This window comes from Commensalibacter sp. M0355 (assembly GCF_016101365.1).
GTDB classification, from domain to species: Bacteria; Pseudomonadota; Alphaproteobacteria; order Acetobacterales; family Acetobacteraceae; genus Commensalibacter; species Commensalibacter melissae.
Genome location: NZ_JACFQQ010000002.1, coordinates 352,248 through 409,918, shown reverse-complemented (window position 1 = coordinate 409,918; position 57,671 = coordinate 352,248). Strand labels below are relative to the sequence as shown.

50 protein-coding genes, 2 tRNA genes and 1 other RNA gene (2 of these 53 cut by a window edge) are annotated in these 57,671 nt (G+C 36.0%); 29 read left to right on the top strand and 24 right to left on the bottom strand.

All coding sequences use genetic code 11. The features are described from left to right. From H3T44_RS05580 to H3T44_RS05540, 9 genes are all read left to right on the top strand, one after another. On the top strand, nt 1-1,685 hold the 3' portion of the coding sequence (locus H3T44_RS05580; protein WP_370552685.1) for a peptidase domain-containing ABC transporter. It extends 586 nt beyond the left edge of the window; the window shows 1,685 of its 2,271 coding nt (coding positions 587-2,271); the start codon falls outside the window, past its left edge; it ends in the stop codon at nt 1,683-1,685. 1 nt (nt 1,686) lies between these two features. Then, nucleotides 1,687-3,255: an HlyD family type I secretion periplasmic adaptor subunit gene (locus H3T44_RS05575; RefSeq protein WP_198184751.1), complete on the top strand. Its 1,569-nt coding sequence runs from the start codon at nt 1,687-1,689 to the stop codon at nt 3,253-3,255. Between the two features lie 35 nt (nt 3,256-3,290). Further along, on the top strand, nt 3,291-5,147 hold the full coding sequence (locus tag H3T44_RS05570; protein ID WP_198196499.1) for a tetratricopeptide repeat protein: 1,857 nt from the start codon (nt 3,291-3,293) through the stop codon (nt 5,145-5,147). A gap of 35 nt (nt 5,148-5,182) precedes the next feature. Then, the gene (locus H3T44_RS05565; RefSeq protein WP_198196497.1) at nt 5,183-8,269 is read left to right on the top strand and encodes a glycosyltransferase; all 3,087 of its coding nucleotides are present in this window, start codon (nt 5,183-5,185) and stop codon (nt 8,267-8,269) included. 116 nt (nt 8,270-8,385) lie between these two features. Next, entirely contained in the window at nt 8,386-9,414 is a 1,029-nt protein-coding gene (locus H3T44_RS05560; protein WP_110438682.1) for a hypothetical protein, read from the top strand. A gap of 70 nt (nt 9,415-9,484) precedes the next feature. Beyond that, nucleotides 9,485-10,759, top strand: a complete 1,275-nt coding sequence (locus tag H3T44_RS09205; protein ID WP_198196495.1) for a glycosyltransferase — start codon at nt 9,485-9,487, stop codon at nt 10,757-10,759. Between the two features lie 151 nt (nt 10,760-10,910). Then, entirely contained in the window at nt 10,911-11,978 is a 1,068-nt protein-coding gene (locus tag H3T44_RS05550) for an ABC transporter substrate-binding protein (protein WP_155567842.1), read from the top strand. Further along, nucleotides 11,975-12,910: an ABC transporter permease gene (locus H3T44_RS05545; protein ID WP_155566520.1), complete on the top strand. Its 936-nt coding sequence runs from the start codon at nt 11,975-11,977 to the stop codon at nt 12,908-12,910. Before H3T44_RS05550 ends, H3T44_RS05545 begins: the two co-directional genes overlap by 4 nt. 6 nt (nt 12,911-12,916) lie before the next feature. Then, nucleotides 12,917-13,672: an ABC transporter ATP-binding protein gene (locus H3T44_RS05540; protein ID WP_198196493.1), complete on the top strand. Its 756-nt coding sequence runs from the start codon at nt 12,917-12,919 to the stop codon at nt 13,670-13,672. A 145-nt stretch (nt 13,673-13,817) separates the two neighbouring features. On the opposite strand, the gene ppa is transcribed toward H3T44_RS05540, so the two are convergent. Beyond that, nucleotides 13,818-14,342: an inorganic diphosphatase gene (ppa, locus tag H3T44_RS05535; RefSeq protein ID WP_198196492.1), complete on the bottom strand. Its 525-nt coding sequence runs from the start codon at nt 14,340-14,342 to the stop codon at nt 13,818-13,820. 289 nt (nt 14,343-14,631) lie between these two features. On the opposite strand from ppa, the gene H3T44_RS05530 reads away from it, so the two are divergent. The 3 genes from H3T44_RS05530 (at nt 14,632) to H3T44_RS05520 (ending at nt 17,085) form a co-directional block, all read left to right on the top strand. Next, nucleotides 14,632-14,705 (top strand) — tRNA-Ile (locus H3T44_RS05530). A gap of 107 nt (nt 14,706-14,812) precedes the next feature. Then, complete coding sequence (gene ettA / locus H3T44_RS05525) at nt 14,813-16,492, top strand: energy-dependent translational throttle protein EttA (protein ID WP_198196491.1); 1,680 nt, start codon at nt 14,813-14,815, stop codon at nt 16,490-16,492. 80 nt (nt 16,493-16,572) lie between these two features. Then, on the top strand, nt 16,573-17,085 hold the full coding sequence (locus H3T44_RS05520) for a GNAT family N-acetyltransferase (RefSeq protein ID WP_198196490.1): 513 nt from the start codon (nt 16,573-16,575) through the stop codon (nt 17,083-17,085). 168 nt (nt 17,086-17,253) lie between these two features. On the opposite strand, the gene H3T44_RS05515 is transcribed toward H3T44_RS05520, so the two are convergent. The 7 genes from H3T44_RS05515 to queG form a co-directional block, all read right to left on the bottom strand. After that, nucleotides 17,254-18,930: a sugar MFS transporter gene (locus tag H3T44_RS05515; RefSeq protein ID WP_232347521.1), complete on the bottom strand. Its 1,677-nt coding sequence runs from the start codon at nt 18,928-18,930 to the stop codon at nt 17,254-17,256. Between the two features lie 190 nt (nt 18,931-19,120). Then, on the bottom strand, nt 19,121-19,759 hold the full coding sequence (gene bluB, locus H3T44_RS05510; protein WP_155580157.1) for a 5,6-dimethylbenzimidazole synthase: 639 nt from the start codon (nt 19,757-19,759) through the stop codon (nt 19,121-19,123). A gap of 59 nt (nt 19,760-19,818) precedes the next feature. Beyond that, nucleotides 19,819-20,481: a phospholipid-binding protein MlaC gene (locus H3T44_RS05505; protein WP_198196489.1), complete on the bottom strand. Its 663-nt coding sequence runs from the start codon at nt 20,479-20,481 to the stop codon at nt 19,819-19,821. Nucleotides 20,482-20,496: 15 nt separating this feature from the next. Beyond that, entirely contained in the window at nt 20,497-21,318 is an 822-nt protein-coding gene (locus H3T44_RS05500) for a VacJ family lipoprotein (protein ID WP_155566526.1), read from the bottom strand. Nucleotides 21,319-21,600: 282 nt separating this feature from the next. Continuing rightward, a complete protein-coding gene (locus H3T44_RS05495; protein WP_198196488.1) occupies nt 21,601-22,431 on the bottom strand; it encodes a TerB family tellurite resistance protein in 831 nt (276 codons plus the stop codon). A gap of 175 nt (nt 22,432-22,606) precedes the next feature. Beyond that, a complete protein-coding gene (locus tag H3T44_RS05490) occupies nt 22,607-22,831 on the bottom strand; it encodes a ribbon-helix-helix domain-containing protein (protein ID WP_198196486.1) in 225 nt (74 codons plus the stop codon). A gap of 20 nt (nt 22,832-22,851) precedes the next feature. Further along, complete coding sequence (queG, locus tag H3T44_RS05485) at nt 22,852-23,910, bottom strand: tRNA epoxyqueuosine(34) reductase QueG (protein ID WP_110438697.1); 1,059 nt, start codon at nt 23,908-23,910, stop codon at nt 22,852-22,854. 369 nt (nt 23,911-24,279) lie between these two features. Here queG and H3T44_RS05480 point away from each other — a divergent pair, with 369 nt between their 5' ends. Further along, complete coding sequence (locus tag H3T44_RS05480) at nt 24,280-25,524, top strand: NAD(P)/FAD-dependent oxidoreductase (protein WP_198196484.1); 1,245 nt, start codon at nt 24,280-24,282, stop codon at nt 25,522-25,524. Here H3T44_RS05480 and H3T44_RS09200 read toward each other — a convergent pair whose 3' ends face one another. From H3T44_RS09200 to H3T44_RS05465, 3 genes are all read right to left on the bottom strand, one after another. Then, nucleotides 25,525-25,839, bottom strand: coding sequence for an NINE protein (locus H3T44_RS09200; RefSeq protein WP_122123279.1), 315 nt, complete (start codon nt 25,837-25,839; stop codon nt 25,525-25,527). It abuts the gene before it with no gap. 211 nt (nt 25,840-26,050) lie between these two features. Beyond that, nucleotides 26,051-26,425 carry a VOC family protein gene (locus H3T44_RS05470; protein WP_122123280.1) on the bottom strand — a complete coding sequence of 125 codons (375 nt, stop codon included), beginning with the start codon at nt 26,423-26,425 and terminating at the stop codon, nt 26,051-26,053. A 60-nt stretch (nt 26,426-26,485) separates the two neighbouring features. Next, nucleotides 26,486-27,916 (bottom strand): PLP-dependent aminotransferase family protein, encoded by a 1,431-nt coding sequence (locus H3T44_RS05465; RefSeq protein ID WP_198196482.1) that lies wholly within the window; start codon nt 27,914-27,916, stop codon nt 26,486-26,488. Nucleotides 27,917-28,310: 394 nt separating this feature from the next. Here H3T44_RS05465 and pdxS point away from each other — a divergent pair, with 394 nt between their 5' ends. The 3 genes from pdxS (at nt 28,311) to H3T44_RS05450 (ending at nt 31,693) form a co-directional block, all read left to right on the top strand. Continuing rightward, the gene (pdxS, locus tag H3T44_RS05460) at nt 28,311-29,198 is read left to right on the top strand and encodes a pyridoxal 5'-phosphate synthase lyase subunit PdxS (protein ID WP_155568989.1); all 888 of its coding nucleotides are present in this window, start codon (nt 28,311-28,313) and stop codon (nt 29,196-29,198) included. Nucleotides 29,199-29,278: 80 nt separating this feature from the next. After that, nucleotides 29,279-29,857, top strand: coding sequence for a pyridoxal 5'-phosphate synthase glutaminase subunit PdxT (gene pdxT, locus H3T44_RS05455; protein WP_198196481.1), 579 nt, complete (start codon nt 29,279-29,281; stop codon nt 29,855-29,857). Between the two features lie 186 nt (nt 29,858-30,043). Continuing rightward, entirely contained in the window at nt 30,044-31,693 is a 1,650-nt protein-coding gene (locus tag H3T44_RS05450) for an ATP-binding protein (protein ID WP_198196479.1), read from the top strand. 69 nt (nt 31,694-31,762) lie between these two features. Here the strand turns inward: H3T44_RS05450 and tgt are convergent, their stop codons facing one another. The 6 genes from tgt to ssrA all read right to left on the bottom strand — a co-directional run bounded on the left by tgt (nt 31,763) and on the right by ssrA (nt 38,727). Further along, entirely contained in the window at nt 31,763-32,905 is a 1,143-nt protein-coding gene (gene tgt / locus H3T44_RS05445) for a tRNA guanosine(34) transglycosylase Tgt (protein WP_110438705.1), read from the bottom strand. 442 nt (nt 32,906-33,347) lie between these two features. Further along, a complete protein-coding gene (gene queA / locus H3T44_RS05440; RefSeq protein ID WP_198196477.1) occupies nt 33,348-34,400 on the bottom strand; it encodes a tRNA preQ1(34) S-adenosylmethionine ribosyltransferase-isomerase QueA in 1,053 nt (350 codons plus the stop codon). A gap of 87 nt (nt 34,401-34,487) precedes the next feature. Next, on the bottom strand, nt 34,488-35,903 hold the full coding sequence (locus tag H3T44_RS05435) for a glycosyltransferase family 39 protein (protein WP_198196475.1): 1,416 nt from the start codon (nt 35,901-35,903) through the stop codon (nt 34,488-34,490). Nucleotides 35,904-35,998: 95 nt separating this feature from the next. After that, on the bottom strand, nt 35,999-37,360 hold the full coding sequence (locus H3T44_RS05430; protein WP_155567859.1) for a glycosyltransferase family 39 protein: 1,362 nt from the start codon (nt 37,358-37,360) through the stop codon (nt 35,999-36,001). A gap of 455 nt (nt 37,361-37,815) precedes the next feature. After that, entirely contained in the window at nt 37,816-38,382 is a 567-nt protein-coding gene (locus H3T44_RS05425) for an SspB family protein (protein WP_198196473.1), read from the bottom strand. A 34-nt stretch (nt 38,383-38,416) separates the two neighbouring features. After that, nucleotides 38,417-38,727, bottom strand: a transfer-messenger RNA (tmRNA) gene (gene ssrA, locus H3T44_RS05420). 115 nt (nt 38,728-38,842) lie between these two features. Between ssrA and H3T44_RS05415 the strand changes: the two genes are divergently transcribed. The 5 genes from H3T44_RS05415 (at nt 38,843) to H3T44_RS05395 (ending at nt 42,628) form a co-directional block, all read left to right on the top strand. Beyond that, complete coding sequence (locus tag H3T44_RS05415) at nt 38,843-40,246, top strand: hypothetical protein (protein WP_198196471.1); 1,404 nt, start codon at nt 38,843-38,845, stop codon at nt 40,244-40,246. Between the two features lie 405 nt (nt 40,247-40,651). Then, a complete protein-coding gene (locus H3T44_RS05410) occupies nt 40,652-40,960 on the top strand; it encodes a hypothetical protein (RefSeq protein ID WP_110438712.1) in 309 nt (102 codons plus the stop codon). Nucleotides 40,961-41,136: 176 nt separating this feature from the next. Then, nucleotides 41,137-42,060 (top strand): FAD-dependent thymidylate synthase, encoded by a 924-nt coding sequence (gene thyX, locus H3T44_RS05405; RefSeq protein WP_155565152.1) that lies wholly within the window; start codon nt 41,137-41,139, stop codon nt 42,058-42,060. Between the two features lie 38 nt (nt 42,061-42,098). Then, on the top strand, nt 42,099-42,239 hold the full coding sequence (locus H3T44_RS05400; RefSeq protein ID WP_155565153.1) for a hypothetical protein: 141 nt from the start codon (nt 42,099-42,101) through the stop codon (nt 42,237-42,239). A 26-nt stretch (nt 42,240-42,265) separates the two neighbouring features. Continuing rightward, nucleotides 42,266-42,628, top strand: a complete 363-nt coding sequence (locus H3T44_RS05395; protein WP_146206659.1) for a hypothetical protein — start codon at nt 42,266-42,268, stop codon at nt 42,626-42,628. Between the two features lie 19 nt (nt 42,629-42,647). On the opposite strand, the gene H3T44_RS05390 is transcribed toward H3T44_RS05395, so the two are convergent. Beyond that, a complete protein-coding gene (locus tag H3T44_RS05390; RefSeq protein ID WP_198196469.1) occupies nt 42,648-43,817 on the bottom strand; it encodes an Mrp/NBP35 family ATP-binding protein in 1,170 nt (389 codons plus the stop codon). A gap of 134 nt (nt 43,818-43,951) precedes the next feature. Here H3T44_RS05390 and H3T44_RS05385 point away from each other — a divergent pair, with 134 nt between their 5' ends. From H3T44_RS05385 to H3T44_RS05375, 3 genes are all read left to right on the top strand, one after another. Continuing rightward, entirely contained in the window at nt 43,952-45,103 is a 1,152-nt protein-coding gene (locus H3T44_RS05385) for an OpgC family protein (protein ID WP_370552731.1), read from the top strand. A 271-nt stretch (nt 45,104-45,374) separates the two neighbouring features. Then, complete coding sequence (locus H3T44_RS05380) at nt 45,375-46,943, top strand: Do family serine endopeptidase (protein ID WP_232347519.1); 1,569 nt, start codon at nt 45,375-45,377, stop codon at nt 46,941-46,943. Between the two features lie 47 nt (nt 46,944-46,990). Continuing rightward, nucleotides 46,991-48,010: an aromatic acid exporter family protein gene (locus tag H3T44_RS05375; protein ID WP_198184775.1), complete on the top strand. Its 1,020-nt coding sequence runs from the start codon at nt 46,991-46,993 to the stop codon at nt 48,008-48,010. Between the two features lie 16 nt (nt 48,011-48,026). Here the strand turns inward: H3T44_RS05375 and H3T44_RS05370 are convergent, their stop codons facing one another. Both H3T44_RS05370 and H3T44_RS05365 read right to left on the bottom strand, forming a co-directional pair. Next, complete coding sequence (locus tag H3T44_RS05370) at nt 48,027-48,245, bottom strand: Trm112 family protein (protein WP_155569002.1); 219 nt, start codon at nt 48,243-48,245, stop codon at nt 48,027-48,029. A 46-nt stretch (nt 48,246-48,291) separates the two neighbouring features. After that, nucleotides 48,292-49,269, bottom strand: a complete 978-nt coding sequence (locus H3T44_RS05365; RefSeq protein WP_198196467.1) for a co-chaperone YbbN — start codon at nt 49,267-49,269, stop codon at nt 48,292-48,294. A 189-nt stretch (nt 49,270-49,458) separates the two neighbouring features. On the opposite strand from H3T44_RS05365, the gene H3T44_RS05360 reads away from it, so the two are divergent. The 4 genes from H3T44_RS05360 to H3T44_RS05345 all read left to right on the top strand — a co-directional run bounded on the left by H3T44_RS05360 (nt 49,459) and on the right by H3T44_RS05345 (nt 52,766). Next, nucleotides 49,459-49,533, top strand: a tRNA-Gly gene (locus tag H3T44_RS05360). A gap of 585 nt (nt 49,534-50,118) precedes the next feature. Further along, nucleotides 50,119-50,856 (top strand): DNA/RNA non-specific endonuclease, encoded by a 738-nt coding sequence (locus H3T44_RS05355; protein WP_198196465.1) that lies wholly within the window; start codon nt 50,119-50,121, stop codon nt 50,854-50,856. Nucleotides 50,857-50,946: 90 nt separating this feature from the next. After that, a complete protein-coding gene (locus H3T44_RS05350) occupies nt 50,947-51,393 on the top strand; it encodes a LysE family transporter (protein WP_198196463.1) in 447 nt (148 codons plus the stop codon). Nucleotides 51,394-51,647: 254 nt separating this feature from the next. Beyond that, nucleotides 51,648-52,766: a glycerol dehydrogenase gene (locus tag H3T44_RS05345; protein WP_122123300.1), complete on the top strand. Its 1,119-nt coding sequence runs from the start codon at nt 51,648-51,650 to the stop codon at nt 52,764-52,766. 51 nt (nt 52,767-52,817) lie between these two features. Here H3T44_RS05345 and H3T44_RS05340 read toward each other — a convergent pair whose 3' ends face one another. The 3 genes from H3T44_RS05340 to H3T44_RS05330 all read right to left on the bottom strand — a co-directional run bounded on the left by H3T44_RS05340 (nt 52,818) and on the right by H3T44_RS05330 (nt 55,081). Next, nucleotides 52,818-53,279, bottom strand: coding sequence for a hypothetical protein (locus H3T44_RS05340; protein WP_122123301.1), 462 nt, complete (start codon nt 53,277-53,279; stop codon nt 52,818-52,820). Further along, complete coding sequence (locus tag H3T44_RS05335) at nt 53,276-53,794, bottom strand: hypothetical protein (protein WP_198184782.1); 519 nt, start codon at nt 53,792-53,794, stop codon at nt 53,276-53,278. The genes H3T44_RS05340 and H3T44_RS05335 overlap by 4 nt, the downstream gene beginning before the upstream one ends. Nucleotides 53,795-53,959: 165 nt before the next feature. Continuing rightward, a complete protein-coding gene (locus H3T44_RS05330; protein WP_232347518.1) occupies nt 53,960-55,081 on the bottom strand; it encodes an asparaginase in 1,122 nt (373 codons plus the stop codon). Between the two features lie 148 nt (nt 55,082-55,229). On the opposite strand from H3T44_RS05330, the gene H3T44_RS05325 reads away from it, so the two are divergent. Beyond that, nucleotides 55,230-56,942: a hypothetical protein gene (locus H3T44_RS05325; protein ID WP_198196461.1), complete on the top strand. Its 1,713-nt coding sequence runs from the start codon at nt 55,230-55,232 to the stop codon at nt 56,940-56,942. Nucleotides 56,943-57,186: 244 nt separating this feature from the next. On the opposite strand, the gene H3T44_RS05320 is transcribed toward H3T44_RS05325, so the two are convergent. Continuing rightward, on the bottom strand, nt 57,187-57,671 hold the 3' portion of the coding sequence (locus tag H3T44_RS05320; RefSeq protein ID WP_198184784.1) for an ecotin. It continues 1 nt past the right edge of the window; 485 of the gene's 486 nt are visible here — the last part of the coding sequence; the start codon is cut by the window's right edge — 2 of its three bases fall inside, at nt 57,670-57,671; the stop codon is at nt 57,187-57,189.

The window sequence follows — 57,671 nt, the reverse complement described above, 5'->3', positions numbered from 1 at the left end:
CTTTTATAGTGATGCAGGTTGTAAATCGGGTGGTTGCTTTTCAATCAATGGCGACACTGGTATCGATTAGTGGATTGTTGATTGTCTTAAGTTTTTATGAAATTTTAATTAGTTATGCCAGACGAGAGATTACCAACGTTATGGCAACACGTTTGGATGCTCGTATTTCAATTCATACCTATAATCGTTTGCTTTCTTTACCGTTGGAATTTTTTGAACGACAACAGACTGGTCGTTTGATCGGAAAGGTTTCTCAGATATATCAGGTGCGAGATTTTATCACGGGCCGATTAATGACAACTTTTCTGGATTTGTTTACATTAGTTGTTATTTTACCATTCTTATTTTACATTAGTGTTATTTTAGCATGGCTGACCGTTGTTGCAGCAGGTTTAATAGGTTTAATTGTGGTTATTTTTATTAAACCCTTAACATATTATTATAGTAACCGTATTGAAGCGGAAATGACACGTGGATCAGCAATGTATGAAACCGTTGCGGGTATACGAACTGTTAAAACTTTAGCTTTGGAACCTTCACGTCGTCGTGAATGGGATAATATCGTTGCTGAGGTTTGTAAATGGCGGTTATCAACAACGCGTATGCAAAATTGGCCTGAAACATTGGTTATGCCGTTGGATTTTTTTATCAATCGAGGGATTATTCTTATTGGTGCCTTTATTTGTATAACCAATCCAACAGCGGGAGTTGATGCTGGTGCAATTGTTGCTTTTATGATGCTGGGAGGTCGTGTCGCGGCTCCTCTCGTTGGGTTGGCTAAATTAATGACCGTAATAACAGAAGTAGAAACCTCATTATTTCAAGCGGGGGAAATATTAAATAATCCAACGGAAACAAAAGCGTTGACTACAGGATTAAGACCAAAGATTATTGGTGCGCTATCCTTTGAAAATATTAATTTTACATATCCTGGGGGAAGTAGTCGGGCGTTAAAGGATTTAAATTTTTCAATTCCAGCAGGTACGATGTTGGGTTTGGTAGGACGAAGTGGATCCGGTAAATCCACTATAACGCGTCTTTTACAAGGCGTTAGCCGAAATTATGAAGGTTTTCTAAGGCTGGATGGTGTAGATTTGCGTGAAATCAATCTTACCCATTTAAGACGCTCTTTTGGTGTTGTTTTACAGGACAACTTTTTGTTTCGTGGAACAATTAGGGATAATATTACCGCTGGACGTCCCGGATTGACGATGGAAAAGGTTATCTGGGCAGCACGAATGGCTGGCGCTGAAGAATTTATCGAACGTATGCCCGCAGGATATGACACTTTTATCGAAGAGGGTTCAACGAATATTTCAGGAGGACAAAGGCAACGTCTTGCAATTGCAAGAGCTGTTATTCTAGACCCAAAACTAATGATTCTAGATGAGGCAACATCCGCTCTTGATCCTGAAAGTGAAGCGTTGGTTAATGCCAATTTGGAGCGAATTGCCAAGGGAAGAACGATGGTTATTGTTTCACATCGATTATCATCATTAGTTAATTGTGATCAAATACTGGTTATGGATCAGGGTGAAATGCAGGCAATTGGAACACATGAACAATTATTAGAAACCTGCGAAATTTATCGTACTTTATGGTTGCAGCAAAATCGACATGTTGATGAGAGAAAGCATTCAAAAAAGAATGAAGCCCAGAAACCTGTAATTACGGAAGGAACATAAAATGGTGGATGATAACCATAAAAATCAGTTGCCAGGAAATGTGAATTCTGAAAATAACAATGAAAAGTCTAATATTTCTAATGAATTGACAGATACTACTGAAAAAAAAATAAAAAAAACTTCAGAAAAAAAAGATGTTTCATCGACTGATGAACAGACAAGCATACCAGAAGGATATTTGCCTGCAGCAGATAACGAGACAGAATCTCAAGCTGATATGCCGATAGCTTTACTAGAGTTTACTTCACCTACTGCAGCTATTATCAATATGCCGCCAACGGCTTCTGCCCAGTATATTACTTGGGTTATTGGAGCTTTGGCGCTTTTTTCCATTATCGCGTTATGTGTGTTTCCACTTGACAAAGTGGTTTCAGCTCAAGGTCGACTGGTTTCAGTGGATCCACCTTTGTTAATCCAACCAATGGAAGAGAGTATTATTAAATCAATTGATGTTAAAGAGGGGGATTTTGTAACGAAAGGACAGGTTTTGGCTCATTTGGATCCGACAATTCAACAGGCTGATATTGATAATCAACGTTTACAAGTTGAAAGTGGACAGGCTGAATTTGACCGTTTGCAGGCCGAAGCTGCTAATAAAAACTATACAGTGGACCCATCTAATCCTTATTCGGTAGAACAGGGGAATAGTTTTATAAAAAGAAAACTTGAGTATGATGCGAAAGTTGATGGTTTCAACCAGAAAATCAACGAACAATCGTTTCAACTTAAAAACTTTCTCGCAACTACTGCTGTATTGAAAGGGAGATTGCAAGTTGCATCTGATATTCATTTGATGCGGAAAAAATTGCAGGAACAACAAGTGGGAAGTCGCTTATCAACTTTGGGTTCGCAAGATACTTTAATGGATGTTGAGGATAAATTAATAACAGCACAACAATCAGCGAATGCCACGCAAAAGAAAATAGCATCTTTATTAGCTGATAAACAGGCCTACATTGAAAGTTGGAAGGGTGAAGTTTATAAAAATCTAACTTTAATTCAAAGACAATTGGCAAAAGATAAGGGAGAGTATGAAAAGGCAAAACTTCGTCGTAAAAAAGTTTTGATGAGGGCCGAACAGGATGCAATCGTACTATCAATTTCAAAAGGTTCTGTTGGTTCTATACTAAATTCTGGAATGCCGTTTATGACTCTAGTACCTGTTGGTACAGGTTTGGAGGTTGAAGCTGCTGTACAAGATGCGGATGTTGGATATATGAAGTTGGGTGATAAAGCGATTATAAAATTTGATACTTTTCCCTATACACAATATGGTGGAGCGGAAGCAGTTGTAACAAATGTTAGTGCCGATGTCTTTCAGCCTGGTGATACAGGTCAGGATATGAGTAATCGTCGGGGTGCAGCACCTTTACAATTTCGAGAAAAACCTTTTTATCGTGTAAGATTGAAAATCAATAAATACACTTTGCACAGTATACCGAATTTTTTTCATCCAACCCCTGGACTTACTGTTACAGCTGATGTTCATGTTGGTAAAAGAACAGCGGCTCAGTATTTAATGAATGGTATTGTACCTAAGTTAACAGAAGGAATGCGTGATCCACAGTAATGTAAAACATAAGGTGAAATTGAATTGGGAAATTTATGATGCGTGTTTTTTTTAATCCCTTGAATAAAGTCAGAAAAAAGAAAATTCAAAAACTTTTGAATAAAGGGAAAAAACATTATGAAAGAAAAGAATATGTTTCAGCATATAATTGTTTTTCACAGGGCGCATCTTTAAAATCCCCTGAAGCTCAATATTACCTGGCTTTATGTTATTTAAATGGACATGGAGTTGCTTTTAGCCTGCAAGAAGCGTCTTTATGGTTTGAAAGCGCAGCATCAGCTGGCTATAATGACGCTGAATATATGCTTGCATTATTATATATGCGTGGACTTCCCGAACTTAATGCAGTAACGGGACATGATATATTTACCCTAAAACAGGCTAAAGTTTCCGATGACTTAAAAACCGATTATGAAAAAGCTCGTTATTGGGCTCAAAAAGTAGCTGAAAATGGGTCTGCTGATGGTCAGGCCCTCTATGCTTACCTCTTATCAGAAATCACATCTGAACAAAATCAATTTGATGAAATAATAAAATGGTATGATAAGTCAATTTCCCAAGGTTCACCGCAAGGTTATATGGGGAAAGGATTATTTTTATTAAAAATTAGCAAAACCCAGGATGATTTTTCCAAAGCGGCTGCATTATTGCAAGTTGCAGCTGAAAATGGACTTGGTACGGCGATTTATACCTTGGCTATTATGTATGAAACTGGAAAGGGGGTTGAAATTAATCATGAATATGCTGTTCAGTTGTATAAACAGGCTGCGGAATTGGGTATCCGACAGGCGCAAGCATTATATGGCATTGCCTTACGAAAAGGAAATGGGGTTGAGCGGAATTTCATTGAAGCTGAAACTTGGTTAAGACGTGCTGCCGTAGGTGGGGATGTAGAGGCTGCTTCGGTATTGGCCGATATGCTGGCATCAGGTAATAAGGATATACCACCTAATTATACTGAGGCTATAAAATGGTATCAGTTTGCGTTTTTAGAAAAACAGCATGTTGGTGCCGCTTTTGCCTTGGGTTATTTATATTTTAATGGTTTAGGAGTTGTTAAGGCTGTAGATAAGGCAATTGATCTTTATAAATTTGCTGCTGATAAAGGATATTTGCCAGCGTTAGATATTCTTGCCGAAATCGCTCTTACAAATTCTCAATATATTTCTGTAGAAGAAGTCGTCGATAATTATTTGCGTCCCCAAGCGGAAAAAGGCAACAAGAAAATTATGTTAAAATTAGCGATGGCATTGACAAACAATAAAAATTCTGAAGTTGATTTAAACAAAGAAAAAGAAGCAAAAAAGTGGTTGCAAATCTGTTGTGATGAAGATGCAGAAGCTCAATATTGGTATGGGCGCATGTTGTTGCAGGGAATTGCTGGGGAAAAAAATCTTAAAGAAGCTTGTAAATGGATCAAGTCTTCAGCGGAGCATGGGATAGTCAAAGCGCAATTATTATGGGCTTCCCTTTTGTCGGAAGGGAAAACGGAAGGTGGAAAAATTCATATTCAGAAAGCTTTAGAATTTTTTAAAAAGGCTGCTGAAAAAGGTGATGCATCGGGAATGTTTTCATTGGGTGCAATTTATGGGGGTGGAAATCATTTAAGAGAAAATAGGCAGGAAGCTCAAAAATGGTTTGAAAAAGCTGCTGAATTGGGTCATTCAAAAGCTCAGCTGATGTTGGGACGTTATTTATATGACGGTTTAGCGGGAAATAAAGATATAGCTAAAGCGCGTTATTGGTTTGAAAAAGCAAAAGATAATGGGGAAAAAGAAGCAGGGTTGGTATTGAATGCACTAGATGAGGAAATAAATCAGCAAGATTTGAAACCTGTTAAAAATAAACAAGTGGAAGTGGCTCCTGGTTTGTTTATATTTCAAGACACATAGCTAATTTATATTTAATTGCTTAATTGTGAGGCGTTGTGTCAGGAAAAAATAAAGCACAATTAGTGGTTTACGCTAGAAAAAAAGCAGAAGGGCTCGAAAAACTAAGAAAGAATGCACAGATTGCATATTCAAAAGCCCAAGAAGCTAAGCAAAATGGACAAATTGAGATTGCACTTCAATGGATGTGTAGAGCGCATCATTTAACACGAGGCAATCCGAACATTATCTTTGATTTGGCAGTTTTAAATCTAAAAACTGGTAATTTAGAGGGTGCCCATGATTTATTGCAGCCTTTATTGAAGCAATATGATTTCTATGAAGGCTGGATAGCACAAGCAGTTATTTATTCTTCTCGCAAATCCTCAAAACAATTAATTGAAATTTTGAATTATTTTCTTTCTCATTACAGTCCATCCCCGGAAACATGGTTATTGACTATTAATCTCTTGAAACAGGTTTCAAATATTGTCGGCTGTTGTTGTATCAAGGGCTCATTAAATGAAATATGGATAGATTCATTTAATGATTATCCAGTCAGTATTTATTTGGATAATCAATTATTTATTAAAACAAATCAGCCAAAAATTATCCTGCCTTCAGGCTGGCAGAAAAAATATAAAAAATTACGTATTGAACAAGATGGTGTTCCTTTTGTAGGCAGTCCTGTTGATTTGGAGTCAATTAATCTAACAATTGGGTTTGTAGAAGTTAAGAATGAAACATTAATCGGGTGGGTTTGGTGTCCAGCCGAGCCCAGTCGAATACCTTTGATCACTATAAAAGATTATAAGGGAAAGATTTATCATCAATTTCAACCCAAGGATGATATTGAGGTTGTTACTCTTGAAACACCTTTATTACAGGCAAAATCTTTTAGAATTCCCATCCATGATTTTTCTGCCGGAATGTATTCTGTTCAAGATGAGTTTTTGCGTCATTTAATTGGTAGTCCTTTGGATCCTAGCTTGGAATTCAGGGCAAAAACTTTTTTAATCCATATGCAAACCCCTGCATATCATAAGAAAAATATTAAAATTTCAAATGTAGCTCATTTTTTTCCTGTTCAAGCAGTTTATAAAGGATATGACCCAGTAATAGATAAAAAATCATCAGAGGGCATAGTTATTGTCATACCTGTTTATAAGGGAAAACAGATAACATTGGATGCATTTCAGAGCGTATTGAATAGTGTACCGGAAAATGTAAAGATTCAATTGGTTAATGATGCTTCTCCTGATAAGGAACTGGTTGTTTCATTAAAGAAATTCATAGATGACCAGCAAGTTTTTTGCATTAATCATAAGGTAAATAAGGGTTTTCCCACTGCTGTTAACAGTGGTATGAAGGCTTGGCCTGGATACGATATTATCTTGTTAAATAGTGATACCTTTGTAGGAGGGAAATGGACCGAAACGCTTTGTCGGGCCGCTTATCAGGAAGAAAATATTGGAACGGTAACTCCTTTTTCAAATGATGCGGGTATTTATTCTTATCCTTATCACGATAAGAAGAATTTGATGCCTGATAATCAAACAATTTTTCATTTTTCAAAAATATTTAAAAAAATAAACGAGCATCAATTAATAGAGATACCTACGGCACATGGTTTTTGCATGTTTATCCGACATGACTGTCTGGCGCAAACAGGATTGTTTCGTGAGGATTTATTTGCCCAGGGATATGGTGAGGAAAATGATTTTTGCATGCGTGCACGGCATTTGGGTTGGAAACATGTTTTGGCAGCTGATTGTTTTATAGGACATAAAGGGGGTGTTTCATTTGCATATGCAAAAAAACTATTAGGGAAAAGAAATACGGAAATTCTCAATCGGCTTTATCCAGGATATGATGAAATGGTACAGGATTTCATACGTGATGATCCGTTATTGCCATTCCGTCGAAATATTGATCTATATAGAATTCAAATCCTGCTTGATGCTCAAAAGAAACGTCATGAGAAGTATCAATTTGTTTTACTGGTCACGCATCAATTTGGTGGAGGAGTGGAAAGGGCGGTTCAAGAAAGAACAGATATTTTACGTTCCCAAGGTTTTATTCCAGTATTGATCAGACCGACAATATTGGGGGATGGCTGTCAGATTGAAATTCAATTCAAATCAAAAAGAAATTTGGAAAAAGAAATAAACCTGATTTTTCCCAATCTAATTTTTTATTTTCCTCATGAATTAGAAAAATGTCTAAATTTTCTACAATTTCTTTCTGTAGATTCGTGTGAAATACATCATTTGAAAAAACATCATAAATTGATGACAGATTTATTACTTAAAATAAATAAACCTTATGATGTATATATTCATGACTATCTGATTTTTTGTCCGAGAACCGTTTTGTTAAATGAAACCATGCATTATTGTGGAGATCCGAATGATTTGCAGATTTGTCAAAATTGTGTAAATAGTTTGTGGAAGGAAGAAGAAAGCCCTAATTTCATTGATATGGAAAAATGGTGGCATGATTCATGGAAGGAATTAAAACAGGCAAGGGCTGTTTATGTGCCTTCTAATGATGCATTTAAACGTGTTTCAAAACATTTTCCAGAATTGGGACAGTTGGCGTTAAAATTTCTCGAAGACGATCGTCCTGATCTCACTATGAAACAATTAACATTCTTTTCTCAAAAGCCCTGCCAGTTGAATGGAAAGATCAAAGTTAGAGATAATAGTTCAAACCGTTTCCGTATTTGCTTAATAGGTGCGATTGGAGTGGAAAAAGGGTTTGATGTCATTCTTGCCTTACTTCAAGATGCTGATAAGCGTGATTTGCCGATTGAGTTTGTATTGGTTGGTCGTTCCGTGGATGATGATTTGCTAATGCGTTCCGGTCGCATATTTGTAACAGGAGAATATAAGGAGGAAGAGGCAGTTTCCATGGTGCGGGAACAAGAGGCTGATCTTGCATTTTTCCCGTCAATTTGTCCGGAAACCTGGTGTTATTCACTAAGTATTGCTTGGCGGGCTGGATTGAGGACAATAAGTTACGATATTGGTGCTATTGCTGAAAGAATTAAGCGAACTGGACGAGGAAATGTCATTTCGTTAAATTTATCTATTGCCAAACAGAATGATTTTTTATTAAAAGAATGTAAATATGTTGGTCATTAAATAAAAATTAAAATTTGTTTTGAGAAATTATTAATTTTTTATTAGTTTTAATAAAATATTATTTAGTTATTTTAACTTTGCTATACTTAGCCATCTTTTAAAAAGGAAATATATTAATGTCAAAGTCTGATGATCAATCAAATAATAATCAGTATCAACAACGAATTATTGATTTAAACGTAAATGGTCATTTAATGAGTTTGGACACTGGATTATATTGTATTTATCATGTTGCCAATCAAATTCCGGCTGATGAATTTGGTTTGCCCGGCCTGCGTATTTCTGTTCCTCCCTTCAAACAGAACGCTACAGTTGAGATCAAGACTTTTGAAAATGATGGGTGGCTAGGCGCTGAAAAAAATGCTGTTCTAGTACGTATTTCGGGAGATGCGGGTTTGGTTCTTGTAACAGTTTATCGGAATCCATCAAATAATTATCCCGCACCTCAATTACAGGTTATTCGACTTAATGATGCTTCTGAAAATGATAATTCAAATAATTTGACAAATGGATTGGGCAATCAAAATTCGGGTATTAATGAAAAAATAGCCAGACAGTCAAAGCGTGCGGTCGCTCAACAACAGAATGAAATTGAAAAAGAAGGCAAAATGCGTGTTGTCGCCCATGTTCAACGTCTTGGTGACGTTAGTGTCGAACTTGGAGATTGGATTGGTATTCCAGACAGTAAAACATGGATTGAAGGATTCGGTTTGTCATTAGATGATCGTATACAGCCAGAAGATATTGAATATCAGGCTGTATTGGGAAAAGGGTGGTTTTCTCCCTGGTATAAGGGTAATGAATTTTGTGGAAGTAGAGGAATGTCACTTCCCTTGTGCGGTTTGCGTGTTAGATTGAATGGTGATGCCGCGAAAAAATATACCTTATCCGTGAAAGCAACCTTTATAGATGGAACTAAATTAGGTCCTGTCGATGATGATACCATTCTTTCATCGGAAACCATTGCGCCTCTAGAGGCATTTAGCCTGGATTTGATTGATCATGACAAGGGAAAAAATAGCAAGGAAGTCCCTGAAACTCATGTTAGTTCCAGCAATGTAAAGGGTATAAAACCAAGAACTAATATCAAGGTTAAAAATGCTAAACATAAATCTTCATCTAATCAGAAAAAAACTGAAAGCTGATTTTAACCAATATTGATTACCAAAATTAATTATGTTTAATTAATAATTATTGAATTAGCTCGTTAAAATTGTGAAATATTTATTCATACATCAAAATTTCCCCGGTCAGTATTTACATATAATAAAATATCTTGCGGGAAAGCCTGATAATGAAATTGTTTTTGTCAGTCAAGTGACGAGGCGAACAATTGGGGGAATTCGGAATGTCTTTTACGGTAAAATTGATCCCGTAAATGAATTGCACTCTTCCTTGAACGAATTGCATCAGGCCGTTAAAAGAGGAGAGGAAGTTTACCAAACTCTTAAAAAATTAAAACAGCTAGGTTTTGTCCCTGATATCATTATTGGTCATCAGGGATGGGGGGAAATGTTGAATGTTCAGGATATTTATCCTGATGTTCCAATATTGAAATATTGTGAGTTCTATTATCATTCAGATGGATTGGATGTTAAATTTGATCCGGAATTTTTATCTGATGAACTGCTTCCGTCACGGGTCAGAATCAAGAATACCATTAATTTAATCTCTGCGAATAATCCAGGTTGGGGACAGACCCCTACGTTGTTTCAGTGGAAAACCTATCCTGAATGGGCGCGTGGACAAATTACAGTGTTGAGAGAAGGGGTTGATTTAAAGATTTGCAGTCCTGATGCAGATATATATAATCATACAATGAAATTCGAGGATTTCATCATCCACCCCAAAGATAAATTGGTCACTTATGTTGCCCGTGGATTGGAACCCTATCGAGGGTTTCATATTCTTATGCGCTCCTTACCCAAAATTTTGAAAGAACGTCCAGACGCAAAAATCGTTATAGTTGGTGGGGATCAAGTCAGTTATGGTGCTGCGCTTCCCGGTAAATTGACCTGGAAACATTATTTTCTTCAACAGTTGGGTAATCAACTGGATCCCACTAGAATTTATTTTGCCGGGCTTTTGTCTTATCCCGTTTTTTGCAAACTTTTAAAACGGTCAGATGCGCATGTGTATATGACCTATCCTTTTGTTTTATCGTGGTCTTTACGAGAAGCGATGGCGATGGGTTGTCCGATTATTGCCAGTGATACTGACCCAGTCAAAGAATTTATTGTTCATCAGAAAACTGGAATTCTGACACCTTTTTTTGATAAAGAAAAACTTGCTGATAATGTTTTGGAGGTTCTTGAAAATAATGATCTTTCAAGTAAAATCAGACATTTTTCTCGGGAAGAGGCTGAACGATCTCTTTCAATGGATATTTATTTAAATAATTATAATACATTAATTGATGATCTTATAAATCATCGGACGCCAAATCTAAGTCTGGGTAAATCCCCTGCCATGATTGGAGAGGAGCTGTAGATCATATCCGTAAAAGGGAATTTAAATACGTTAAATTATTGTATATTACAATTTTTTTTAAATTAAGTTATATTAAAATTGTATTTTATTGAAAAATACTGATATATACGTTTTTTGCCAAATTCTCTGATTTATAATAAGGAAAAACCTTATGGATTTTGATCGCATCAGCCGTCGTAAATTTACGCGTTCTTTTCTAATGGCTTCTGGTGCCGCTTTTATCGCCGGTCGTTGTGGAAATCAGGCATTCGCTGAAGAGCAATCTCAAACTGGGGATAGTCATTTTCCTGATTTGGGAACAATGCAAAAACTTCAGGGGGCTGCAAGAAAAATAACACTTGCTTGGAGTGCGGATTCAATATGTACGGTTGCCTTTCCAGTTGCACAAGCCAAGGGTTTTTTTAGTAAATATAATCTGGATGTAAATTTTATTGATTTTGCAGGATCTGTCGACCAAATGCTGGAAACAATGTCGACAGGTAAGGCTGATGGTGCGTCAGGTATGGCCCTGCGTTGGTTGAAACCTTTACAGCAGGGATTTGATGTTAAACTTGTTGCGGGGTTACATTCTGGCTGTTTGCATTTATTGGCTTCTGGTACAAGTTCCATAAAGAATCTGGCAGATCTGAAAGGTAAGACAATCGGTGTTGGTGATATTGGTGGACCAGCAAAAAATTTTTTCAGCATGCGTTTCAGGGAAATCGGTATAGATCCTGAAAAAGACGTAAATTGGCGTCAGTTTCCATCTGACATTCTACCTTTGGCTATAAAACGTCAGGCGGTCCAGGCTGCAGGACTGGATGATCCCTTGGCTTATTTACTTAAGCAGGAACATCATCTTGTCACTATAGATTCCAATATGTCAGGTGAATGGGCAAAAATCGCCTGCTGTGTTGTCGGTTTAAGAGGGTCATTGATAAGAAAAGATCCATTGGTAGGCAAGGCACTCACTCAGGCAATTCTGGAAGCAGGTCAATGGGTGCATCATAATAAGGAAGAGGCGGCTGAAATTTTTAAACCCTATGCGCCCAAGGCAACTGTTGGGCAGTTAACTGAAATTCTTGAATCAGAAGGAACCCATCAACAGGTTATTGGCAGCAATCTCCGGCAAAATGTATCTTTTTATGCACAGCAATTAAAACAAATAGGTGTTTTTCCTCTTTCTCTCGATATAAATGCGTATGCCGATAAAGTTACCGAGGACATTTTTGCTTTATGATTCAAAAAGTAAAAATGGCATATTGGCCGCAATTGGCAGCTTTTATAATGTGGTTTGGGACTGCTTTTCTTACCTATTTTATCAAAAATGCTGATGATTTTCCCAGAACAACTGAATTTACCTGTCTATGTATCATTATAGCAGTTTTTTGTGTAGTAACGCTTCCATTTAATAAAGTTAGATATTATGGACCATGGTTGCTGGCTCTGGCTCTTATTACAGGAGGATGGGAAATTGTACAGGCAAAGTGGTTGTTACTGCCGCGTCCTTTTTTTGGTGCACCACAGGAATTGTTGGATGTATTCATAACAGATTGGTATCGCTTACTGGATTCCCTGTTACATTCCCTAACGTTGCTTTTGGGAGGATATATTTTTGGTTGTCTTATTGGCTTTTTAATCGGAATAGGAATGGGATGGTCTTTACGTTTTGGCTATTGGGCCCATCCTGTATTGAGGTTTTTTGGACCTTTGCCACCTGTAGCTTTTTTACCTTTACTTTTTGCCGTTATACCATCCAGTTGGTTGGCGGGTGAACTGTTAATGGCATTTGCCGCCGCTTTTCCTGTTGCAGTATTGACATGGTCAGGAATTGCAGGGGTCAATCCGGGATATTATGATGTTGCCCGAACGATGGGGGCAAGCTCATCCTTCTTGATTCGTCATGTTGCCATTCCTGCAGCTTTACCTTTTGTTTTTGTAGGGATGTTCATGGCTTTGGGTTCCTGTTTCTATATGCTTGTCGTAGCGGAAATGCTGGGGGTAAAAGCAGGTCTCGGGTTCTATATGCAATGGGCGCAGGGATGGGCTGCCTATCCAAATATGTATGCGGCTTTAATCATCATGGCGGTAATGTGCACAAGCTTCATGACCCTACTTTTTAAAATTAGGAATCGTTTACTGCGTTGGCAAAAAGAAAGTATTAAATGGTAGGAGTGTATGGCAGAAAAACAAAGGATTGACATCACACATTTAAGCCATGGTTATAGTCTGGATAATGATGATTTACCGGTATTGGATGATATTAATCTGACAATTGAACCACAGGAATTTGTTGTCATACTGGGCCCATCAGGATGTGGTAAATCAACATTGTTACGAATGATAGCAGGGCTTGAGCAACCTTTGAATGGATTGATTCAGGCAAATGGACAGGAAATTTCTGAGGCAGATCCATCAAGAGTGGTTGTTTTTCAGGATCCGACCCTATATCCATGGTTGACAGTTTGGGATAATGTAAATTTGGGTTTCAAAATCCGTAAGGAAAAGAACGATCATGCCGTTCAACTGATGCTTGAACTGATCGGGTTGAATAGTTTTAAAAATGCATATCCTCGACAATTATCGGGTGGCATGGCACAAAGGGTGGCGTTGGCCAGAGCCCTGGTTAATGATCCAGGCATTCTTATTTTGGATGAACCACTGGGAAAATTGGACAGCCTGACTCGCATTACAATGCAAAAAGAGTTGGTTCATTTATGGCAACAAAGAAAATTCACAGCAATTATGGTAACCCATGATATTGAGGAGGCATTGTTACTGGCAACGCGCATCATTGTCATGCGACATCGTCCAGCGCATATCATAGGTGAATTTCGACTCAATATGGATTATCCAAGGCATAGAGACACGGAAGAACTGATTAAAATTCGTAAAGATATTTTTCATCTTTTGGGTCATCAATCAGATTGGTAAAAATTAGATCTACCAGCATATTTAAACGTTCAACTTTTATTTAAAGAAATAGGATGAATTATAAAAATCATTATTAATCTTTGATGATTTTTATAATAAACTAGGAGAAATTTTAAGCTCCTAGTTTATCTGATAAGCTATATATTTATTTTTTATATTTTTTAATTGCGGTTTCAATTAATTCACAAGCTTTTGCCTTATTGTCCCAGCCTTGGATTTTAACCCATTTACCCTTTTCCAAATCTTTATAATGGGTAAAGAAATGTTCGATTTCTTGGCGGATAATTTCTGAAAGCTCGGAAACTTCATGAATTTTCGAATATAGAGGATGAATTTTATCGTGTGGAACACAGATCACTTTTTCATCCATGCCTGATTCATCCTCCATTTTTAAAACACCGATTGGACGGGCACGAATAACACAACCTGGAACCACCGCTTCCGGAATCAAAACCAGCATGTCAATAGGGTCACCATCAGCTGCAAGGGTGTTGGGAATAAATCCATAAGCAGCAGGATAAGCCATGGGGGTAAAGACAATACGGTCAACAAAAACAGCACCGCTTTCTTTGTCAACTTCATACTTTACTTTTGAACCCTTGGGAATTTCAATAACAACATTAATATCATTAGGCACGTCTTTGCCCGGTGCAATCTTAGAAAGATCCATAATCATGTTCCATTATTATTTAAAACAGAAATACTAACGAATTGCCGTTGATTTATCAATATATTGAAACGGTTAAATTTCTAGACATGAATGATCAGATAATTATATCTGGACTTGATCCTAACATTTTAGAAAAATTATAAAAATATATCTTAAAACTTTTGATGATATCAGGATTATGGATAAATGAAATTGAATGGAATGGGTAATAATCAAAGTTTTTTCGGATAAACGTAAAGAAAACGCTTGCAAAAATGATTGTTTTACGGCAAATATGAGCTGCGTCAACGCGCCTGTAGCTCAATTGGTTAGAGCCGACCGCTCATAACGGCCTGGTTGCAGGTTCGAGTCCTGCCAGGCGCAGACGCTTTTTATCCAGCCTGAGGGCAATAAAAGATAACGGTGATTGTCTCAGGTTCTTCCCCCTAAATATTTAATACTAGATAGATGATATAAGGAGCTTCTTAACGATGGCTGGGCCTCAATATGTATACGTGATGAAAGATTTGACAAAGGCTTATCCCGGTGGTCGTGAAGTGTTTAAAGGCATAACTTTGTCTTTTCTGCCTGGGGTAAAAATTGGTGTTCTTGGGGTCAATGGTGCGGGTAAATCAACTCTATTACGCATTATGGCAGGCAAGGATAAAGAATTTGGCGGGGAAGCCTGGGCAGCTGATGGAATCAGGGTTGGATATTTAGAACAAGAACCGCAGCTGGATGAAACTAAAACGGTTGGTGAAAATGTTGCCGAAGGTTTTGGCCCTTTAAAAAAGGCTGTTGATCGGTTTAACGAAATTTCAATGAAATTTGCCGAGCCGATGGATGATGACACCATGAATGCCTTGTTGGCAGAACAGGCTGATCTGCAAGAAAAAATTGATGCCGGTAATGGTTGGGAACTTGATCGTCAAATTGAAATTGCCCTTGATGCGTTACGTTGTCCACCAGCTGATGCAAGAGTCGATAAATTATCAGGAGGTGAGCGACGTCGTGTCGCTCTGTGTCGTCTGTTGCTGGAAAAACCAGATATACTTTTATTGGATGAGCCGACAAATCATCTTGATGCGGAAAGTGTGGCATGGTTAGAACAGACATTACGGGATTATGCTGGTACCGTTATTCTGATTACCCATGATCGATACTTCCTGGATAACGTTACGAACTGGATTTTGGAAATTGAGCGTGGCCGTGGTTATCCATTCGAGGGTAATTATTCTTCATGGCTTGAACAAAAGCGCAAACGTCTGGCTCAGGAAGAAAAAGAGGAAAGTGCACGTCAACGGGCCCTGGCGGCAGAACAGCAATGGATCAATTCCTCACCAAAGGCACGTCAGGCGAAAAGCCAGGCCCGTATTGCAAAATATGAGGAAATGCTTTCTCAAAGCCAGGAAAAGGCAACAGGTGTTGCGGATATATATATTGCCCCTGGCCCCCGTTTAGGTAATGTTGTTATTGAAGCGGATAATCTCAGCAAAGGATTTGGTGACCGTTTATTAATTGATAAATTGAACTTCAAATTGCCTCCTGGAGGGATTGTAGGAGTAATCGGTCCAAATGGTGCGGGTAAATCAACCCTGTTCAAAATGATTATAGGTGCTGATAAACCTGATGAAGGTGAGATACGTATTGGTGATACGGTAAAGTTGGGATATGTTGACCAGTCCCGTCATGAATTGGATCCCAATAAAACCGTATGGGAAGAAATTTCCGGTGGGACGGATGTCCTTTATCTGGGTAAGCGGGCAATTCCTTCGAGAGCCTATGTTGGAACATTTAATTTCAAGGGTTCGGATCAGCAGAAAAAGGTTGGTGTTCTATCCGGTGGTGAACGAAACCGTGTTCATCTTGCCAAAATGTTAAAACAGGAAAGCAATGTAATCCTGCTGGATGAACCAACCAATGATCTTGATCTCGACACTTTGCGTGTTCTTGAAGAGGCTTTGGAGGAATTCCCCGGTTGCGCTGTAGTCATCAGCCATGACCGATGGTTTCTGGATCGTCTTGCAACTCATATCCTTGCATTTGAAGGGGATAGCCATGTCGAATGGTTTGAAGGCAATTTTGAAGCGTATGAAGAGGATAAGCGACGGCGTCTGGGTCCTGATGCAACAGAACCTAGTCGTATCAAATATCGTCCAATTTCACGATAATTTCGGTTATTATTGATTTAAATTGAAAAAGCCCATATGATTTTTGTCATGATGGGCTTTTTATGTAAGTTTTGATATCTGTGAACTGGTTGGATTTAAGAACTTCACGTTTGATTTTATCGCCGGTAAATTGGCAGGATATGCCGGATATTTTGGCTTTAAAAACGGATGTTTTGACCTTTAGTAGTATGTTGGGTGGTGTTCGAACTTCATGGCAAGTACAAAAGGAAATGGCTGAGGATATTCTTTATTGGGGATCTCATAGGATTGGCATATATACTGTCCGCAAGCATATTCAAAATAGAACAGGTCAATTTTTGGGAATAACAGGGATACACTTGCGCAATGATAACCGTGGGCATGCATTAAGATTTGCACTATGGGGATGGGCGCAAGGGAAAGGATATGCCCGTGAGGCAGCATTTGCTGTGTTGTTGGCCGCCCATGAGCGTGGGTATCAACGGATAGTGGCGGTTACCAAAGAAAGAAATATAGCCTCTCGTCGTATTCTTGGAAGTATTGGCATGAATGTTGAAGAGCAATTCATGCGTCATGGATACAAGATGCTAACCTATGTCAGTGTATTCTCGTAGAGAGAATGACTGTATAGTCCGACCAAAATTTTAAAAGATACAATGTATATTGTAATTTTTATGCAGACATGAAAAATCCAGAATACGGACAAAAAAAATTTTTTTCAGTTAAAGGCACATCCGTATTCCAGATTTCAGATTTTTTAAAGAATTATACTTATGAATAAATTATGCTGTTACCTTTTTTGGTTTGGAACCTTTGGCACCGTAATATAAAATAAATGCGTAACAAATCAGGGTTAGAAAGAATGCATGCTGAATTCCAATGGAATCGCTTAGCATTCCCTGAATGAAAGGTACGACTGCACCACCAACAATAGCCATAACTAGCAAACTCGATGCCTGTTCTGTTAGAGGGCCCATTTCTGCAATACCAAGTGAGAATATGGTTGGGAACATTATAGAGTTGAACAACCCAATTGCCACGATGGAATAAACCGCAACGTACCCTGTGCTAAACATGGTTGTCAATAAAAGACAGAGATTGATAATTGCACACCAACTTAGCATTTTACTTGGCGAACTTTTGACCATCACGGCTGATCCAACAATCCTGCCAACCATGGTGCCTCCCCAGAATAAAGTAACATATTGTGCAGCTTGCTGTTCAGACATTCTGCCTATTTCTGGCAAGGTCAGATAATTTATCATAAAACTGCCCAATGCGACTTCGGCACCAACATAACAGAAGATTCCTATGGCGCCCAAGACTGCATGAGGATGTTTGAACACGTCAGAAAGTTTATAGTTTTGTTTCTGTTGGTTTTGATTGTCGTCTTTGCTGGTAGGTAATTTAAAGATTGCTACAAAGCCAGCCAGTAAAACAAGGATTATTCCAAGCACTGCATAAGGAGTTTGAACAGATTTAGCTTGTTCTTTACGATACTGTTCAATTTTAGTATTGGTTGAATCAGAAATATGTTGTTTGAGCTGTGTGAGATTTTCCTGATCAATTGGTTGCAATTTCAGGGATGAAAAGCTTTCAAGAGCTTCAACCAAGGATCCGGTTGGAATTTGGTCAATTTGTTCAGCGGTAAAATGACTTAATAAGCTTAATTTTTTTTCAGTTGGTATATTGTTTAGTGTTGTTCCAATTAATTCGGGGGGAAATTTTTGTAATTTTTGTTGGATTAGGGCATCCGGAAGCTTTTCGTATACATAAGGAGGTATGTTTTTCAAAGCATATGCAACATTTTCATTGGAAGCCTTGGCAAAAATTGCCTCTATATCATTTGTTGGATTATTTTCAAGAGTTGAAATCAACTGGATGGTCTGTGGATCGGATGCAATCCTGTTGGGTATTGTATAAGCGGCACCGGTTAAGATTAGGATACTTCCAAGATACGGAGCAACAGTTGTTCCAAGGGCATTCAAGGCCTGGGCCATGTTAAGGCGGCTAGAACTTGTTTTTTGTGGCCCTAAAAGTGTGACATAAGGATTGGCTGAAACTTGCAGGATGGTAATGCCGGTTGCCAAAATAAATAGGGCAAGAAGGAAAAAGTAGTAATTGGCAATTGTTGCTGCCGGCCAGAATAAAAATGTTCCAATGGCGGCAATAATCAATCCGGTAATGATTCCTTTTTTATAGCCAAGTTTGGATACAATTTTGCCTCCTGGAACAGACATTAAAAAATATGCTCCAAAAAACGTGAATTGCACCAGCATCGCTTGTGTGTAATTAAGGTTAAAGACGGTTTTGAGATGTGGAATCAAAATGTTGTTTAGACAGGTTAAGAAACCCCACATGAAAAACACGATTGAAATAACACTTAAGGCAATAGGGTAATTGGTAAATTTATTGTCTTGAGTTGTTATGGATGACGCTTCATTTGAAGAATGACTCATAAACTTAATTCCCTTGTTATTTAGGGTTATATTTTATATCAAGATGGTTTCTTTTTTAAGGTAAATATAGAAAGGCAATATTTATTTAACAAGAACTCATGAATTATAGCAAAGCATAAAAAGTGTCTGTTAAAAAGGTTTTTTTTAATTAAACCGTAAAAAATGTCACGAAATTCTTAATCTTGAATTGCTATTTGATAATCCATTTATTTTTTTGTGAATTACGCTTTTCCCAACCTTTTTCTTCAAGCTCTGGTTTATCCCGGATCGTTTGTGGATATCCAACACAGAGGTAAGCGATAAATTCAAGGGTTTCCGGTATTTCAAGAATTTGATGTATATCCGTCGGTGTTATGATGGAAACCCATCCAACGCCTATACCATAGGCTCTGGCAGCTAACCAGAAGCTATATATGGCCATAACAGTTGAGTAAGCGGTAGTTTGCGGCATTGTCTTGCGTCCCAGGCCTTTGCCCTGATCGGGATTGCGTTCGGAAAAAACAGCAATATGATGTGGAGCGTCATCCATTCCGGATAGTTTTAGAGAATTGTAAAGCTTTTGTTTATCGGAACTGTAATCACGGCTTGCCTGTAAATTATTTTTTTTAAAAACATTATGGATTTTCTGTCGCAATTCGGGCCTGTTAATTTTGATAAAATACCAAGGTTCACTCAATCCAACAGAAGGTGCCTTACATGCAAAAGACAATAATTGATCCATTATTTCGTCAGGTATAGGATCTGGTTTAAAATGCCTGACATCCCTTCGCCAAGTGAACAGCTGTTCAAGTTCATTTATAAAATGATTTGAAAAACGCTCTTTAGTCATGATTACTGGCAGAATAATTATTATGCCATCATAAAATATTTTATGATGGTCAATTTAATTTAGGAGTGGTTTTGAAGTTGGCGTTTTAGAGCTGCAATCAAAGCGGATACATCATTTTGATGGCGTGCAATAAAAGATGTGTAATCTCCTCTTTGAGTTACGGCAAGTGACGCATTTTCACCAATAATATCAACAACCATTGGGGAACCATTTTTAATTTCAATAATCCACTGAATGACGACATCTGGCTGTTTTGGACGTTTCAAGGTAGTCTGAATGGATTTTTTGTTTCCCTCTGTTGACGTAATTTCGCCAATGGTAAACGAAACCCCTTTATATTCTCCAAGCCGATTGGTAATTGAATTAACTAGTACCTGATGAAAAAGCTGGGTATATTCTTGTTGCTGGTCTGAAGTGGCGACTCTCCAAAAACGCCCCAGACAGAATTTCGCGATACCATCGACATCAACATATTTATTCAAAATAGGCAGAAATTTTTCTTTTTGTTCAGTCTTCGAATAATTTGCATTTACAATGGCAACCATTTCATTCCCGGTGGATCGCAGCCACTCTTTCAACTGATTGTCGGAATAGTTGGCTTCTGAAGCATGAACTTGGGTTATAAGAGGGAAAATTGCTTGTTTTGAAACAACATTCCCAGCAAGGAGAATACCGCTAATCGCAAGTGCAGGAAAAAAGATTTTACAAGGGTGAATTTTCAAAATATAGCTCCTAAATTATTTAACATACCATGCAGGGACAGTTGCTCTATGATCCTCGATAAGTGCTTTGATTTCAGCGTCTTGCTGTTGTTGATAGGCACTTCGTATGGTTGCGTAAGGATCCAAAGAATCCTGTTGCAATTGATTCATCGCATCAAGATAATCAGCCCTCGAACTTATTACACCTAAAATATTATATGCCCAGTTAAAAGTTATCAAGCCATATCCCCTTGGGACATAATTCCAAGGTGACAGACCAACCGCAATGATGGATCCCCCACCTTCACGTAGAGAGGTTGGTCCCATGAAGGGAACGAATAAATAGGGACCTGATTTTACGCCCCAACTGGCCAGAGTCATACCGGGGGTGGTGTCATGATGTTTATATCCAGCCATTTCGGCTACATCTATTAATCCTCCAATTCCGGCCACCATGTTTATACACCAACGGGCAAAAGCATCTCCAGCGCGTCTTGATTTACCTGCCCCGACATCTGAGAAAAAGACAACGGGTTCATCCATGGTGCGTATCATATTGCTGAGTGATTTCCGGACCACTTTTGGCACCGCCCATACATACGCTTTGGCTACAGGTTTCAACGTATATTTATCCATTTTCATTGTAAAATTGTACATTTTACGATTGGTTGGCTCATATTTGTCATTATTATGTTTATATTCAGCCAAGGCTTCAGGATCTTTTGGTGGCGGATTACTGCATCCATTCAGAAAAATGCCAAGACAGCCCAGAAAAGTTAAGCAAGGTAATAAAAAATTCTTTTTTTTCAGTTCGGATGATTTTGGAAAATTAAAGAAAGAAAATAGGGTGAAATTCATGGCAACCTTTGTTAACTTTTAATTCGTTATAACAATTTTAAATTTTGATCATACAATTTAAATGAATTAAATAAATAATCATAACAATTTAGGCAATAACAATTCAGAACATAGCAGATTCATCATTAAACAACAGAAAAAAGAATTTGTATTAATTAAAATTGAGACATGAAAGATCTGATTGTGGTAATAAAACAACAAATAACGAAAGATCTTTTATGTTATGCTCATGTCTCAAAATTAAAAATCTGATCCAAACGATTATATAGAAAATTGTTGAAATTAAATTCCACGATTATGTTTAATATAATCCCATGCAGCATTAATTTTTACGATTTTTTGGTTTGCCTTTTCAATTTCCTGTGGATTTCCTCCTTTTGCTGCAATAAGGTCAGGATGATAGATGCGAACAAGTTCACGCCAACGGTTGCGGATAGTTTTGGTATCCGTTTTAGGATCAACCCCAAGTATTACGTATGCATCAGGTTCGTCAGAAACAGAACGGGGACTGCCTCCTTGGGCTGCATAATCCCATACTCGTTCTGAGAGACCGAATATATGCTGGATATGTCGCAAATATTTTTCTTCAAGCGGATGAAGAGGTTCCGATTTTTTTAAATCAGAACGGGCCAGCATATATAGAAGGATAAAAACATTTTCAAGTTTGCCTTTTTCCTCTTGGAAATTATGTTTAAGAATTTTTGCAAATTTTGGATAATCATCAACTCTTGAACGGGCCCGATCAAAAAGCATACCTATTTGCTTTTCTTGCTGTGGTGGAATATGAAGATGATGTTTAAAATAATCAACCTCACTTCGGTTGACCGGACCATCACATTTGGCAAGCTTGGCAGATAAAATGATGAGACATAATGCCATAACTTGCTCTTTTTTACCGGCATTTGAGGCCATTTGCACAGCAATATAGGTGCTGGCACCCACAAGATCGGGAGAGATCTTATGTTTCCATTGTTCAACCCATCCTCCCAAAGGTGGATTCAACAGCTTGTTTTTATCCGCAGCATGACCAATGGCAGCACCTAGTAATGCTCCAAGAGGACCACTTGTTGCGAAGCCGGCGATTGTTCCAAAAATTTTTCCAAAAACAGGCATTGAATTAATATAATATAGTAGGATTAAACTTGCTTCATTCTATTATTCTTTTGTTAAAAGGCAAATTTATTTTAAAAGTTTTCGTGGCATATATTATCTGTAATATGAGGGATAATCTATTTATTTAATTACAGTCAATGATTTTTATTGAAAAAAAGTTGGAAAAATCAAATAACTATATTTTTTTTAATATAAAATGTAACGCTGTTAATCTTAGCCTAGAGGATAGCGGATGATTTGCACACCGTTTTGCATCAATTTCAGTAATTAAATGAAGCAGGGTAAGATTTTTTGATACCGCCATTTGATCTAAAATATTCCAAAAGTCCTGTTCCAGAGCGATGCTTGTGCGATGGCCAGAAATTTGAAAACTGCGTTTTTTTAAATAATGTCGTGACATGATTTTTGATTGGCTTGCAATTATACGGATATCATAAATTGATCAAATGCCCATTGGGCTGTTTCCTTAATAATAGCATTATCATGATTTTTCCAATTTATTATTAGTGGTAAAAGATTTTCTATATTTGAATTACCTGCCGCAATCAGGATATTCCTGATAAATCGTAAATGACCAATACGCTTTACAGGAGATCCAGTGAAAAAACTTCTGAAATCTTCCTCATTGAATTGAAGAAATTTTGCAAGTGGGGGTGAAACAAGTTCGGTTCGAGCCTGTAACTTGATGTGACGACTTTGACTAGCGAAACTATTCCATGGACAGACAGCCAGACAATCATCACAACCATAAATTCGATTATGCATAGCCTTACGAAATTCGATGGGGATACTGCCGGCATATTCTATAGTGAGATACGAAATACAGCGTTTTGCATCCAGTTTAAAAGGCTCGGGAAAAGCTTGAGTTGGACAGGAAACCAAGCATTTTTTACAGGAACCACAATGTGATTTGCTTGCAGGTAGAGGGGGAATATGAAGGGTGGTCAATATCTCACCTAAAAAAAGCCAACTGCCAAATTGACGGGAAACCAGATTTGTATGTTTTCCCTGCCAACCTAAACCTGCCTTTTGCGCGAGAGGTTTTTCCATGATGGGTGCCGTATCGACAAAAACCTTAACCTGTTCATTATTTGAATAATATTTTGTCTCTTTTAATATAAATTGGGCTAAATGTTTCAGCCATCCCTTGATTATATCATGATAGTCCCGATTACGGGCGTAAACAGATATATTTGCATATTCAGGATGTTTAAGATTTTCCAGGGGATTTTCCCGGGGACCATAATTTACTCCCAAGACAATTGCCGTTTTCACTTCTGGCCATAAATGGTGGGGACTGGAACGATAATATAGACGATCTTCCAACCACTGCATGGTTCCATGTCGCTTGAGAGAAACAAACTCCTTAAGCAAAGCCGCTTTTTCTGGTGGAAGAGATGCTTCACAAATGCCACATTGGTCAAATCCCAATTCAATCGCTTTTTTTTGAATAAGTTTGGAAAAATTTTTAGGTAGCATGAAGATATGAATATATAACTACATCAATTGTAATTCAGATTATCTATTTTATAGAATAGGTTTGTATATTCAAACAAGTTTTCTTTAAGTGTAAAAAACATTCTTAAAATGAAAATTATCCAGAGACATGATTTTTATTGTCACGTAAATAAATATAGAAATAGGTCATGATTATAGTTTTATTTGCAATTGACCTAATTATTTAAAAATTGTAACGTCATAATTAAAGAACAAATAATAAGTTGTTGTTTTAAGAAAAGTAATAATTCAAATAAAAATTCAGTTTATCAATTAAACAATTGTACGGTTTTTTTAAAATCACAAACTTTATAAGTATTCAATTAAGATCACGTAAAGGGGCAAGTAAAAATGCAGAAAAAACGTATTGTTGTATTAGGAGGTGGAATTTCAGGAATGGAATTCGTGACCCGATTATCCTCTTTATTGAAATCTGAACAATATGAATTAATGTTAATTGATAAAAGCGAATATCATATTTGGAAACCGATGCTGCATACATTTGCTGCAGGAAGTGCGAAACCCAATGAACAGGGGATTAACTTTCTTACACAGGCCAAACGTGATGGTTATATCTTTAATCCGGGAAATGTTTCAAAAATTGACTTGAAACAGAGAAAAATCACTTTAGACGCATTATATGACAAAACCAATAAAGAAATACTTCCGGAACGGAATATTGAATTTGATTACTTGGTTATTTCGATGGGCAGTAAAACCAATGATTTTAACACTAAAGGTGTAAAAGAATATGCCTATCCAATTGATGATCTGGATCATGCCCTTGATTTTTACAATGATTTAAGGAATTTTATAATACAAGCTGCAATTTTGAAGGAAAAGCATCATGTTGTTATTGTTGGGGCCGGAGCGACTGGAGTTGAGTTAAGCGGTGAAATTATCTATCAGCTTAAACAGTCTTCACAGTATGTTGGGTATGATTTTACCGATTATTTGCATTTGACAGTTGTGCAATCGGGGGATCAGATCTTACCCACTTTTGAGAAAGAAATTGGTAATGCTGTCAAAGTGACCATGAATAAAATTGGCATAAATACTTTGTTATCAGCGCGCGTAAAGGAAGTAACCAAGGATCACGTATATCTTGAAAATGGTGCTGTAATTCCTGCAGATCAGGTTGCTTGGACAACCGGAATAAAAGGTGATAATTTATTGCAGGAAATTGATGGTGTCGAATATTCCAAACGATCCCAGATTGTTGTGACCCCACGATTACAAGCCATTGGGTTTCCCTATGTATTTGCAATGGGAGATTGCTCTTCTGTTCAAGATAACCCTTTACCACCAACCTCGCAGGTGGCTACGCAACAGGCCTACTATTTAAGTCGTAATTTTTTAAAACTGATTCAAGATCCTGCTTCGGTCAACCCTTTTGATTATAAAGATTATGGTTCACTTGTCAGCGTTGGACGTTATCAATCTTTTGGTGTTTTTGGTCATCATATTGCAATAAGAGGGTGGGTTGCAAAAATTGCACATTTATATTTGTATCGCTCACATCAAATCAGAATATTGGGTTTGAGACGTGCAATCAGCGCAATTTTGGCAGATAAATTCAGAAAGCTGTCAATATAGTTAGGCTCGATAAAAGGTTTTGGGTTTGCTTGTTTGTATTAAGAGCATAAATAAATCATATATCCACCACAGCCAGACAATTCCGCAAAAAACATAACCTATCAGGAATATTTTTGTAACTAATCCTAAAACCATAAGGAAAGCCATCAGGATACCGGTAAAAAATTTGTTGATATAGATACGATGCACCCCGAAGAAACCCAAAAAAAACCAAAGGATCATAGCGATTACAAATGATCGGTTTCTAACATTTAAATTGGTTACCAGACTTATTAATCTTTTACATTCCTTTAAAGTTAAATTGTTATTGAACATTGATGATTAGCTTCCATTAAAAATTAATGATCAATGTATTATATAGTTTAAATATCTTGATTTTAAATGTATTGGGATATGGGAATGTAATATTAACTGTTTGTTAAAAAATATTAATAAATTATTGATTTATGTTTGATCAATGTTCATTATTATTGAACATTGATTGTAAATAATATGTAACAAACTTTGAATCATTCAAGAAACTATTCTATTCTTCATAAAAAGCGCAAAGTTTGTTTCCATCAGGATCACGAAGATAAGCCAGATATTTATTTGTTCCTTTGCGTAAACCTGGAGGGTCCTCAATTGACACACCACCATTGGCTATTCCTGCGGCATGGAATTGATTGACCTGTTCGGGAGAGTTCATTTGAAATCCGATAGTTCCACCATTGGAATAAGTTGCAGCCTGTCCGTTGATTGGCTTGCAAATAATCAGTTTTTGACCATCCTTCGCATAAAAAGGGCGCCCCTTTTTATCAAATCCTGAATCGGAAAGATTCATAACCTTGAAAATAGCATCATAGAATTTCTTTGCTTTTTCTATATTGTTGGTGCCGACGCAGATGTGACTGAATAACATGTTTATTTCCTTATAAAATTACTTGATTTGTATAAATAGGTTAGAATTGATATTGCCTTTTCACAATGAATTTTTTAATCTTTTGATTGTTTTTGAAGAAAAATGAGAGAAATTAAATCGTATCTCTCCTTGAGACCCTCCAAACTCTTCACCCTTTGCAATAATTATTTTTTGTTTTAACCATTCCTGTAAAAGGGTGGACAATTCCTTGTTTTTGTCTGGACGACATTTTGAATAGAGATAAAGTCCACCTTTTGGAGGTTGAAATTGGAACAGAGATTGGTAATTTTGATCCAACCAATGACATAGATTCTTTGCTTTTTTCGAAAGTTTTTTCTGTAAAAAATCGAAATGATTATCCATTTGATGGGTTAAATAATACTGGGCAAGTAATTGGGGTAAAACACTTATTCCACCCTCGATTTGACGTCTAACATTGGCAAGCTGATGGATAATGGGATGAGGGGCTATAATCCAACCAACACGGATTGCTTTACCAATATATTTAGATAAAGAACCAAGATATATAACCTGTTTGTATATGTCATACATTTTGATGGATCTACAATCAGTATTCTCATCAAACGAAAGCAGGCTATATGCATCATCTTCAACAAGAGGAATTTGATTATCATGACAAAGTCGTAGGATTTCTTTTTTACGAAAAGATGAAAGGATTGAACCGGTTGGATTTTGAAAAACTGGATTTAAAAAAATCATTTTTACGGGATGTTTACGAATCAATTTCTGGAGTATTTCTGGATTCACCCCATTTTGATCCAGTGCAGCAGGATGAACACGTAAACCGGAAGCTTGAAAAATGGGAAGTCGGAAAAAAGAGGAAGGGGTTTCTATCGCAATATGATCGCCTGGCTCTAACAAGGTTTGAGTCAATAAAAAAAGGGCTTGCTGAGTTCCAGTTGTAATTAGAATTTCGGATAGGTCAACTGATATACCTATACGTTTTTTCATATGATATTGAACGGCCTGGCGAAAGGAATAAAGACCTAGAAGTGTAGTTTCATCATCTTGTTCTAACGATAGAACATGTTGCCAGGGTAAATCGGTAGGATCAATTTTTGGTAAAAGGGAAGGCGCAAGATCACCAGTTGCCATATCAATAAGGTTGATACGCTTTTCCTGGGCCTTTTTACGTAATTCTTGTATATGAATCTGATAGGGATCTCGCTGGTATTGGGTATATACCGATTTGACAGGATACCAATTCATTGATGGATAAAGATTTATTTCATGTTTGAGCGGATTTACATACGATCCACTGCCTATTTTTCGAATTAATAATTTTCGATCTGTCAATTCGTTCAATGCACGGATAACAGTTGAACGATTGATGTTCAGGAGATGGCTCAACTGCCTTTCAGAAGGCAATCGTTCACCAGGACCCAGGGCACCATTGATAATGGCTTGCTGAATAAGATGAATAAGTTGCTGATATAACGGTTTATTGGAAGAGGAAGACAAAGTCCACATGATGATCAAACCCTGAATACAGAGTCATGATATAATATCAATATTTTTTTTACTATATTATTTTTTTATAAGAAATGTAGAATTATTTCCATTACTGGATATTATCAAGCTAGGTTTTTGATTATAAATATATCCCTTTCAAAATTGCCGATTGTATTTATTGTAAAGGCATCGAACGATCTTTCTATTATCCCTTCTACAAACGGGAAACTTTTTGTCAAATTTATAATTCCAGTTGATCAGGCATTGGTTATTAGTCATGGCACTTTTCAAGTGAGCTTATAAATTTAAAGATTACATATAAATTGGATGAGTTTGAATCATACCAATTGGATGTTTTAATTCCCTGAATGTTTATGCATGATAATCTTAATTTAAACCGGAGAATATATTAATGAATAAAAAAGTAGGATCTGAAAGAGTAAAACGTGGTATGGCCCAAATGCAAAAGGGTGGGGTCATTATGGATGTTGTGAATGCTGAACAGGCAAAGGTAGCAGAAGCAGCGGGTGCAGTTGCCGTGATGGCTCTGGAGCGGGTTCCCTCTGATATCCGTGCTGCTGGAGGGGTGGCTCGTATGGCTGATCCAACTATTGTCGAGGCTGTTATGAAAGCGGTGACTATTCCTGTAATGGCAAAAGCCCGGATTGGTCACATTGCCGAAGCTCGCGTACTTGAAGCGATGGGTGTTGATTATATTGATGAAAGCGAGGTTCTTACACCTGCAGATGATGAATATCATTTGCTGAAAAGTGAATATACAGTGCCTTTTGTGTGTGGATGCCGTGATCTAGGTGAAGCGTTGCGCCGTATCGGAGAGGGTGCCTCTATGTTAAGGACCAAGGGGGAACCGGGCACAGGTAATATTGTTGAAGCTGTACGTCATATGCGCAAGGTTCAGTCACAAATTCATCATGTAATGGGATTGAAAGACGATGAATTGATGGTATATGCACGTGATCTTGGCGCACCTTATGAATTGGTTAAACAGGTTAAACAACTTGGCAAATTACCTGTTGTAAATTTTGCTGCGGGTGGTGTGGCAACACCTGCGGATGCGGCCTTGATGATGTCATTGGGTGCTGATGGCGTTTTTGTTGGATCCGGTATATTCAAATCAGAAAATCCCGAAAAATTTGCCCGTGCAATTGTTCAGGCCACAACTCATTATGAAGATTACAGATTGATTGCCGAATTATCCAAGGGGTTGGGTGTGCCAATGAAGGGTATTGAAATGAGCAAATTATCAGTGGATGAACGAATGCAAGAACGGTCCCACTAGGTTTTGGGAAGGGGGAAATTTGAATTTCCCCTTTATAGGAATTTTTATAATGTTGATTAAAAAGGTATATATGAATTATAATGCATAAAAAAATTGGGGTTCTTGCGTTACAAGGAGCAGTGAGTGAGCATATTGCCCAGTTGCAGGGATTGGGTGCTTTGGGAATTGAGATCAAAACAGCAGAAGACCTTAAACTGGTAAAGGGATTGATTATACCTGGTGGTGAATCAACAGCAATTAGCCGTTTGATACAAGAAGTTGGACTTTATGAACCAATACGTGATTTTGCAAGAAAAAATCCGGTTTTTGGTACTTGTGCAGGCTTAATTTTGTGTGGTTCCTCTATTACAGATGGTGGAGAGAAATTAAAACCTTTAAATTTGATCGATATTGCCGTAACACGTAATGGTTTCGGTCGTCAGATTGACAGTTTTGAAGTTGATTTGGATATAGGGAATATAGGAAAAAATATTCCTTCCGTTTTTATTCGCGCCCCTTATATTGCTTCAGTTGGTGAAAATGTAAATGTCCTGGCGGTATATGATAAAAAAATCGTTATGGCGGAACAGTGCAATATTCTAGTTTGTTCTTTTCATCCCGAATTGACAGAAAACAATCAGGTTATGGATTATTTTATATCCAAGATTGACAGTTGTTGAAATTTATAAGCTAACCGTTTCTTTGTTTTCTTTCCAATGAACAAAAAAGCCAGCATGATATAATGATTGCTGGTTTTTTTATTTGCAAAAAGATAATTTTTAAATAAAACGTTTCACTTATTTATCATTTTAAATTTTAATAAAATAGTTTATTTATTTGAAATATTTATATTAAGGTATTTGATAATGAAAATTAAAAACGTTCAAATCAGGAATTTCAAGCGTTTTACTGAATTGAAAATTGAGGGGATTCCAGAAACTGCCAAAATGGTTGTTTTGGTAGGGCCGAATGGTTGTGGGAAATCATCAGTGTTTGAGGCATTTAATGCTAATTTATTCACCTCTTGGAGTATATCAAAAAATAACCTAATGTATCATAAAGCAAATGTTGATTATGGGACTTTTCCTTTCCCAGATGACAGTGAATATTATAATAAAGATGATGACTTAAGTGTAGATATTGATTACGAAACTTATAATCAACGTTTAAAAGAATCATCTAAGAGTTTATATTATAGAACCGCTTATCGTAATCAATCATCTATAAACGTTAATTCAATATCGAAAAAAGATATTACTACAAGACGCCCTATCTCTTTTATTTCAAATGATGAAAAAGTAGCATTAAATTATACAAAGTTAATTCATCTAACAATGAGCGGTGTTTATGCGGAAGAAAATGATAATAAAACAATCAAAAAATTAAGAGGAGAATTAATTGGTAAACTTCAACAATCAGTGCAAAATGTATTTAGTGATTTGATATTAAATAATATTAAAGCACCATTAGAAGAGGGTACCTTTTACTTCAAAAAAGGAATTATAGATCATTATAATTATAAAAACCTGTCCAGTGGGGAAAAAGCCGCCTTTGATTTGCTTTTAGACCTAATTATTAATCTTGATGATTATCAGGATGCTTTATTTCTTATTGACGAGCCTGAAGTGCATATTCATACCAATTTACAGGGTAAAGTGATTGAAGAGATGTATAAGCTTATTGAAGGTGAAGGACAATTGTGGATTGCGACACATTCACTTGGTGTCATGATGAAGGCTAAAGAACTTTCCCTTAAAAATCCAGGCAGTGTCGCTTTTCTTGATTTTGACCAGCATGATTTTGATCAAGCGGTTACGTTAAGGCCTTCGCCGATTGATCGGGTGGTATGGCAGAAATTCATGTCGGTTGCTTTGGATGGTTTGGAAACAAAATTGGCTCCCGAAATTATTGTCATGTGTGAAGGGAGTTTAGAGGGTAAAAAACGTTTTAATTTTGATGCGAAAATTTATACTTGGATTTTCCAAAACCAGTATCCTCATATAACTTTTATCTCGGGAGGGGCATGCAATGATCTGAAAAAAAAGAGCCGGGAATTTAGAATGCTTTCTTCGGTTTTGGAGCAACAAAGTAAAGTGCTACGTTTAATTGACCGTGATGATTACAGTGATGAAGAAGTTAAAGAATTTCAGAAAGAAGAAATTTTCATAAGTGGTCGTCGTGCTATAGAAAATTATCTCTGGGATGATGAATTGATTACAAAATTGTTAGAGAAACATAATAAAATCGAATTATTGTCCGAAGCTTTAGCCGGTAAAGAAAAGGTCATAAAAAACAGTGTATCACGTAAACATGCAGAGGATGATTTAAAAAGTGCTTCGGGTCAAATTTATATCGGGTTGAAGAAATTATTAAATTTGAGCAGATGTGGAAATGATCACATTACCTTTATGAGAGATACGATGTGTCCCCTTATTACTCCTGATACTAAACTTTATAAAGAAATGGAGCGGGATATTATTGAACCTATTTTGGAATGTGCTTCATCTAAACAATAATTTTGTCTTCAAGGGGTATCAAGACAAAGCTTTAAGCAATATTTTTAGTTTATATTATTGAAGTTATAATCAATTCCATTCATCCAGTTTCCAATCGCCTTTATTCCAGTCATTATGCAATTCTGTCGCTTTTTCTTCTAAATTTTGATCCAAGATAGCCTGATGTATAGTTCGCATTAGTCTTTGGTAATAGGCAAGATTATGCCAGGTTAGCAACATTGCTCCAAGGATTTCCTTGCTGCGGAAAAGATGATGGATATAGGCACGACTGTGTTTTGAACAGGCGAGGCAATCACATTCTGGATCAATAGGTCGCCGATCATGAATGTGACAGGCGTTTTTCATATTAAGTGTTCCACGGCTTGTATAGGCACGACCGGTTCTTCCTGCTCTTGTTGGCATGACACAATCGAACATGTCAATCCCCCGCATAACTGATCCCAACATATCCTGTGGTGTTCCCACACCCATTAGATAACGAGGTTTGTCTGATGGAAGATAGGGAACAGTCACATCAAGGGTTTCAAACATTTGTTCTTGGGGTTCACCAACAGCAAGTCCGCCAATTGCATAACCTTCAAATCCTATTTTGTTTAATGCCTCCGCGCTTTCAATCCTTAAATCGGGTTCAATACCTCCCTGAACAATGCCGAATTGAGCATAACCAGGTCTTGTCTTGAAGCGTTTTCTTGACCGTTCCGCCCAACGCATCGACATACGCATTGAGCTGGCAATGGTATCATGACTGGCTGGAAGTGCAGGACATTCATCAAAACACATGGTTATGGTGGCATCAAGCAGATATTGAATATCCGTCGAGGATTCTGGTGTCAATTTATATGTGGATCCGTCAATATGAGAACGAAAGGTAACACCTTCCTCGTTCAGTTTACGTAAGGCCCCCAGAGACATCACCTGAAACCCGCCAGAATCCGTTAAAATAGGTCCAGACCAATCCATAAATTTGTGTAATCCACCCAGTTCATGAATCAGTTCCGCCCCTGGACGAAGCATCAGATGATAGGTGTTTCCCAATACTATTCCCGCTCCGGTTGAACGGACAGCATCCATGGTCATGGCTTTGACTGTTCCCACTGTTCCTACAGGCATGAAGGTTGGTGTGATTACGTCGCCATGAGCGGTATGTAATATTCCCGCACGGGCTTTATGATCTTGAGCTTGTTGTGTCCAATGGAATTTTAACGATGTCATGATTGGTGTGTCAAATTAAAAAAGGTCAATTTATTGATGTTATATAAATTTATTCTATGAAAAGGAAGATTAAAAAATTATCTAATTATCATGGATATTGAAAATTTATCATAATCTGGGGGATAGTGATCATTAATAAAATGATTATATTCTTTGATATTCTTACAAGTTTTTAAAAACCTGAATATATTTTAACATTATAATTGATAAATATTATATTTAGAGATAGGTATTTAATATAGTTAATATTCATTCAGTAATAAATCAAAGTATTGCAGAAGATATGGCTGTTGTTGGTTCTATTCAAAAAAAACAGAATCAGTTTCTTAATTTCTCCCAGAAAAATCCCTATGATAATTTATCTTGTATGAAACCTGAAAATGTTTCATTTATTTAAAATGACAGGGTTGTTATAACTCAAGAAATTAAAATACTTTGTTTATTATAAAAATTCTTTTTCGATAATACATGCATCCCCGTAAGAATAAAAACGATAATTGTTTCGAATAGCATGTTCATAGGCTTGACGCATTTTTTCTGTTCCACCAAAAGCGCAAACCAGCATAAATAATGTGGATCTGGGTAAATGAAAATTAGTCATCAAAATATCGATGGATCTGAATTGATGACCTGGACGTATAAAAATGGATGTTTCCTGTTGAAAAGGGTGAAATATTCCTTGTCGATCAATTGCACTTTCCAATAATCGCAAGGTTGTTGTTCCCACCGCGATAATACGTCTTTTTTCAACTTTAGCTTGATTCAATCGTTCAGCGTTTTCTGGACTGAGCACGCCATATTCTGCATGCATATGGTGATCATTGATGTTTTCACTTCGCACTGGTAAAAATGTTCCAGCACCCACATGTAGAGTAAGGGCCAGCCGTTCAACACCTTTATGATCAAGCTGGGTTAATAATTCTTCTGTAAAATGCAATCCGGCTGTAGGAGCGGCAACTGCACCAGGATTTTGTGAAAATATTGTGTAATAATCCAGCTCATCCCTTTCAGTTGGTCCATAGGGACGACGAATATAGGGAGGTAGCGCCAATTGACCAGATGTATTAAGCCATTTATCAAATTCATTACCCTCAAGATTAAAACGGATAAACGCACTACCACCTGTTTCAAGTTTTACCACTGTGGCAAAACATTTTTTATCTGGAAAATCAAGGCGGTCTTGTTCCTTTAAACGTTTACTGTTTTTGATCAATACATGCCAAGTACCATCTCCCATCGGTCGATCAAGTGTAATCCCAATGTGAGCCATACCCCTTTGTGCGAATAATTTGGCGGGAATGACCTTTGTATCATTGGCAATCAAGATATCACCCTTTTGAAAATAACAGGGTAAATCCCGTATTGTTTTATCCTGAAATTTTCCCGATTTTGATGGAATGTAAAGAAGTTTGGCAGCCTCTCTGGGACGGGCCGGATGCTGGGCAATGCAATGTTCAGGAAGCTTGAAATCAAAATCTGCAGTAAGATCAGTCATGGATTATTATGGTTGGGCCATTAAAAAATGTTGAGAATATACATTTATTAAATGTATATATCAGTTAGAAAGATCAAGAGATAAGAACTATTGGTTCTCTTGGCAAGTGTACAAACGAACTGTATCGTCTTCATAACGTATATCATTTAATGTTTTTTCTTCAGTTAAAATACGGCATCCTGTCACATCGGGATTATCTTTTGCTCCAACGCGATAATAAGCCAATGAATTCTTTACTGGTTTCCCTTGTTTAATCGTATCATTATTAAAATTACCCATAACCATAAAGGATAATCTTTCCGCCTGTGTTATCTCATGTGGCGTGAAAATGGCGCTGGTTAGAGGAAAAGCGTTTTTTTGTAATTTGCCATAATAGGCAGGTAACTTATTTTTCGAAAATTGATGCAAGGTACTCATATTATAGATTAATGCAATGATTGCTAATAATAAGGTTAGTAATTTTGTATAATAATTAACATCACGCCCAATCAAAATGGCACTGATGATACAGATCAAAATTATATGGGTATAACTGTAATGGGCGAGTCTTGTTTTGGCGAGACTGAAGATCAGAAAACTTGACAGGATTGCAGAAAGAATAATTAAAATATCATATGAAAACATTTTCCATTTTCTAAATGAAAAAGAATAAATCAAGGCGAAAATGAAAATTATGGTGATCAGACTAAAATGATCCACAAGCTGATTAAAAAAATACCAGATGGAATGGTAATGACCTGTAATACGGTCAGAGGCTCTGGCTATGAGGTCATAGCGGTACATTTCCTTGATAAAATCGAACTTGTCATAGGGATAACGTAATGCTAGCCAGATTAAAATAGGTGAAAAAAAAATGATTATGGGAAAGGTAAATGATTTTATTGAAAGCTGTTTGTTTTTGAATAAATAACCGTAAGCAATAAAATAGGGAATAGCCATAAAAAGAGCATGCCAGCTTTTTGTTAAAAAAGCCAAGGCAGAAAAAAAAGCCGCAAGTGTAATATGTCGGGTATCATTTTTACTTGCTAGGGCAATTACAACCATAACTTGGCAAAATATATAAAAAGCATCCGCGTCTCCAGAACGGAAACCGTGGGTTTTGATTATCAGGGATGCAGTAAATATTAGGGATAAAAAAAGAATGGAGCTGATTATATTATATTTTTTATATGTGTAATAACAGACAATACTGCAAAGCAGTATTGTTGAGACTATTGAAAATAATCGTAATGTTAAAATGGATTTTCCAAATAAAGAAATGATAATACAAGTTGGTAAAAAGCTGAGTATGGGCTTTAAATTCCACATATCAGTTTTATTCATCCATGTGTTGATAATCCAGTTTTTATTGATATTCATTTCAATTGAACTGACTGCATGACGGCTTTCGTCCCAGCTATCGAAATGGGTAAGATTTATATGATAGAAAAGGGTGCAATAGAAAACTGCAAGAAGTACAAACAATAGAATAATAAAAAAATTTTTTCTTGTTAATAAAAACATAATTATTCAGTCATCATTATAAAAAGCGGGGTTTTATTCATAATCAATTATTTCGTTAGAAAATATAGGGTTTGAATGAGCGTTAAAATGTTAATTTATAAATTTTTACAAGAAAATAAAGATATTTCGTTCTGATCATGTTTATTTTTTAATTCTGTTACTTTTTCAGTTATGGGATGACATCGATTGATATCGGAATTGTCATTGCCTTGATCCCGATAAAAAACCAGTGCTTTTGATATGGGTTTTCCATATTTGATTTTATCATAATTGAAATTGCCAAATACCATGATGGCTAAACGTTCATTCTGTTCTATATGTTGTGGTACATATAAGGTATTATATTTTGGATAGGCATTTTTTTGTAGTTGATAATAATAGTCTGGCAAATGTATTGAAGAGATTTTATGTAGATTGGTAAATGCAAAAATAACTGCTATAAAACTTAGAATAATAATAAAATATCGGGTATATTTATTAATGTCTCGACCAATCAAAATACTTGTGACCAGACAGATTAATATAATATGCGTATAGCCATAATGGTAAAGTTTTGTTTTAGCCATACTGTAAATCAGCAGACTACTCAAAATGGCTGATAAATAAATGATGATATCATAAGTTAAAAAATGTTTTTTCCTATATTTGTAACTATAAAATATGGAAAATATAAATGTTAAAAAAATGAGGCCAAAATTATTGAATAAAATTTTTATAAAATAATTCCAGCCATGAATATGATTTTCAATCATATGGGAAGAGCGTTTTATTAAATCATAACGCACCATTTCTTTGATAAAAGCAAAACCATCATATTGATAACGTATGCCAAGCCATATTAATATGGGCAAACTAAAACAAATGACAGGATATAAAATAGCTTTTATATTGAACCGATGGCTTTTAATTAGATAACCATAGGAAATTAAAAAGGGTAAGCCCAGGAAAAGAGCATGCCAACTTTTTGCTAGAAAAGCTAACGATGAAAAAAAAGCGGCCAGAGTAATATGAAAATGATCATACTTTGTTGCTAATGATAATGTTGCGGTAATTTGACAAAGGATAAAAAATGAATCAATGTCGCCGCTTCTGAAAGCATGGTTACGAATTAAAAGTGAGGTTGTAAATAGAAGTGAAATAAAAAGAATGGCTGTGTAAATATTATATTTTTTAATTGTATAATAACAGACAAGATTACATAAAAATATTGCACATAAAAGAGAAAAAAGACGGATTGCTAGAATTGATTTGCCAAAAAGTAAAATCATTAGACAAGTTGGCAGAAAACTTAAAATAGGTTTTAAATTCCACATGTCGGGTTGGCCAGCCCAACTGTTTATAATATAATTATGATTGTAGATCATTTCCAAAGCACTGACGCCGTGTCGGCTCTCATCAGAACTGGCAAAAGGGATTTGGTTGATATGAAAGAATAGAATAAAAATAAATAAACCCATTAAGGCTATTAATAAAATATTCCAAAAATTCTTTATGATTATTAACATGTTTAAAATATTTATAGATTAAAAATAATTTTTTTATATTAAAATGATTCGGAGTCAATGAATATTATACAATAAAATTCTATATAATAATAAATTTATAATGAATATAAAGACTTGCAGTTTATTTGTTATTGTGAAGGAATATAGTTTAAATATTTAAATTATATTAGAAACTACGAAGCATGATAGTAGGATTAATAGTCTAATAAACTATGATATTTTTTATAATCTGGATAATCTATTAGTCTCATAAATCGCTTTATGTTGTAATTAATCTATCTTTAACAAAAGTTATATTTTAACTATTAAAAAAATGATTAATATTTTTTATAGCACAATACGGTTTATTGCCAATTAAACTTTTGGTTTTGTTAAACTATTTATCATTTGATATTATATTATAAAATTTAATCGGTTTTTTTTCTAAAAGCATCTAAACTTATAACCTGTGATTTCTCTTTCGATGCGTTACTTTCCTTAGAAGGTTTAGCATCTTTTAATTCTTCCATATTATTTGTAACTGTACGGAGTGTTTGAACAGGTGTCTTTTCTTCAGATTGAATCACGGTTAGACTAGAGGGAATAGGCTGAAAATTAAATGCTAGATTAACAAACGGATCTGCAAACCCAATAACAGATCCGAACGGAATAACCAATATACTCCCAACCCCGCCAAATGAAAGACCAACAGACATTTGCTGTTTAATTCTGTTGATTTTCAGATCCCAAAATTGATGTTGTAAAACAATCGTCATTTCTTCTGGATATTTTTCTTTAAGTTGGGGTGGAATAATCACATCAGGATAGTCGGTTTTAAACTGGATATAGAAATTATGACTCCCAGGTAGTCCATTTTTTGCAACTGATTCCAGAGCTTTTAACATGACCTCACGATAGGCAGCTTCAATCCATTCATTATATGGTAAAAGGGAAGGAGGGTTTTCGTTAGAACCTGAATTATCTGAATTGGTCATTGTCTAAACTTTAACTATAAAATCAATAATCTAAAGTGAAGGGTTTCTGTTGCCCGGCACCCTTCAAGCCGCGCTTGTCACATTGGCTTATTAGGCCGCGATAGCGTGTGCCTCGAAATTATCGTTGGCATTTGTAAAAAACAGTCCGATAACGGTGGTACAATACCGAGCAAAAAATATATCTTTACTACGCGTGTCGATCCTGTTTCGTCCCCATAAGCTTTATGGTGGAGACGCCGGGTACCGCCCCCGGGTCCACTACGCCTATTTCATATACCGTTTATTGCCATAGTTGGGTAAACCAACAATTTTAATATAATAATATTTCACTAATAAAAAAAGGGGAAATTAATTTTTTTTGATCCAAATTAAATTTCTGGGTAACCGTAATTAATTTCCAATTGTTTTTACTTATTATTTCTTTATAATTTTCCGTAATAATCTTAACAGGAAATAAGCGATGAAAAAATCAGTAATCTTTGGAACAACCGCAGTCATTCTTGTACTAGGTTCAAGTCTTGGAGGTGGATATATCTATCTTCAGCATCAGCTACACAATCGTCTTGATGCGGGAATTAAAATGTTGGAGCAATCCTTTCCGGGTTCTTCTATTGTTTATGATCGCAGTGTAACCAATGTATTCACACGTAGTGCCATTTTGGAAAAAGTGAAGATCAAAGGCCAGTCTGGGCAATTATATACAATGGATAAATTGAATATCAAATCTGGTTCACGTAATGGATTGATGAGCGCTACAATTGATAATTTTGAGACAAAAATTGATAGTGACTTGATGATGAATAACGGGCAGATTCACGTTGATCATATTGATTTAAACAATTTTGTTCCCAGAAAGGATTTGCTTGACATCGATGCATCTGGAAAAATCAAGAGTGTTTATTTTTCAAAGGCAAAATTTGATTTGTTAAATCTGAAGAATATTACAATGAAATTATCTTCTGGATCGGAAAAGATAGCAATAGCTCAATATCAAATCAAAAATTATGGATTAGATCGAAAATCCGACCAAACTTTGAATGATTTCCGTTATTATGATAAAGTTAACAATCGGGACAATTATTTCAATATTCAATCACTTCAGATTAAGGATTTGAGTTTTGCTAAATTTTTCCAAAATATTGAAAATGGAAAAACATTTGAATTTGCAAGTGACGAACCTAAACTTTTTCATATTAAAAATGTCGAATTAAAAATTGATGCTGCACGATACCAGCTTGGTGACATGCAAATTTCGACAGAAAAAGATGGAAAAAACCGTTTGTTTAGAGGTAATAAATTCGATAACTTACAATTACAAACCGATAGTGATCCAAGACTGTACGCTTTAAAACAATATGGTTATGATCAACTAAATCTGTTCGGGAATTTGTCCGCGCAGTATCATTATGATCTGCAAGAATGGAATCTTGAACCGTTCCAGATTGGTGCAAAAAATATTGGGAATGTAAAAATTAATGCTCGTGTAAAAGGTCCGGAAAAACCATCAGCAAATAATGAAATGGCAATGATAAATGATTATAAGATTGTATCCTTTACAATGCATTTTCGTGATGATGGATTAATACAACATTTGGCTGATCTTAAAAGCCGTGAAAAGAATGAATCCGTTGATCAGATTAAGCAAGAATGGATTGAGGATTTACAGAAACCCGATAGAGATTTTCCGGAATTGTCTAAACAAGCTGGAAATGCTGTCATTGATGTTATTCATCATCCGGATCATGAGCTTACAATTGAGGTTAATCCGGATAAACCTTATTCATTTTTAGATCTAACTTCATATAATGCTAGTCAGATAATTGATCATTTGAATATTAAGGTTCATAGTGATTCTAAGCATTAATAATGGATTTTATAAAATAAATTCATGAATTTATTCGGCTGGATTGAATAAACTTACATAAATTATATTTTCAAGATGTGCAAAATGAATAAATTGAAAAAAGTATTTTTCTCTCTATTTGTTTTGCTTTTTATTTATTATAGGACTGAATTTATATAATATACGTTATGGGGAGGCTCCGTTCATATTAGAATACACGCATAATGCGCTGACACGGATTGCAGGAAAAAAGGGCATTATTCATATTCCAAGGCGTTTGTCCTTAAAGTTTTCCAAACGGTCATTTTCGAGAATATAAATGTGATGCTTGAAGATGGTAGTCATTTAAATGTTAAGAAAATAGGGATTTCAAATAACGGTTTCTGGGAAACTTCAATATAGAAAACCGTTTTAAACAGGGTTCATGTGAACTTTGATATTGGCAGAATAAATGCTGAAAATTGGCGGATTAAATCTTTATCCCATCAGCTAAGCGGGATAGATTATTTTTACAAGACCAGAGTATCGGAAAAGTCAGGGTATCAAATTCATATTAACTATTTGAGAACAGAGGGTATGGGAAACGGTACAAGAATTATTTTGGGAAGTATAGCCAATTTTTTATATAAAACAGGCTATCATTCAATTACGGTTGATTTTTCATATGATGATAATCAGTCATTTTTTACTAATGAAGCCTGCTATATATTTCGGAAAAAATTTTGTCCACATTGATCTGTCCTGTTTATCGGGTTTGAATTTAAAGCCGCATTTTTTTTAAATAGCTAACGAGGGGAATATGCAAATCATGACTGTTAAAAACCATTAAAATCATATATTTTAGGAAAATAGTTTTATACTGGTTTATAAATAATTTCTTAGTCGTACTTAAAATGAGTAAATAGATTATTATGGCACTTACAGAAGAACAACAGGCAGATATTAAAGCGCAGTCAAGTCAGCAACTTTATACAAAACGGCCAATTTCGCCAGGTTTGGAAGAAATGCTTTATCAAGCTTTTCCTGTACTGGATCATGGATTTGTCAGGGTTGTCGATTATATGGGTAATGATTCTGCAATTGTTCAGGCAGCCCGAGTTTCATATGGAACCGGTACAAAAAAAGTATCGGAAGACCGTGGTTTGATTCGATATTTAATGCGTCATTATCACACAACCCCTTTTGAAATGTGTGAAATTAAGTTTCATGTTAAATTGCCAATTTTTGTAGCACGACAATGGATTCGTCATCGTACGGCCAGCGTAAATGAATATTCGGCCCGATATTCAATAATGGATAGAGAATTCTATATTCCCGAACCTCGCGTATTGGCAATGCAAAGCAAGGTTAATCATCAAGGTCGTGGAGAAGTTCTTTCTGCTGACCAATCAGAGGCAGTTCTATCGCTTTTACGTAATGATGCGCAAAAATGCTATGATGATTATGAAAAAATGCTTCGTACTCCTGAAGAAAATGGTTTTGGGCTGGCTCGTGAGCTTGCCAGAATGAACTTGACCTTGAACAGTTATAGTCAATGGTACTGGAAGGTTAACTTACATAATTTATTTCATTTCTTGCAGCTAAGAATTGACTCGCATGCACAATATGAAATCCGTGTTTATGCCGAAGTAATGCTGAAAACGGTTCGGGCATGGGTTCCTCTGGCTTGTGAGGCATTTGAAGATTATCGCAAAGGGGCTGTAACATTTTCCTCGACCATGATGAATGTTATTGGCAAGTTGTTAAATGGACAATCTGTTGATCAAGCTGACAGTGGATTAAGCAAACGTGAATGGACAGAAATGATGCAGATTCTGGATCATTACAAATCCTAGAGTTAATGTGTATATAAAATCTCTTGGAAAGATTGAAAATGGAAAAACTTTTATATGTTGCTGGTATTATCATTTTATTTATCGGCATTGTTGCAGCGATGTGGTTTCTTCCTTTTGGACGTAATCTGGATGCGGATAATCAGTATCTACATGAGACTTTTTATACAAAGAAAAAATGAACTATGCTAAATATTTGATTATAAATATGAAAGTAGTTGAAAATTTCATTATGGATTATAAAGATAAAAAGAATCTTCCTGTCGATGAATATGAGTATGAATTACCTGGTAAATCCGTCCATTCATCATCTGAATCTATGGGAGAAAGTTTTTTTACCCAACCTTCAAATCTTGATTCTAATATTAAACCTCTAGATCCAAATCAAAAAATCGAATTTGCCACTTTACGCCCTTGGTATATTGCCTGTACTTTCGTTTTGGTTTTGGGATTGATTTTTGAATTTGGAATTTTAGGAAAAAACGGAAAGCAGGGACCTTTATGTCGGTATATGCCAAAAAATAAGGTTTGTTATGTTTTGGCAGGTCCTGGATCTTCTTTAGAGAAATAGATTCGGGGTGACAGGGTTTTTACGAATTTTTGCTATTTGCAAGTCCTGTTTTACAAATGGCGGGATAAATTAAATCTGCAATAGCATGGTAGGCTTGACTTTCTGGGCCATCAGGTTGTTGAACGGTTATGGGAATTCCCTCATCTGATGCCGTACGGATCGCAGGTAAAATAGGTATTTCCCCCAAAAAAGGGATATTCAAAGCTTTAGCTTCTTTTTTAACACCATCCTGTCCAAATATATAGGTTTTTTCCTGACAACGAGGGCAAAGAAAATAAGACATATTTTCAATGATACCCAATATAGGGGTTCGCGTTTTCTGAAAAAGAGAAATACCTCTTTTGGCATCCAATAAAGCAATATCCTGAGGTGTGGAAACCATTATCGCACCATCTAATTTAATGGATTGGCCAAGGGTAATTTGAACATCACCCGTCCCAGGAGGCATATCAATCAACATGATATCCAACTCTCCCCATTTTACGTCTGACAACAGTTGTTTGACCGCCCCCATTACCATGGGTCCCCGCCATATAACCGCCTGATTCGTGGGAACCAGCATGCCAATGGAAATTGCTGAAATACCCCATGCCGTCATTGGGATCAGTTTGTGGTCTCTTATTTCTACCTTGCCATTTAGATCAAGCATATGTGGAATAGAAGGGCCATAGATATCAGCGTCCATGATGCCAACCTTTAATCCTTTTTGAGACAAGGCAATCGCAAGATTGACAGTTGTTGAGGATTTTCCAACACCCCCTTTTCCCGAAGCGATTGCAATGACACATTTAACCGAATTGAGAGTTTCAATGGGTTTGGCATTTTTTATATTATTTGCTTTTATTGAAGTTGTATCTGATTTGGTATGACCGGTTTGTTTGGGTGGGAATACCAAGCGTTTTGATATGGTTGGATCATGTAAGCCGGAAGAAATGGCATTCATAAAAACACGGGCTTGTTCCACATCTTTAAGCTGACTTAAATGGTGTTCGATTTTTGCCCGTAATGGTTCCACTTGAGCGGGATCGACATTGGGGACTTTTAACGTTATATGTATTTTTTGGTTTTCAATATGAAGCGTTTCAATCAAATCAGTGTCTAGCAGCCGAATATGGGGAGACCATGGAAGCGTAAAATCTTTCAAAGCCTCTTTGACTTTTTGCCGGTTAATTGAAATAGGGTTATTCATGTAAAACCTTGAAGAAACAATCATTAAAAAATGTAATTATCAAGTTTATTTTAAAAAGTATATAACAGATTTGTAAAGTTGTAATGAAGCTCTGAAACTAATTTTCTTCATTTTATTTAGAAAGAAAATGTAGAATTAATTGGAAAGAATCGTTAAGGAATAAAGTTCTGATCAAACAGCAAAAAAAATCAAAAAGGGATCATCGTATCGATGCTTTGCGTGGATTGGCGCTGATCATGATGTATATTGACCATATTCCTGAAAATCTTCTAAATCGTTTTACCATGCGGAATGTAGGGTTTGCCGATGCAGCAGAAATTTTCGTATTATTAGCTGGATATGCTTCTTGGCTTGCATATGGAAGAAGGATTCCGCTTGACGGGTTTTGGAAAATTTGCAAAAAAATTTTTGCACGTTGCTGGAAAATTTATCTTTTTCAGATAGGCTTGGTATTAATTACATTATTCAGCATCTATCAGTGGCGTCGGATATGGATATTGCCAGTTGATTTTTTAGAGCCTGAATTGGCGCATGGTCACAGTATCTTAAGAGTATTCTGGCGGTTGTTACTTCTGGACGCATTGCCAAGCAATCTAAATATTTTGCCACTCTATATCATTTTACTCGCCTTTTTTCCCATCCTTTATTTAATCATGAAATATCGTTGGTGGTTGGCGTTGGGAATAAGTTTTTTGCTATGGGGTTGGGTTAATCTTGATCCATGGTTCAATTTTCCTAACTGGCTTGATCCTGATGGTTGGTTTTTTAACCCTTTAGCGTGGCAGTTTTTATTTACGCTTGGGATTTATGGTTCTATTCTTGCAGGTAAGCATGAAGGTGATTTTCCATATTTTGTATGGTTACAGGGACTTGCTATCGCTTATTTAATCTTTTCTTTCTTAGAAGCGTTTCCATGGGGATATTGGGGATTACTCGATTTGAGATTGATAGAACTGCATACTCCTGCAAAGGCTTATCTTTCACCATTGCGATTAATGGACGTTATCGCAATATTTTACCTTGTTCAATCTTCAAAATGGACCAAACAATTTTCCGAAAATAAAATTGGGCAGCTTTTGGCCTTATATGGTCGACACTCGCTGGAGGTTTTTTCCTTGAGTACGGTTTTTGATCTATGGGGGCGTTTGATGTTCGCTAGCTGGGGACAATCAGTATTTTTGCAGCTAGGTATAAATTGTATCGCAATATATATTCTTTATCTCCTGTCTTTATATCTTGATAAAAAAAGACAACGATTAAGAACTATCAATCTAAGATCCCAATAATATTATTTCAGATGAAAAAGTTCAATAATTTCAAAAATCAGGATTTATTCAGAAATAAGCTTATCATGAATTCATGTCTAAGATGTTAGAATTTTAAAACAGTGTAACCATAAAATCATGATTTTAGATAGATTTATATTTATTTTAATGAATTTTATGGTTAAATTAATTCAGTTATTTGATCTCTGCATGTTTTTAGAAAAGAGATAAGTTTGCGCATGAAGTAACCTGTAATAATGCTGTTATTATTTTTAATGAATAAAGAATAAGTATGTCAAAAAATCTTTTTCAAGGGGATTTGACACGTTGTTTGATCCTTACCATGGGGATATTCGGTTTGGTTTCAACTCATCGGTTGCAAGCTCAACCTTCTGTTAACTTACCTTTTATAGGTCGTTTAACTTGGCCAGATAAATTTAGTTCTCGATGTTCTTCTGGTAGTTTTGCAAATGTTGCCGAAAAATTATTGCCGACGGTGGTTAATATCTCAACCAGTCGAGTTCTTAAACCGGGGCAGCATGACGATGAAGATGATGACAATACGGAGGATACCGCTTCTGATCCAGATTCCCCTTTCGAAAAATTCTTTCAAAACTATATGAATGGCAAGAGTGGTCCCGATGACGGTATGGATCATCTTCAGGCGTTGGGTTCTGGTTTCATTATTGATTCATCAGGCCTTATCGTAACAAATTATCATGTTATTAAAGATGCCGACCAGATTTTGATAACTTTACAGGATAATCGGACGGTTAAAGCGGTATTGAAGGGATATGACGAAAGAACAGATATTGCCTTACTTAAGATTAATGTGAAAGAACCATTAACCATTGCGCATTTTGGCAATAGTGATTATTCAAGGATAGGTGACTGGGTTTTGGCGATTGGTAACCCATATGGATTATCTGGAACCGTGACATTCGGTATTATTTCATCAAGGGGAAGGGATATAGAACAGGGGCCATATGACGATTTTATTCAGACAGATGCCCCAATCAACAAGGGAAATTCCGGAGGTCCCTTATTTAACATCAAAGGAGAGGTCATAGGCATTAATACAGCTATTTTTTCACCTTCTGGAGGGTCAATAGGCATTGCTTTCGCCATACCTGCCAATGAGGCAAGGGATATTATCAATCAGCTTCGTGTAAACGGCAAGGTGACTCGTGGATGGATTGGTGTTCGTATCCAGGAAATTAATGAAAGTATAGCGAGTAGCCTGAATGTAAAACCGTTTCAGGGAGCCTTGGTTGTAAAAATTGAGAAGGGTAGCCCTGCTGATAAAGCTGGATTAAAATCTGGCGATATCATAGAAAAAATAAATAGCCAGGTTGTTACAGCCCACACAATGCCAAGGATGGTTGCTGCCGCTCCCATTCATTCACAAATTAATTTAACAGTTATAAGACGGGGAAAAGTTGTTGATTTACCCATAGAGATACAAAATCTTGAAGAAAATGAGGAAAGTAAGGAGAGTGATATTCAGGATGAAAAGGCAAGGGTATTAGTAATTAAAGATCTGAATATTACGGTCAGTACGATAACGAATTTACTAAGACAGAAATATAATCTGGCAGAAAAACAGCAGGGCGTTGTAGTGACCGCCGTACATCATAAAGAGAAAAATTTGATGCAGCGTTTAAAGCCTGGAGATGTAATTGTGGGAACAAATACTAAAACTGTAAATGATGTTGATATGCTTCAACAGGCAATCACAAGTGTAAAAAAAGAAAACAGAAATCCCACTTCAATGCTTTTGCTGGTTCAAAGCGGTTCTGTTATGCATTGGGTTGCAGTCCCGTTCGTTTCCGAAAGAAACAAAAGCGATCATAAACGATAATTCTGATCATGAATTCCAGGATTTACGGTTAATCGAGCAAGGTATAAATGAGGTTTGGAATTAAAAGGCTGAATTTATATCCCGCTGTTATTCAAAGTGTTCGGTTATTATTATCTGTAGCAACAGCAAGCCTACTTGCACATCTATGTAAATTGAACGAACCTTATTGGGCATTAATTACAGCTGTTATCGTGACGCAAAGTCGTATCGCTCAAACCCTTCAGACCAGTCGTGATCAAATTATTGGTTCTCTGATTGGTGGAATTGCAGGGATCATAGCCATTGCCTTGCAGATTTATTGTGGCTGGTCACCGATTATAGTATTTACAATCGTAATGATTCCGATGGTTATGTTCGTTTCATGGCGTCCCACCATGAGGCTTGGAGTTGTGACACTTGCAGTCGTTTTTCTATTCCCTTCACCCGGAGGGATTTTTGAAAGACCTTTTGATCGTATCTTTTCAATTGTTGTAGGTGTATTGGCCTCTTTATTGGTTAGTTATTGTATATTGAGACCTCAGGCTAGATATCATGCCTTTTTACATGCCAAGGAAGCTTTTAGTAAATTATATAAATTATTACACGCTGTATTGATTGAAGGAATTTCATGGGATGCTGTTGAAGCCAAAAATGATGAAATCATTACAGAACTTCGCGAATTGGCCAGTGATATAGATGAAGCACGTAAAGAACGGCCTACCTGTGTTTTGGAAGAAACGGATCCTGTGCTTGTGCAGTTATTTCCAATTTTGCGACGTTTGCAAAGTGATAGTATTTTTGTGGCAAGAGCAATGGAGGCTTATGGTCAAAAATTACATCCCAATACCGAAAAAGCCTTGGAACATGCTTTAAAAGAAATATTTTATTTTTTTAAAATTCAGTCTGTAAGACAGGCCAACGGCAAACATAAAAAATTGCGGAATGCCTGTGATATTCATGTTGATTTTAATTCCTTGTTAAATCCACTGCTGGAAGAGGCTAAAAAATCTTGCCCTTCCATCATTCAATTTACATTAAAGGCGCTTTGTAATGATTTTTGCAGAGGTCATGATATCTTTTCCTCATGAAATGCTTTTAATGATATTATTTTGGTTTCTTATAGTTTGAGATTTCATCATCGCTTAATGTTCTTGCTTCATTGGCAAGCATTATTGGTATGCCATCCCTAATTGGATAAGCCAGACCTGCATTGCAACTGATCAGTTCATCAGCTTCACGATCATAAATAAGAGGGCCTTTTGTCACAGGACAGACAAGGATTGAAAGCAGTTTTGGATCAATGGGAGGGGTATTTTGAGACATTTGTTTATCCTTTAATGAATTAGATAAATTCTATTGGCAATCGGGCTTAAGAAAATAATAAGGTTGATAATTGACGACGCCCCTGTAACGTGGCTGGATCGTCAAATCCCCAAGATTCAAAAAAACGTAACAATTGTTTTTTTGCAGCTTCATCATTCCAGCTTTTGTCTCTTTTCATAATTTCAAGCAATTCATGTGCGGCTTCATTTCTTTTTCCGGCACCATTTAAAGCGGTAGCCAGTTCATAGCGTGCCTGATAATTATCTGGATCCGATTTGATTTTATCCATTAATGCCTGTGTTTCCCCAGTGTTTTTTTTACCTTCCAGAGTAAGCTCAATGGCAGATTTCGCACCTATAATTTCGGCATGATCCTGTATGGATTCCGGAACTTGTTCAAGACTTTCCTGTGCCGCTTCTGGTCCTGCACTGGCAAGAATTGATCGTATCAACCCGCCCCATGCTTCCGGTTTTTCAGGTTCCAGTTCAAGGGCTTGGGAAAAAACACCCATTGCCTCATCGAATTTTTTGTCATGCAACAATGTTTGTCCCTGTTCAATTAAATCCGCGCTGGGCATTGCACTGCCAGCGGTTTTTAATAATTGACTGACAAATTGTTGAATTGCATTTTCAGCTTGCACCCCTTGAAATAAATCGACTATTTGCCCCTGCCAAAAAGCAGCAACCAGAGGGATAGACTGAATGGGAAGGCCGATCTGCATCAACTGTTGGACAAGGGCTTGATTTGCGTCTATGTCGATTTTTACAAGTTTCACGCGTCCTTGAGTGGCATTTGCAATTTTTTCCAATAATGGTGTAAGTTGTTTGCAAGGGTTGCACCAATTCGCCCAAAAATCAACTAAAACAGGAATTTTTTGGCTGGCTTCAATGACTTCCTGAACAAAGTTATTTTGATTACCTTCAATAATACTCGTTTTGGAAGAAGAAGCCGATGAAATGGCTGTTCCATGTTCAGTCAAAAGTTGACCTTTTGCAGGTTGGGACGGGGAGTTAAAAAGCGCCATAAATCATATCCTGTTTCATTTAAATGAAAAATTTGATTCTCATATGTTTAACAATTTCTAGATATTAGAATTGGTTTTTGTATATATTATAGTGGATGAGAGACAGGAAATAAAAATAATTTTTAATTTTTGTTTTTTCCGCTTGCATCTTTAATAGAAATATCATAAAAGGCTTTTACGCTCTTCAGAGCGGGCGTAGCTCAGGGGTAGAGCACAACCTTGCCAAGGTTGGGGTCGTGGGTTCGAATCCCATCGCCCGCTCCAATTAATAATTCATTAAGTTAAATCTTACTTAATATAGATTAATTTTTTAATCAAATAATCATTATATTTTCTGTAGCGTACAAAAGAAATTATATGAAATTAGTTCATATATTGTTATTAAATGTATAAATGCTTGAGAATAAGATATTATCGTCATAACTTGGTTTTTATTTTAAATATTCCAACTAAATATAGTTCGTAATAAATTCAAAAGATTATATGTTTTTTTATTTCAAAAATAATTTATAGAAACTGAAAATTTCCATTATTGATTTTTCTCGGAATTTATTATTTGAATTTCTATCAGAAAAATTTGTCATTTCAACAAATATATATCGTTATTTTTAAATCATATTTTTAAGTTAATATAATAAAATTATCGTAATTAGTGTTTTAAAGCTGTTATGGTCTTTACATGACAAAAAATTGATAATTTTAAAAAACCAAATTTTATAATTTTTAAATATGGTTCAAGAGATTAAATTTAATCAGAAAAAATTGTCTTTATATTGTGCAATAGGTTCGCAGTAATTATGTATCAATCATTATTTTTTTAATGGACTAGATAAAGATTGAAGAGTAATTGTGAAAAAAAAGTTATTGGTTTTACTTTTTATTTTATTGGGATTTGGAATTTGTGTTCAAGCGCAAATTCCATGTCAAAATAAGTTTTTATATGGAAAACCGCCAGTTATTGAATGGCCGATAAAAACAGTCTGCTTCAAAGATTATGCCGCTTCTTTTTCAGATATAACTTTGGGGAATATTTATTCAGCTGAATTTTTGACAAAAAATCAGGTAATGGCCAGTAAGAATATGAAAAGATATGGTAAATTTGATAATCGTGATCCTGTTGTCAGGGATTACAGAGGATCAGGTTTTGATCGTGGTCATATGACGCCTAGTGGAGATATGCCTGATTATCAATCTCAGTTACAGACTTTTATCTCCAGTAATATTGTACCTCAGACAAAGCAGCTGAATAGTGGAAAATGGAACTGGATTGAACATAATGTAAGGAAAATGGCAATATCCTATGATCAGTTATATGTTATAACGGGTTCTTATTTTCAGGAACCGGTCAAAAGAATCGGTTATGACGGAGTATGGGTTCCTTATGCAGTCTGGAAAGCGGTTTATATTCCATCCTTAGAAAAGGCTGGGGTTTATTTTTGTAAAAATTCACATAGGCCTGTATGTTATCGCATGAGTATAGCTTTTTTCATTTACAAAACCGGGATTGATCCTTTTCCAGCGTTATCCAATGATATCAAGGAAAATAAATTTCCCTTGCCTAAACCTGTTCGTCCAAGGGTTAAGTAATATTTTTTATATTTTGAAGACAAGAATTGAATTTAATATGGAATACTGTTTCTGACCTTTTTGAATAGTTAATGAGAATTTTATTGTATTATGCTTTTTATCAGCATATTTTTCATACACTTATGTGTATTGGTAGTACCGGGCTCTGATTTTCTATTAAATTCAAGAACAAGGTTAACAGGCAATAAAAAAACTGTCATTCAAGTTGTAACGGGTACAACATTGGGGGCAATTATCTGGGCTTTGTTCTCGTTGTTGGGATTGCACCTTATTTTTCAATATTACCCTTTTTTACGAGAATTAGTTTTATTTGGCGGGTTAGTTTATTTATTTTATCTGGCATTTCAGATTTACAGATCGGTTGATTTACCATTGCCGGCAAAGCACGGCATTGGTCATTCATATTTTTTTACCGGATTGCTTACCAATTTAACCAACCCGAAAGCTTTACTTTATTTTTCAAGTATTTTTTCAATTATTCATTTTGGGTCAAATCCTTCCAATGTTTTTTTTTATTTTTATTATGATAACGCTTGAAAGCCTGATCTGGTTTCTTTTTGTAGGATTGGTTTTTTCACATTCCGGGATACAGGCCTTTTATCAAATCTATAAGTTCAGGATAGATAGATTGTCAGCATGTGTTTTTATAATGTTTGCATGCTCAATTATATTTAAATTATTTGTAAAATAAACTATCCTTATTATGTATAATTAAGTTGGTATTAAACTATTTAGTATATTCCATGGTTGTGAATATTTGAAAATAGGAACACATAATCAGAGGATTTGTGATGTTAACGATTATTCAATCTCCGTCAAAATATATCCAAGGTGCTGGTGCACTTGAAAAAGTTGGTAAATATGCCTTGATGCTGGCCAATAGTTATTTGGTTGTCGCTGATAGTTTTGTAATGAATTTGACACAAGCCACATTGGAAAAAAGTTTCCAGATTTCCTCGGTGCAGGCATATTTTGAAATTTTTAGGGGAGAGTGTTGTAAAAAAGAGATTAATCGTTTAGGTGAAATTCTAAAGAGACACGGTTGCAAAGGGGTTGTCGGTGTTGGTGGCGGGAAAGCCCTTGATACAGCGAAAGCCATTGCGTTTTATAATAAGGTTCCGGTTATAATTGTGCCGACAGCTGCATCGAATGATGCGCCAACCAGCGCTTTATCTGTAATTTATACCGAAGATGGCGCTTTTGAGGAATATTTGATGTATCCTTCCAATCCTGATATGGTAATTATGGATAGCACAATTGTTGCCAATGCACCCCTTCGTTTATTGATTTCAGGAATGGGAGATGCATTATCTACCTATTTTGAAGCCAGAGCCTGTTATGAAGCAAGAGCTGTCTCCATGGCAGGGGGGCAATCAACATTGGCAGCCTTGAATTTGGCCAGGTTATGTTATGAAACCTTGTTGGAAGAAGGGTTGAAGGCGAAAGCGGCTGTCGAGGCTGGAGTTGCTATAAAAGCTGTCGACAACATTATCGAGGCGAATACGTATTTAAGTGGCATCGGATTTGAAAGTTCTGGCTTGGCAGGGGCACATGCAATCCATAATGGATTAACCGTTCTTGAAGAATGTCATTCCATGTTACACGGTGAAAAAGTTGCATTCGGCACTTTAGCTCAGCTTGTACTTGAAAATGCGAAACAGGAAGAATTGGAAACCGTTCTTGATTTTTGTGTACAAATAGGTTTACCGGTTACTCTTGACCAAATTGGTATACAGGATAATGATGATCTTAAGGGAAAAATAATGAAAGTGGCAAAGGCAAGTTGTGCAAAAGATGACACTATACACAACATGCCTTTCGAAGTTTCTGAAGATCAGGTTTATGCCGCTATTATGGCTGCTGATAGAATTGGTCATAAATGGTTAAAAAACTATAATATTGTTTTGTAGTTGCATTCAATCATACGCAATTTCGTGAGATTGTGTATGATATTTTGTTAATTATTCTGTATTGGATTGAAAATTAATTTTTCTTAAATTAGAAAGCGCCTTAAAATTACATTCCTTGACATGATAAATCATACATGCTTCAGTTTCATGTGGATTTTTTAGGGATTGTCCATCCTGGTCAAAAGATATCCTGCATTTCTTATAGCTGATAATTAATTTATTTTTCTTGAGTGCAAAAGGATCAACAAAACCCGTAATCTCAATTTTGCAGCTTGGAGTGTTATAATGAATCATGCCATAAGCGGGATAGTATGGCATATAACCTACAGCCGCATAATTACCCTGAGTTCTGTTTTCATAGAGGATCAGATTAACGGTGTCCTTTTCGACAGTTTGTTCTGTAATGGATTGTGAGGAATGAGATGGATTCATTGCCATTGTGGGTAAAGATAAAATAATGCAGATAATTGTATATGCATATTTTATTTTTGATATCAAGGATAAGGATTTCATTTGGGTTGACCCTTTTCTTCGGATTTGCTTGAAGAAATATTCTCTTTAATCGTTATCGGATAAATACGGTTTACTATTGGCAATGTTTCAAAAGAGCAAAAATCCCCATGCCATGTACTACAAGGAATTGTCTCACTAAGTATTTTCAATTGATGGTTTTTTGTAATTTGCATAGATATTTTGCAATAGGGATCTTCTTTGGCAGTGAATTCTAGTTTTGATGGATCATGATGGTTGAGTTTCGTATTTCCATGGGTATTTGCCTGACAGGTAGGAGAATTGTAGGCTATTAAAGTTGCTCCAGGATGGATGGGATCTAAGGCTATGACATAATTTTTGCTTATGCCGACATGGCTTTCGAAAATTTCTATTTGTGGTAAAATTCTAGACGATTTATTTAATGGACCGATTTTAACACTGGATTTTGTATTTACAGATCTTGCATATGCCAAATTCGATAAAACAGTCAAAGAGATTATTAGAGACAGGATTGTATACGATAAAAATTTTATCAATCTAAAACTCCACATTTGGGTTTTAATAAAAATTATTCTAAATGAAGGTTTAGGATAAACGTAATCTTGTTCTGATTTCAAGCTTGTAAAAAAAATTAAAGCTTACGAATCAAATTGTGAAAATTAGGATGCCATATTTATAATAATAATGGCATTTATTTTAACTCAGTTCATTTCATAAAAAAGTTGTTGAATAGTATCTAATCCATTAATCTTGTTTGCCAAGATAAGTTGTAACAAAATTCTGGCTTTTTGCGGGTTTAAATCAGCTGCGGCTATAAATTTGTTGGCATCATCATTAACTTCAACATTACGATTGACAAATCCGCTTCCCGTTCTGCTGGATCGAACAACAATAACACCCTTGCTGGCGACCTCTTTCAATGCTTGTATCGCCTGGGTTGATGTATTTCCATCGCCAACGCCAGCAAGGATTATGCCTTTTGCACCTCTTTTGACCGCATCATGAATAAGATCTCCATCCGTCTGGATATGAGAATAAATAATTTCAACACGCGGAAAAGGGGCTTTCTTAGGTATGGCGTAAATATGTTTCCTTGCATTATTGGACGTACGGTAAAAATATACATGATCATTATTGATAATGCCGATTGGCCCTGTATTGGGGGATTGAAAAGTTTGAAGGCTGGTTGTATGGCTTTTTTGAACAGAATGTGCATCATAAATCATGTCATTCATTACTATCATGACAGGTTGGTGATAAGCCTCAGGGCGTGTAGCCAATTTAACAGCATTGACAAGATTGGATGCACCATCTGAACTGATAAAATTGGTCGGGCGCATTGCACCCGTCAAAATAATTGGTTTTTTCGAATTTATAAGTTTATCAAGAAAAAAAGCGGTTTCTTCCATGGTATCAGTGCCATGGGTAATGATAATTCCTGATATCGAAGGATCATTTTCAGCAGCCTGAACTTTTTTGGCCAATTTTAACAAAATTGTATCAGACATATCCTGAGAACCGATTTGCGCCACAGGAACAACATGAATTTTTGCCATGTTTTGTAAAGCAGGTATGGAAGCGATAAGATCTTCTCCTTTGGTGTTGCCTGCTTTATATTCGAGCTTGTCTGTTGTTGCTGATCCTGCGATGGTTCCTCCGGTAGTTAGTACAAGAATCTGTTTTTTTTCAGGTTTGATAACACGATCTATATCATTCATCGGTTTATCTTTCTCAGTTTTTGCATAAGAAGGGGAAAGTAAAATCAGACTTAATCCTATGGGGATAATTAAAAACTGAAAGAGGGGTCTAGGTAAAATATTCATTATATCAGAATTAATTTTATATAATTTAATTATATTGATTGATCCAGGTTACTACCCTACCCATATTCAATATACTATTTTTCTATTAATTAAAAATATTATTATTAATATGCTCTATAGCTCTATAAAGAGACAAGGTACAGGTTAAATGGTTTTAAGTGTGTTCAAAAAAGGCTGTAAACGATTCATGATGCCTTATTTCTCACAGTGGAAGATGACAATTTTACCTGTTTTGCAAAAGGGATATAAAACAGATTTTATACAGATAACTGAAAATTGTGACATGATCTGTTTAATTGATCTATCTTACGCCCTGCATCCACAATCATTCATTAATACGATAGAATTTGAATGTGGAGATCCTACGATAAATCTGAATGAATTCTTGATTTCAAAACGTAAATTTTCAGTCAATATTTCCGGAGGAAAAATAAATACGAAATCGACGATTGCATTTAAAATCATTACTGATACAGGATTAGAGCAAATTTTTACGGTTTTACTGGATGTTATTGGTCAAAATAAAACAGTTTATAATCAAAGGCACGGTTTAAGAAAACCTGAATTATGGGTTATTAACAGCGATCCAGATCAAAATTATAAACAGGAATTTGGATTATCCTGGATTGAAGGTGATTTATTATTAAATCTTAAAACATTTAATCTCTGGCAATATGACCCTAAAATTAATTCAAAATGGTTCAAGATTTTTACAATGCAGGGGGTCGTTAAGCCGGTTTCAATTGAATATAACCTTTCTGACAAATCTTGTCTATCGCAAATTGAAAAATCATCAAGACTTGATATTAAAAGGAATTCATTGTGTAATGAGAATATTGATGTCAAGTCCATTCATACAGATGCATTTATATCTGGGAATCCTATAGGAAAAGGGATTTCTGTCGTTACAGAAGGAATGATTGCCGGACAAAGTCTTTATATTGGAACAGCAGGAATAAAACCTAAAAATATTTATCTTGGTTGTAATGGGGTTGTTTCGACTAAACATCTTTCAGCAGATTTTTTGCAACTCGCATTCTTTTCCATTAAAGAACTGCCAAATTATGTTCCAATAGGCACATTAATATTATGCCATGATTATCCAGGTTATTCTTCACCAGTTTTACTTTGCTCCATCAAGGATAAACCGAAAAATTCTGGGGAATGGAATATTGTTAATGATAAAGTCTTGGTAAAAAATAACATATCGGGAAAACCGGATTTAACTGTAGTTTCTTCCAATTTATCATTATTGGATGATGATAAAATTGTAGAGATAAGACCCTCGGTCACAAATATTTCAAATCGGACTGTTAAACCTGTTCCGTCAGAAAAATCTTTTTCTGCAAATAATCACCATTATATAAGGTTGTCATCCAAAGATTCAATCATACCATATTCAAAGAAAATAGAAAATTCATGGACTAAACTTAAACTGGATAAAATATCCCCTGTTCAAAACATTTCAAATGAATGGCAAAATAAAAATGAATTATGGCAAATTCCCGCAACGGGCTTGTTACAAATAAATGGCTCATTCATATTCAAGGAAGAAAATATGGATTTGTCAGGACCAATCTCTTTTCATGGTGGCGATCAATTGGTTTTAAAAATTGTTAAAACCGGAAAAACAATTCTGTTTCAACCTGTTAATCAAATTGAATTTCCCCTGATTCCTTATATCAATGATGTGATGAATACAATTTGTGCCAGTCCAAAGTTAACTTTTTCTAATGCGATTCCTGTAACAAAAGGAGATCAAATAAGTTTTGAAACGGTTTATTTGCATCAGCCTGATGCCTTGAAAAACAATCTGGACCTGAAAATTAATAAAGCTATTTTCGAGATATATATCTTATAAGTAATTTTATCAGGTTCAAAGTGAAAAATAGTTGAATAACCATACGATTCTATAGCCTGAAACATATACTCATCGATAGATCCAAATTTGTTTGTATAACATATGACAGTATGACCAATGAATATAAATCTTATAAATCAATAGGAAGTTATTTAAATAAATATTCAGTTTTGCTGAGGTAGATGAAGCAAAAAAGTTTGTTTCAATCTTATCTTTGTTGTCTCTATGAAGTTATGCCGCAAATTTATTTATTTCTAGCTTGATGCATTGAAGAAGATGTCCAAATCCGATAAGCAAGAGTTATATCGTCCGGAACATAAACAACGAGGGGTAGTTTGCTATTGTAGTTTATAAAGGTTAAATTGGTCGTAATTGAAACCTGCTTCTCTTGTTCAATGTTCTGTGGACAGGCCATCAGGGTAGAAGCTGGTTTGCTGATTTTGTCTAATCTGTAAAAATCATATCCCCATCCTTGAATTGTTTGTGTTGTCATATGACCGTGGATTATGACCGTGTTACAGTCTGATTTAATTTTTTTCTGGGGAATCAATTCAACACGTGCATTGTATTCATTTGAAAGGGGTGGTAGTTGAATTACGATTCTTTGATATCCTTTTTCTGCTTTAGGCCATATGGATAGTTGATTTTTACCAAGATTAGCAGAAGCATGATATAATGGTATTAAATAACACATGGATAAAAGAAGAAGAAATTGTTTTCGAATTAACA

Excerpts from the sequence above, each read along its gene's own strand:
- H3T44_RS05365 (WP_198196467.1), bottom strand. The coding sequence starts at position 49,269 with ATGGCGCTTTTTAACTCCCCGTCCCAACCTGCAAAAGGTCAACTTTTG.
- H3T44_RS05350 (WP_198196463.1), top strand. The coding sequence starts at position 50,947 with ATGCTTTTTATCAGCATATTTTTCATACACTTATGTGTATTGGTAGTA.
- H3T44_RS09200 (WP_122123279.1), bottom strand. The coding sequence starts at position 25,839 with ATGTTCAATAACAATTTAACTTTAAAGGAATGTAAAAGATTAATAAGT.
- ppa (WP_198196492.1), bottom strand. The coding sequence starts at position 14,342 with ATGGATCTTTCTAAGATTGCACCGGGCAAAGACGTGCCTAATGATATT.
- H3T44_RS05450 (WP_198196479.1), top strand. The coding sequence starts at position 30,044 with ATGAAAATTAAAAACGTTCAAATCAGGAATTTCAAGCGTTTTACTGAA.
- H3T44_RS05560 (WP_110438682.1), top strand. The coding sequence starts at position 8,386 with ATGTCAAAGTCTGATGATCAATCAAATAATAATCAGTATCAACAACGA.
- H3T44_RS05430 (WP_155567859.1), bottom strand. The coding sequence starts at position 37,360 with ATGGGTTTATTTATTTTTATTCTATTCTTTCATATCAACCAAATCCCT.
- H3T44_RS05390 (WP_198196469.1), bottom strand. The coding sequence starts at position 43,817 with ATGAATAACCCTATTTCAATTAACCGGCAAAAAGTCAAAGAGGCTTTG.
- H3T44_RS05380 (WP_232347519.1), top strand. The coding sequence starts at position 45,375 with ATGTCAAAAAATCTTTTTCAAGGGGATTTGACACGTTGTTTGATCCTT.
- H3T44_RS05500 (WP_155566526.1), bottom strand. The coding sequence starts at position 21,318 with ATGAATTTCACCCTATTTTCTTTCTTTAATTTTCCAAAATCATCCGAA.
- thyX (WP_155565152.1), top strand. The coding sequence starts at position 41,137 with ATGGCACTTACAGAAGAACAACAGGCAGATATTAAAGCGCAGTCAAGT.
- H3T44_RS05370 (WP_155569002.1), bottom strand. The coding sequence starts at position 48,245 with ATGTCTCAAAATACCCCTCCCATTGATCCAAAACTGCTTTCAATCCTT.
- H3T44_RS05325 (WP_198196461.1), top strand. The coding sequence starts at position 55,230 with ATGGTTTTAAGTGTGTTCAAAAAAGGCTGTAAACGATTCATGATGCCT.
- bluB (WP_155580157.1), bottom strand. The coding sequence starts at position 19,759 with ATGACTAAAGAGCGTTTTTCAAATCATTTTATAAATGAACTTGAACAG.
- H3T44_RS05515 (WP_232347521.1), bottom strand. The coding sequence starts at position 18,930 with ATGAGTCATTCTTCAAATGAAGCGTCATCCATAACAACTCAAGACAAT.
- H3T44_RS05480 (WP_198196484.1), top strand. The coding sequence starts at position 24,280 with ATGCAGAAAAAACGTATTGTTGTATTAGGAGGTGGAATTTCAGGAATG.
- H3T44_RS05345 (WP_122123300.1), top strand. The coding sequence starts at position 51,648 with ATGTTAACGATTATTCAATCTCCGTCAAAATATATCCAAGGTGCTGGT.
- H3T44_RS05435 (WP_198196475.1), bottom strand. The coding sequence starts at position 35,903 with ATGTTTTTATTAACAAGAAAAAATTTTTTTATTATTCTATTGTTTGTA.
- tgt (WP_110438705.1), bottom strand. The coding sequence starts at position 32,905 with ATGACATCGTTAAAATTCCATTGGACACAACAAGCTCAAGATCATAAA.
- H3T44_RS05490 (WP_198196486.1), bottom strand. The coding sequence starts at position 22,831 with ATGTCACGACATTATTTAAAAAAACGCAGTTTTCAAATTTCTGGCCAT.
- H3T44_RS05545 (WP_155566520.1), top strand. The coding sequence starts at position 11,975 with ATGATTCAAAAAGTAAAAATGGCATATTGGCCGCAATTGGCAGCTTTT.
- H3T44_RS05465 (WP_198196482.1), bottom strand. The coding sequence starts at position 27,916 with ATGTGGACTTTGTCTTCCTCTTCCAATAAACCGTTATATCAGCAACTT.
- H3T44_RS05330 (WP_232347518.1), bottom strand. The coding sequence starts at position 55,081 with ATGAATATTTTACCTAGACCCCTCTTTCAGTTTTTAATTATCCCCATA.
- queG (WP_110438697.1), bottom strand. The coding sequence starts at position 23,910 with ATGCTACCTAAAAATTTTTCCAAACTTATTCAAAAAAAAGCGATTGAA.
- H3T44_RS05400 (WP_155565153.1), top strand. The coding sequence starts at position 42,099 with ATGGAAAAACTTTTATATGTTGCTGGTATTATCATTTTATTTATCGGC.
- H3T44_RS05470 (WP_122123280.1), bottom strand. The coding sequence starts at position 26,425 with ATGTTATTCAGTCACATCTGCGTCGGCACCAACAATATAGAAAAAGCA.
- H3T44_RS05550 (WP_155567842.1), top strand. The coding sequence starts at position 10,911 with ATGGATTTTGATCGCATCAGCCGTCGTAAATTTACGCGTTCTTTTCTA.
- pdxT (WP_198196481.1), top strand. The coding sequence starts at position 29,279 with ATGCATAAAAAAATTGGGGTTCTTGCGTTACAAGGAGCAGTGAGTGAG.
- H3T44_RS05425 (WP_198196473.1), bottom strand. The coding sequence starts at position 38,382 with ATGACCAATTCAGATAATTCAGGTTCTAACGAAAACCCTCCTTCCCTT.
- H3T44_RS05495 (WP_198196488.1), bottom strand. The coding sequence starts at position 22,431 with ATGCCTGTTTTTGGAAAAATTTTTGGAACAATCGCCGGCTTCGCAACA.
- H3T44_RS05415 (WP_198196471.1), top strand. The coding sequence starts at position 38,843 with ATGAAAAAATCAGTAATCTTTGGAACAACCGCAGTCATTCTTGTACTA.
- H3T44_RS05540 (WP_198196493.1), top strand. The coding sequence starts at position 12,917 with ATGGCAGAAAAACAAAGGATTGACATCACACATTTAAGCCATGGTTAT.
- H3T44_RS05340 (WP_122123301.1), bottom strand. The coding sequence starts at position 53,279 with ATGAAATCCTTATCCTTGATATCAAAAATAAAATATGCATATACAATT.
- pdxS (WP_155568989.1), top strand. The coding sequence starts at position 28,311 with ATGAATAAAAAAGTAGGATCTGAAAGAGTAAAACGTGGTATGGCCCAA.
- queA (WP_198196477.1), bottom strand. The coding sequence starts at position 34,400 with ATGACTGATCTTACTGCAGATTTTGATTTCAAGCTTCCTGAACATTGC.
- ettA (WP_198196491.1), top strand. The coding sequence starts at position 14,813 with ATGGCTGGGCCTCAATATGTATACGTGATGAAAGATTTGACAAAGGCT.
- H3T44_RS05575 (WP_198184751.1), top strand. The coding sequence starts at position 1,687 with ATGGTGGATGATAACCATAAAAATCAGTTGCCAGGAAATGTGAATTCT.
- H3T44_RS05395 (WP_146206659.1), top strand. The coding sequence starts at position 42,266 with ATGAAAGTAGTTGAAAATTTCATTATGGATTATAAAGATAAAAAGAAT.
- H3T44_RS05375 (WP_198184775.1), top strand. The coding sequence starts at position 46,991 with ATGAGGTTTGGAATTAAAAGGCTGAATTTATATCCCGCTGTTATTCAA.
- H3T44_RS05570 (WP_198196499.1), top strand. The coding sequence starts at position 3,291 with ATGATGCGTGTTTTTTTTAATCCCTTGAATAAAGTCAGAAAAAAGAAA.